49 protein-coding genes and 3 pseudogenes (1 of these 52 running past the window's edge) are annotated in these 49,016 nt (G+C 68.8%); 25 read left to right on the forward strand and 27 right to left on the reverse strand.

The genetic code is table 11. The features are described 5' to 3' along the window. The 6 genes from QOZ89_RS14025 to QOZ89_RS14050 form a co-directional block, all read right to left on the reverse strand. On the reverse strand, positions 1-3 hold the beginning of the coding sequence (locus tag QOZ89_RS14025; protein ID WP_071048760.1) for an NsdA family TPR-like regulatory protein. 1,350 nt of this gene lie to the left of the window's left edge; only the first 3 of its 1,353 coding nucleotides appear in the window; its start codon is at positions 1-3; the stop codon falls past the left edge of the window. A gap of 557 nt (positions 4-560) precedes the next feature. Continuing rightward, the gene (locus QOZ89_RS14030) at positions 561-803 is read right to left on the reverse strand and encodes a hypothetical protein (protein ID WP_312623970.1); all 243 of its coding nucleotides are present in this window, start codon (positions 801-803) and stop codon (positions 561-563) included. 1,017 nt (positions 804-1,820) lie between these two features. After that, positions 1,821-3,104 carry a hypothetical protein gene (locus QOZ89_RS14035; protein WP_071048761.1) on the reverse strand — a complete coding sequence of 428 codons (1,284 nt, stop codon included), beginning with the start codon at positions 3,102-3,104 and terminating at the stop codon, positions 1,821-1,823. Next, entirely contained in the window at positions 3,101-6,154 is a 3,054-nt protein-coding gene (locus tag QOZ89_RS14040) for a DEAD/DEAH box helicase (protein WP_312623971.1), read from the reverse strand. Before QOZ89_RS14040 ends, QOZ89_RS14035 begins: the two co-directional genes overlap by 4 nt. Next, positions 6,151-7,836 (reverse strand): toll/interleukin-1 receptor domain-containing protein, encoded by a 1,686-nt coding sequence (locus QOZ89_RS14045; protein WP_071048762.1) that lies wholly within the window; start codon positions 7,834-7,836, stop codon positions 6,151-6,153. The genes QOZ89_RS14040 and QOZ89_RS14045 overlap by 4 nt, the downstream gene beginning before the upstream one ends. Before the next feature lie 189 nt (positions 7,837-8,025). Next, the gene (locus tag QOZ89_RS14050; RefSeq protein WP_312623972.1) at positions 8,026-9,306 is read right to left on the reverse strand and encodes a PspC domain-containing protein; all 1,281 of its coding nucleotides are present in this window, start codon (positions 9,304-9,306) and stop codon (positions 8,026-8,028) included. 125 nt (positions 9,307-9,431) lie between these two features. Here QOZ89_RS14050 and QOZ89_RS14055 point away from each other — a divergent pair, with 125 nt between their 5' ends. Both QOZ89_RS14055 and QOZ89_RS14060 read left to right on the forward strand, forming a co-directional pair. Beyond that, entirely contained in the window at positions 9,432-10,607 is a 1,176-nt protein-coding gene (locus tag QOZ89_RS14055; protein ID WP_083418591.1) for an ATP-binding protein, read from the forward strand. Beyond that, positions 10,604-11,254, forward strand: a complete 651-nt coding sequence (locus QOZ89_RS14060) for a LuxR C-terminal-related transcriptional regulator (RefSeq protein WP_071048765.1) — start codon at positions 10,604-10,606, stop codon at positions 11,252-11,254. The genes QOZ89_RS14055 and QOZ89_RS14060 overlap by 4 nt, the downstream gene beginning before the upstream one ends. A 173-nt stretch (positions 11,255-11,427) precedes the next feature. Here QOZ89_RS14060 and QOZ89_RS14065 read toward each other — a convergent pair whose 3' ends face one another. Further along, complete coding sequence (locus QOZ89_RS14065; protein ID WP_071048766.1) at positions 11,428-11,742, reverse strand: GlsB/YeaQ/YmgE family stress response membrane protein; 315 nt, start codon at positions 11,740-11,742, stop codon at positions 11,428-11,430. A 265-nt stretch (positions 11,743-12,007) separates the two neighbouring features. Then, entirely contained in the window at positions 12,008-13,051 is a 1,044-nt protein-coding gene (locus QOZ89_RS14070) for a zinc-binding metallopeptidase family protein (protein ID WP_312623973.1), read from the reverse strand. A gap of 300 nt (positions 13,052-13,351) precedes the next feature. Here QOZ89_RS14070 and QOZ89_RS14075 point away from each other — a divergent pair, with 300 nt between their 5' ends. Beyond that, the gene (locus QOZ89_RS14075; protein WP_116271513.1) at positions 13,352-13,768 is read left to right on the forward strand and encodes a DUF1330 domain-containing protein; all 417 of its coding nucleotides are present in this window, start codon (positions 13,352-13,354) and stop codon (positions 13,766-13,768) included. 98 nt (positions 13,769-13,866) lie between these two features. Here QOZ89_RS14075 and QOZ89_RS14080 read toward each other — a convergent pair whose 3' ends face one another. Both QOZ89_RS14080 and QOZ89_RS14085 read right to left on the reverse strand, forming a co-directional pair. Next, a complete protein-coding gene (locus QOZ89_RS14080) occupies positions 13,867-14,226 on the reverse strand; it encodes a VOC family protein (protein WP_071048768.1) in 360 nt (119 codons plus the stop codon). Between the two features lie 307 nt (positions 14,227-14,533). Further along, positions 14,534-15,223 carry a TetR/AcrR family transcriptional regulator gene (locus QOZ89_RS14085; protein ID WP_241841709.1) on the reverse strand — a complete coding sequence of 230 codons (690 nt, stop codon included), beginning with the start codon at positions 15,221-15,223 and terminating at the stop codon, positions 14,534-14,536. A 254-nt stretch (positions 15,224-15,477) separates the two neighbouring features. Between QOZ89_RS14085 and QOZ89_RS14090 the strand changes: the two genes are divergently transcribed. Together QOZ89_RS14090 and QOZ89_RS14095 are read left to right on the forward strand one after the other, a co-directional pair. After that, the gene (locus tag QOZ89_RS14090) at positions 15,478-16,743 is read left to right on the forward strand and encodes an aromatic ring-hydroxylating oxygenase subunit alpha (protein ID WP_071048769.1); all 1,266 of its coding nucleotides are present in this window, start codon (positions 15,478-15,480) and stop codon (positions 16,741-16,743) included. A gap of 48 nt (positions 16,744-16,791) precedes the next feature. After that, positions 16,792-17,556, forward strand: a complete 765-nt coding sequence (locus QOZ89_RS14095) for an SDR family NAD(P)-dependent oxidoreductase (protein WP_312623975.1) — start codon at positions 16,792-16,794, stop codon at positions 17,554-17,556. A gap of 81 nt (positions 17,557-17,637) precedes the next feature. Here the strand turns inward: QOZ89_RS14095 and QOZ89_RS14100 are convergent, their stop codons facing one another. Further along, positions 17,638-18,468 (reverse strand): helix-turn-helix domain-containing protein, encoded by an 831-nt coding sequence (locus QOZ89_RS14100; RefSeq protein ID WP_071048771.1) that lies wholly within the window; start codon positions 18,466-18,468, stop codon positions 17,638-17,640. 125 nt (positions 18,469-18,593) lie between these two features. Here QOZ89_RS14100 and QOZ89_RS14105 point away from each other — a divergent pair, with 125 nt between their 5' ends. The 4 genes from QOZ89_RS14105 to QOZ89_RS14120 all read left to right on the forward strand — a co-directional run bounded on the left by QOZ89_RS14105 (position 18,594) and on the right by QOZ89_RS14120 (position 20,804). Beyond that, positions 18,594-19,136, forward strand: a complete 543-nt coding sequence (locus QOZ89_RS14105; RefSeq protein ID WP_071048772.1) for a carboxymuconolactone decarboxylase family protein — start codon at positions 18,594-18,596, stop codon at positions 19,134-19,136. Between the two features lie 445 nt (positions 19,137-19,581). Further along, on the forward strand, positions 19,582-19,806 hold the full coding sequence (locus QOZ89_RS14110; protein WP_071048833.1) for an RNA polymerase subunit sigma-70: 225 nt from the start codon (positions 19,582-19,584) through the stop codon (positions 19,804-19,806). Continuing rightward, entirely contained in the window at positions 19,806-20,474 is a 669-nt protein-coding gene (locus tag QOZ89_RS14115; protein ID WP_083418593.1) for a Clp protease N-terminal domain-containing protein, read from the forward strand. The genes QOZ89_RS14110 and QOZ89_RS14115 overlap by 1 nt, the downstream gene beginning before the upstream one ends. A gap of 21 nt (positions 20,475-20,495) precedes the next feature. Continuing rightward, positions 20,496-20,804, forward strand: coding sequence for a hypothetical protein (locus QOZ89_RS14120; protein WP_071048774.1), 309 nt, complete (start codon positions 20,496-20,498; stop codon positions 20,802-20,804). An 84-nt stretch (positions 20,805-20,888) separates the two neighbouring features. On the opposite strand, the gene QOZ89_RS14125 is transcribed toward QOZ89_RS14120, so the two are convergent. From QOZ89_RS14125 to QOZ89_RS14135, 3 genes are all read right to left on the reverse strand, one after another. Next, a complete protein-coding gene (locus QOZ89_RS14125) occupies positions 20,889-21,230 on the reverse strand; it encodes a hypothetical protein (protein ID WP_071048775.1) in 342 nt (113 codons plus the stop codon). Between the two features lie 212 nt (positions 21,231-21,442). Continuing rightward, positions 21,443-22,660 carry an RNA polymerase sigma factor gene (locus tag QOZ89_RS14130; protein ID WP_071048776.1) on the reverse strand — a complete coding sequence of 406 codons (1,218 nt, stop codon included), beginning with the start codon at positions 22,658-22,660 and terminating at the stop codon, positions 21,443-21,445. An 11-nt stretch (positions 22,661-22,671) separates the two neighbouring features. Further along, complete coding sequence (locus tag QOZ89_RS14135; protein WP_071048777.1) at positions 22,672-23,034, reverse strand: YciI family protein; 363 nt, start codon at positions 23,032-23,034, stop codon at positions 22,672-22,674. 530 nt (positions 23,035-23,564) lie between these two features. Here QOZ89_RS14135 and QOZ89_RS14140 point away from each other — a divergent pair. The 8 genes and pseudogenes from QOZ89_RS14140 (at position 23,565) to QOZ89_RS14175 (ending at position 28,257) form a co-directional block, all read left to right on the forward strand. Continuing rightward, positions 23,565-24,137, forward strand: coding sequence for a TIGR03086 family metal-binding protein (locus QOZ89_RS14140; protein ID WP_157910493.1), 573 nt, complete (start codon positions 23,565-23,567; stop codon positions 24,135-24,137). Continuing rightward, a complete protein-coding gene (locus QOZ89_RS14145) occupies positions 24,134-24,496 on the forward strand; it encodes an ArsR/SmtB family transcription factor (protein ID WP_071048778.1) in 363 nt (120 codons plus the stop codon). The genes QOZ89_RS14140 and QOZ89_RS14145 overlap by 4 nt, the downstream gene beginning before the upstream one ends. Then, positions 24,489-24,929 carry an SRPBCC family protein gene (locus tag QOZ89_RS14150; protein ID WP_071048779.1) on the forward strand — a complete coding sequence of 147 codons (441 nt, stop codon included), beginning with the start codon at positions 24,489-24,491 and terminating at the stop codon, positions 24,927-24,929. Before QOZ89_RS14145 ends, QOZ89_RS14150 begins: the two co-directional genes overlap by 8 nt. A 465-nt stretch (positions 24,930-25,394) precedes the next feature. Next, positions 25,395-25,629, forward strand: a pseudogene (locus QOZ89_RS14155) (hypothetical protein); the annotation flags it as partial. Then, on the forward strand, positions 25,626-26,651 hold the full coding sequence (locus QOZ89_RS14160; protein ID WP_198543232.1) for an NADPH:quinone oxidoreductase family protein: 1,026 nt from the start codon (positions 25,626-25,628) through the stop codon (positions 26,649-26,651). The pseudogene QOZ89_RS14155 and the gene QOZ89_RS14160, both read left to right, overlap by 4 nt. Before the next feature lie 36 nt (positions 26,652-26,687). Continuing rightward, the gene (locus QOZ89_RS14165; RefSeq protein ID WP_198543233.1) at positions 26,688-27,026 is read left to right on the forward strand and encodes an EthD family reductase; all 339 of its coding nucleotides are present in this window, start codon (positions 26,688-26,690) and stop codon (positions 27,024-27,026) included. 113 nt (positions 27,027-27,139) lie between these two features. Further along, positions 27,140-27,265, forward strand: a complete 126-nt coding sequence (locus QOZ89_RS14170; protein ID WP_312623980.1) for a hypothetical protein — start codon at positions 27,140-27,142, stop codon at positions 27,263-27,265. 8 nt (positions 27,266-27,273) lie between these two features. Further along, positions 27,274-28,257, forward strand: coding sequence for an RNA polymerase subunit sigma-70 (locus tag QOZ89_RS14175; protein WP_312623981.1), 984 nt, complete (start codon positions 27,274-27,276; stop codon positions 28,255-28,257). Positions 28,258-28,396: 139 nt separating this feature from the next. Here QOZ89_RS14175 and QOZ89_RS14180 read toward each other — a convergent pair whose 3' ends face one another. Beyond that, complete coding sequence (locus QOZ89_RS14180) at positions 28,397-29,548, reverse strand: glycosyltransferase (protein ID WP_071048781.1); 1,152 nt, start codon at positions 29,546-29,548, stop codon at positions 28,397-28,399. Positions 29,549-30,059: 511 nt separating this feature from the next. On the opposite strand from QOZ89_RS14180, the gene QOZ89_RS14185 reads away from it, so the two are divergent. The 4 genes and pseudogenes from QOZ89_RS14185 to QOZ89_RS14200 all read left to right on the forward strand — a co-directional run bounded on the left by QOZ89_RS14185 (position 30,060) and on the right by QOZ89_RS14200 (position 32,125). After that, the gene (locus QOZ89_RS14185; RefSeq protein WP_312623982.1) at positions 30,060-31,136 is read left to right on the forward strand and encodes a sensor histidine kinase; all 1,077 of its coding nucleotides are present in this window, start codon (positions 30,060-30,062) and stop codon (positions 31,134-31,136) included. An 11-nt stretch (positions 31,137-31,147) separates the two neighbouring features. Next, the gene (locus QOZ89_RS14190) at positions 31,148-31,285 is read left to right on the forward strand and encodes a hypothetical protein (protein ID WP_312623983.1); all 138 of its coding nucleotides are present in this window, start codon (positions 31,148-31,150) and stop codon (positions 31,283-31,285) included. 53 nt (positions 31,286-31,338) lie between these two features. Beyond that, a pseudogene (locus QOZ89_RS14195) lies at positions 31,339-31,644 on the forward strand (response regulator); the annotation flags it as partial. A 214-nt stretch (positions 31,645-31,858) separates the two neighbouring features. Further along, positions 31,859-32,125: a hypothetical protein gene (locus QOZ89_RS14200; protein WP_312623984.1), complete on the forward strand. Its 267-nt coding sequence runs from the start codon at positions 31,859-31,861 to the stop codon at positions 32,123-32,125. A 124-nt stretch (positions 32,126-32,249) separates the two neighbouring features. Here QOZ89_RS14200 and QOZ89_RS14205 read toward each other — a convergent pair whose 3' ends face one another. The 5 genes from QOZ89_RS14205 to QOZ89_RS14225 form a co-directional block, all read right to left on the reverse strand. After that, positions 32,250-33,620, reverse strand: coding sequence for a permease prefix domain 1-containing protein (locus QOZ89_RS14205; protein ID WP_071048782.1), 1,371 nt, complete (start codon positions 33,618-33,620; stop codon positions 32,250-32,252). Further along, on the reverse strand, positions 33,617-33,991 hold the full coding sequence (locus QOZ89_RS14210) for a PadR family transcriptional regulator (protein WP_071048783.1): 375 nt from the start codon (positions 33,989-33,991) through the stop codon (positions 33,617-33,619). Before QOZ89_RS14210 ends, QOZ89_RS14205 begins: the two co-directional genes overlap by 4 nt. 891 nt (positions 33,992-34,882) lie before the next feature. Continuing rightward, positions 34,883-35,077, reverse strand: coding sequence for a hypothetical protein (locus tag QOZ89_RS14215; RefSeq protein ID WP_312623986.1), 195 nt, complete (start codon positions 35,075-35,077; stop codon positions 34,883-34,885). Between the two features lie 719 nt (positions 35,078-35,796). Continuing rightward, the gene (locus QOZ89_RS14220; RefSeq protein WP_131803984.1) at positions 35,797-36,876 is read right to left on the reverse strand and encodes a PucR family transcriptional regulator; all 1,080 of its coding nucleotides are present in this window, start codon (positions 36,874-36,876) and stop codon (positions 35,797-35,799) included. Positions 36,877-37,185: 309 nt separating this feature from the next. Next, entirely contained in the window at positions 37,186-37,863 is a 678-nt protein-coding gene (locus QOZ89_RS14225; protein ID WP_241841712.1) for an alpha/beta fold hydrolase, read from the reverse strand. Between the two features lie 40 nt (positions 37,864-37,903). On the opposite strand from QOZ89_RS14225, the gene QOZ89_RS14230 reads away from it, so the two are divergent. After that, positions 37,904-38,050: a hypothetical protein gene (locus QOZ89_RS14230; RefSeq protein WP_241841713.1), complete on the forward strand. Its 147-nt coding sequence runs from the start codon at positions 37,904-37,906 to the stop codon at positions 38,048-38,050. On the opposite strand, the gene QOZ89_RS14235 is transcribed toward QOZ89_RS14230, so the two are convergent. The 7 genes from QOZ89_RS14235 to QOZ89_RS14265 form a co-directional block, all read right to left on the reverse strand. Then, a complete protein-coding gene (locus tag QOZ89_RS14235) occupies positions 38,042-38,383 on the reverse strand; it encodes a RidA family protein (RefSeq protein WP_083418598.1) in 342 nt (113 codons plus the stop codon). The two genes, QOZ89_RS14230 and QOZ89_RS14235, sit on opposite strands and share 9 nt — an antisense overlap. Positions 38,384-38,388: 5 nt before the next feature. Next, positions 38,389-39,573 (reverse strand): alpha-hydroxy acid oxidase, encoded by a 1,185-nt coding sequence (locus QOZ89_RS14240; RefSeq protein ID WP_241841714.1) that lies wholly within the window; start codon positions 39,571-39,573, stop codon positions 38,389-38,391. Continuing rightward, complete coding sequence (locus QOZ89_RS14245; protein ID WP_157910494.1) at positions 39,528-40,646, reverse strand: SLAC1 family transporter; 1,119 nt, start codon at positions 40,644-40,646, stop codon at positions 39,528-39,530. The genes QOZ89_RS14240 and QOZ89_RS14245 overlap by 46 nt, the downstream gene beginning before the upstream one ends. A 136-nt stretch (positions 40,647-40,782) precedes the next feature. Then, positions 40,783-41,547 carry an amino acid ABC transporter ATP-binding protein gene (locus QOZ89_RS14250; protein WP_071048789.1) on the reverse strand — a complete coding sequence of 255 codons (765 nt, stop codon included), beginning with the start codon at positions 41,545-41,547 and terminating at the stop codon, positions 40,783-40,785. Continuing rightward, positions 41,544-42,368, reverse strand: a complete 825-nt coding sequence (locus QOZ89_RS14255; protein WP_157910495.1) for an amino acid ABC transporter permease — start codon at positions 42,366-42,368, stop codon at positions 41,544-41,546. Before QOZ89_RS14255 ends, QOZ89_RS14250 begins: the two co-directional genes overlap by 4 nt. Positions 42,369-42,502: 134 nt before the next feature. Continuing rightward, a complete protein-coding gene (locus QOZ89_RS14260; RefSeq protein WP_071048791.1) occupies positions 42,503-43,588 on the reverse strand; it encodes an ABC transporter substrate-binding protein in 1,086 nt (361 codons plus the stop codon). Positions 43,589-43,981: 393 nt separating this feature from the next. Beyond that, entirely contained in the window at positions 43,982-44,884 is a 903-nt protein-coding gene (locus tag QOZ89_RS14265; RefSeq protein WP_083418603.1) for a transporter substrate-binding domain-containing protein, read from the reverse strand. A gap of 189 nt (positions 44,885-45,073) precedes the next feature. On the opposite strand from QOZ89_RS14265, the gene QOZ89_RS14270 reads away from it, so the two are divergent. From QOZ89_RS14270 to fxsT, 3 genes and pseudogenes are all read left to right on the forward strand, one after another. Next, on the forward strand, positions 45,074-45,622 hold the full coding sequence (locus QOZ89_RS14270; RefSeq protein WP_071048793.1) for an SDR family NAD(P)-dependent oxidoreductase: 549 nt from the start codon (positions 45,074-45,076) through the stop codon (positions 45,620-45,622). 530 nt (positions 45,623-46,152) lie between these two features. Continuing rightward, positions 46,153-46,536, forward strand: a pseudogene (locus tag QOZ89_RS14275) (toll/interleukin-1 receptor domain-containing protein); the annotation flags it as partial. A 198-nt stretch (positions 46,537-46,734) separates the two neighbouring features. Then, on the forward strand, positions 46,735-49,016 hold a 2,282-nt coding region (gene fxsT / locus QOZ89_RS14280; RefSeq protein ID WP_312623993.1), incomplete at its 3' end, for an FxSxx-COOH system tetratricopeptide repeat protein.

Here is a 49,016-nt window from a genome sequence, read left to right on the forward strand (position 1 = left end):
CATTGTCGGCGATCCTCTCGGGTTGCGGGCATGAACGCCCGGGAGACGACTGGGCCAGGGCGCTGGCAGGGCGCCCCCGCGACGATGGTCCGGCGCTGCAACGGGCAGCTCATGGGCCGCCCAGATCGGAAGTACTCGGCCAGTTGCACGGGTATAGGGACGGGATCTTTCTCGCCAGTCACCGAGCTATTCGGCGACCGCGGGACGGGCAACTCGATCTGCTGGTCACATCCGCTGGCCACGGCCGCGATTTCTCGTTGCCGCCACGCGTCGGGCCCGCCAGGTCTCACTCAGCTGTGGCAGCAACTGGCGTACCGGGCGCTGGCCGGCAACGCCCGTCCGTCAGCGCGAAACGGCCATCCGGCTTGTTTCAAATGGGCGTTGAACCAGATATAGATGAGGACTGCCACTGAAGCCTGGACGGCTTTCACGCGGGATTATGGCATGATATGTCCATAATATTCGAGGCGGGCGGTCCGTCGACTATGGAGAAGGAGTAAAAACCTTCCTCGACCGGAAATGTACCCCGGCTAAGGCATGGGATGGCCATGGAGCGGCTGTCAGGCGACGTCGGGAGGTAGCAGGAGGGACGCCACGGCTCGGTGGGCCGAGGCGCATGGACCGCGCAGGGCTCGGCCGTCATCCCAGCCATGACCACAGTCGGGACAGCGTCGGGGAATGACGGCCAGGACACGGGCCGTCTTGGCGGTCCGCCGGAGTCGGCGCGCGGTGGTCGCCGAGCCGGCGGCCGCCGCGGCCGCGAGGGCCAGGGCGGCCAGAGCGAGGATGACGGCAGCCAGCATGCATGCCTCCCAAGACAGGGAGGGCGGGGGACGATGTCCCCCCGCCTTCACCCGGACCCGTCATGCGCGCCGAAAGCTTCGGCGGGCCTGATCACCACCTCGTTGTAGCGATCTGTCTGCGGACAGTACGCCCGTGCAGACGCCTTTGCATACGCCAGGACACACTTGGCCCACGATCAGCCCATTGGACTCCGGAAGACTGGCTACAGTTGGTCGACCGGTGGATTTCAAACTGATACACAACGATGCAGGTGAGCGATCCACCAGCCGGCCAGATCTGGCACTTCGGACGCCCGCCATTCGATCTGCGCCGGGCGTCACAGCCGGTCGATGTGGTGATCAATAACTGTCATCGGGGCGCCGGCGGGAAATTCCCAGGTCCGCGAGGCTCCGCGAGTCGAGCTTCGGCCCGTGATCTTGCCCTCTGCGGCTCGCGTGGCTTGTGGCGTGTCACAATTCGATCTGTTGGTGCGGACCCAGATTTCATCACCAGTCGACCCAGAATCTTTCGCACCTGGGCCGAGTGTGACCGTGTGATTCCTTCCGCCCCTTGCCGATGTCGAATTCGCCGGGCCGCGCCGCGCTTGCTCGCCACTCAGTGACACGCCACAGGGCAGGCCCATCGCGACCTCCAGCGGAGGCCCGGTGAGCACATCAACCCCCATCCGCGATACCTCACGGCAGTGACGGCGGGACAAGAAGTGCTATGGGCGGCAGAGCGGGCATGTCGCGGTCAGGGCCGGCAACAGGACAACGAGGTCCGAACGGACGAGAACACGACGAAGCCCGGGGAGGAAGCTATGAGGATGCTGCGGAGGCTCCGTCATGAGGCCCGGCGTGACGTGAACGCGGCCGACCGGTCAGCGGCACGGGGTCCGCGGCGGCTGCGCCGGCGGTCGCGGACCCGCTCGACGACGAGCGCCCGCTACTGACAGATCGCGGCGCCGGCCCGCATTCGCTGCCTGCCCGCCCGCCACAGCGCGGCGGGCAGGCAGCGACTTTTCCGGAGGGACAGGACTACTGACGCGTAGCGCCTCTCTGGCGTCCTGTTGGCCGGGGTTTCGGGCTTGGATGGTCGACGAGGGCGTCGAGGCGGTCGAGGTCGCGGGTTCTGCCAGCTCTTTCGGCGAAGTCGCGCAGGTCTGCCACGGTTGGGGCTGGGACCGCCAAGGCCCTGGCGATGGGAATGAAACGCTGACGCAGGTCGTCGAACGTCCCGACATCGGGCGTTCTGGTGATGGCGAGGGCACGTTCTCGGATCGCCTGACGGCGGACGCCGGCATCGTCGCACCACAGCTGGGCAAAATGGTGCTCGCGTAGCTCGTACGACCCGACCCGCGACAGTGACAGCTGCGGCGAGACAGGGCCAAAACATTTCGCCGGCAGCGTGATGCGCCACTGGCCGTCGCCCTGCCTGGTCGGCACCGCGGGTCCGACCGGCGATCTCTCGGCCCATTCGGACCAGATCCTTGCCGGATCCCCCACACCCTCGGCCTCGATCAGGTCCCCGACCCGGTGGACCTGCGCGATGACCTTGCCGAACAGGTCGTCCGGCTCCTCGGCGAGCGCGGTGTAGACGAGCACGCCATGTCTCTCGGTCTCGACCAGGTAGACCGGCAGGAACGCGTTACCCACCGCCGTGATGCGCAGGTCGGTCAGGAGTCCAGGCAGGTTGAACGCCGCCCGGTCCGGGTGGGCCGCCAGCTGCTGGAAGGCGGCGGGGTTGAACGGGGTCGCGTCGAAGAACGACAGGAACCTCGACCCGCCTCGCAGCCGTTCCGGGGGGACCTCCGGCGTCGGCAGGACGGTGACATTGCCGTGGTAGTAGGCACGCGGGAGAGCCCAGGACGTCCGCTGTTCGAACAGAAGCAGCAGGCGGCTCTCCTTCCACTCGTACCGGATATCTTTTTCCCAGGAACGCCGGCCGAGGCCGGTCAGCGTCAGCCGGTCCCCGTCGACGTGAACGTGGTCGATGATCCGGAGGAACTCGACGCACCGCTGGACCAGGCTCTCCGGCAGGGCGAGGAACCAGGCAACGTCGGCGAGCCGTTCGATGCGTCCTTCGGCGAGCGCGCGGACGACGAAGTGGTCGATGATCTCGTACGCCTGCTCGTCGCACACGCGCGCCGTGGTCTCCACCTGGTGAAGCGGCCAGAGGACCGGGAACAGGCGCAGCGGCCGGACTCCGGGGAGGGTGACGACGTGCTCGACGGCGCGGCGGGCCGGGTAGATGACCGGTCCCGAACCAGCCGTCACCCTGTTCCCGGTGTTTCCGAAGTCCGCGCTGGCGGCGGGGCTCACGGCTGGCCTCGCAGAAGCTTCTCGATCTCGGCCGACGGCCGGATCTCGCCGTGTTGCCGCAAGTGGCCCATCATGGTCTCCATCAGCTCGCGGAAGCCGGAATCAGTGGCGGAGCAGAGCGTCAGCAGATCGCCGACCATGACCAGCTGCCGCCTTGCCCGGGACACGGCGACGTTGATCCTGCGCAGTTCGGTGAGAAATCCGACCGAGCCCCTGCCGTTGCTTCGGGTGAAGCCGTAGACGATCAGGTCGCGTTCCCCGCCCTGGAACGAGTCGACCGTCCCGATGTTGTCCGCGACCTTCGCCGGGTCACCCAACGCTCCGCCTAGCAGCTCTCCGATTCGCCTCGCCTGCGCCTTGTAGGGCACGATGACCGCCCAGTCCCGGTACCAACCAACCGCTCGGCCCACCAGCAGGGCGATCAGCTCGGCCTCGAACGTGTTGATGTAGCCCGGTTGGCGCGCGGTCTCCCGCTCCGTGCGGCCTGGCGACTCCTCTCGCCGCTGACTCGACGGCCGATCGGAGGTGTCGATCATCGCGAAGGGTGCGCCGAACACCGGGTCGCCGCGGACGCCGTCATGCTTGGTCATCAGACGGCCCTGGTAGAAGGCACCGGAGACGAACCGGCCAAGCTCCTCCGGCATCCGCCGCTGGAGGTTGAGCTCGACGTAGTTGGCGCCCGTAGCCGCGGCGTCAGGTACCAGCAGCTCGAAGCCGCTGGCGCGCAGCAGGTCGCTTGTCCGCGCGACGACGTGCGGCGGGTGCTGGCCGTTCGCGCGCAGGCGGTCGGCCCACCCCCGCAGCTCCTCGTCCAGATATGGCGGGAGCTGGTGCTGGTCGCCGACCAGCACCGACCGGCGGGCCCGGACCATCGGCACGATCAGGTTCGGCGTCGAGATCTGGCCGGCCTCGTCGATCAGCGCGACGTCGAAGATCAGGCCGCTCAGCAGTGGGCTGGTGGCGGTGCCAATGCAGGTGGCGGCGACCACGTCGGCATAGCGCACCAGCTCACGTTGGATCTCCGCCTCGGTGTTCGCCGCCTGGGCATGCCATTCGTCGAGCAGCCTGGCCCGATCGGCCATGGTCTCGACCGCGTCGGCTGCCCAGGTCCGGAACCGTGCCCACTGTTCCTCGTCGGTCGGGTCGTCCTTCCAGATCCCGATCGCGGGTTCCGCGGCCGTCCGTACCGCGCTCCTGAGGATCTGGGCGGCCCGCTGGCATTCCTGGTAACACTCGCGGCGCGCGGCGACAAGACGGTCGCGTTCGCGCGGGAGGGCCGCATACGCGGGGCTGGCGGCGAGGAGCGCCGTCGCCTGCGCGTGGAGGGCCTCGACGGTCGCGGCCGCGTCGGTCGATGCCCGCTCGACGGCGGAGATATCGGCCCGCAGCGCCTCGACGTGTCGGCGCAGCCGCGCCAGGCACCAGCGCCGGAACCTGGCGAGAAGCCGCCACCAGGCAGGCGGGCCGGCGGGCGCGCCGGCCTCCCGTCGGGCCAGCTCGGTGACGGCGTGCTCCAGGTCCGCGCCGAGCTGGTGGCGCCGGGATGCCGAGCGGGCGAGCTGGTCGGCGGCGGCCCGGCGGGAGGCGGCGAGCGGCGGCGACACCGTCTCGACCGCCCGGTCCAGCGCTTCCTCGGCGGCGGCCAGCCCCGCCTCCGCGGCGGCCGCGGCGGCCAGCCGGTCGCCGAGGAAGGCGAGCCACCGTCCGAAGGTCTCCCCCTCCGCCGTAAAGCCGGCGAGCTTGCCGCGAGGCTCGGCGGCCGCGAGGATCCTCACCCTCACGGCCTCGGCCAGGTTGTCCACGCTGTGTTCCCGGGCCGTGGCGGTCATCGAGTGCTCCGCGCCGACCCGCACCACGTTGATCTCCGGTGGCAGGTTCTCCAGCACGTTGTCGACCGCGCGATTGGTGTGCGACGTCACCAGGACTCGGCGGCCCTGGGCGACCAGAGCGGTGACAATCTCCGCGATGGTCCGCGTCTTGCCGGTGCCGGGCGGCCCGAGCACGAGCAGAACGTCCGGCACTTCCAAAGCTCGGGCGAACGCGTCTTTCTGGTGATCGTCAAGGTCTCGGCGGGGGGCCGCACCGAGATCCGGCTGATAGGGGGCGTACACGCCGTCGACCAACGTGTACAGCAAGTTCGGATTGGCCGACCCGCCAGCGGCCAGGGTCTTGATGGCGTCCAGCTGCGCCTGGGAAACCCGGTCGCTGACCGATCGCCGCAGCTCGCCTGAAGGAGAGGGAATCCGCTGGAAGTCCACCGCCTTCTCGAACCGGACGACCAGCTCGCTGTTGTCGATCCTGACCACCGTGCCGCGCAGCCGGTCGCCGCCGATGTCGACAAGTTCCACCGGCGCGTTGACGGTGACACCGGCGCGTCCCGGTCGGACCAGAGTGAACGCGTAGACCCCGCGACCGGAGTGGCGTTCCTCCCGCGTGGACCGCACCTCTTGGTAGAGAAGCGGCGGCGCGGCGGTCTGCCGCGCGATCTCGATGTCCCGGTCCGCCTCGACCAGCTGACCGAGCACCTCGAGATACTCCCGGTGACGCTCGGGCAGCGACGACCGGACGGGCATGTCGGCCCGCGGTCCCAGCATCGACCAGTGGTAGGCGAGAATGTCCCAGTACGACGACCACCGCGGCGCGGCCGTCCCCGGCCTTCCCTGTATGTCCCGCACGTCGTGGAACGCGTGCCAGCCTGCCGGGCAGTGCAGCAACAGTGCGCCCAACGTGAGCTTGTCCTCTTGCCAGAAGGAACGCCGGGAGACGTAACCAAGTCTGTACGCATCGCCGTAGTTCGTCGGGTAGAGAAACGCGACGTATCGGCGGCCGTAGACGACGAGCCGCCCTTTGCCACCAGACTCAAGCCTGGCGGGCAGCGCGCCGTACGCCGACAGTTCCGTGAGTTCGGCGATGAACGCCAGCGGCGCCTGCCCGAGTTCATCGATCGCCCTGGCGGACGGGACAACGGCCAGCGGGCCAGGCAGGGTGACCCGAGCGCGGGTGCTGCTGGCCCCGGCTGCCGCGCCAGATCCCGGTGCCGGCCCGGTCACGGCGCATCCCTGGCGGATAGCCGCCGCCGGGCGGCGCGCAGGCCGCTCGCCAGGTCGAGAGCGGTCGGCCGCCGGGCCGGATCAGGGTGCATGGCGCGGTCGAGAAGGGCGGCCAGCTCCCCGTCCGGAACCTCGTCAGGATTCACCTCGGCCCGCTCGTCGACCGGCCGGGATGGAGGTGCCGGCGCAGGGAGGAACGCGATTGGATCATGGAGCGCCCCCGGCCTCGTTCGGACAGGGTCATCGGTGGGCGACCTCAGGAGGGGTGACGCGCCCGGTGGCTCGGGGATCGACATGCCCGTCCGTGGCGCGCCGAGCAGCGTGTCACGCACCAGCGTGGCGACCTGCCGTACGTCCAGGGCCCGCGCCTCACGGGTCGACCGGAGCTCAGTCCCGAGCGCGGCGCCGGTGGCGGGCAGACCGAAACCGGCATAGCCGAGATCCCGTGGCAGCGCGCGCCGGCGCCTGTCCGTCACGAGGACCGTATCCGCGCTCAGCGCGCCGTGTGCCTGTCCGCGGCGGTGCAGAACCGCCAGGATCCCCGCCAGCTCGACGGCCTGCCCGAGCATCGCGGCGGCGGCGATCCGGTCGGTGGCCAGCCGAGCGGTCGCCTGCCCCGCCGCGCCGCGGTGCACCGTTCGCCAGGTCGGTGCGTGGGCGACGGTGCTCACCAGCGTCAGCCGTCCGCCTGACTCTCTCGTCAGCTCCCCGAGCAGGCGAGGCAGACCGGACTCGCCGCCGAGCGCGTCAAGAAGGCTGGCCTGGGCGGTGAGCCCGGCCCGCACGGCCCTGGCCGCGGGACTGTCCCGGCGGACGTGGAGCTGACGTATCCAGACCCGGCGCGGCGAGGGCTCGATCTCCTCCGCCACCGCTCCCCGCAGGATCCACGCGCCGTCCGGCGCCATAACCGCCTCCACTGGGGCGTGGAGCAGGTAGCGGCGCGCTCCGACAGGCAGCTCCGACCCGCCGGTCCAGGCTTCCGACCCGGGCGGCGCGGCGGCGTCCGCCCTGGTTCGCAGCAGCGTTGGCTGCCCGTCCGCCCGGGGACCGTCCCTCTGCTGGATGATCTGCCCGTAGTTGACGCCGACCGCCGTACCGCCCGGCGCGAACACGGCCCCGATCTGGTTCCCACCCGCGGCGGGCGAATCTTCTCTCGGGTCCGAGGACGGGGTGATGCCGGCTGACACAGCTGGGCCGGCCGGGCCAGCCTGGGAGCTCTCCGGGAACGGTGGCGGGCTGACTGGCTTCGCCCGCGCGCCGCTGACGGCGAGCTCGGCGAACTTGAGCAGGTCGGCACGCGCCTTGTCCGGTGCCATGCCGAACAGGTCGAACGACACAACCTGACCGAGTACCCCTGGTCGGCGGCACTCCTCGACCCGGGCGACGAGCAACGTGCGCCTCGCCCCGGTCGGGTCCGCTTTCCACGCCGCCTGCCACTCCGCCGATCCAAATGCCGACTGGGTATACGCCTCCGACAGCACGGCGACTGTCCGGACCGACTGCGTCACCGCCTCCATCAGGCCGACCAACCAGTTGGTTCCCGGCACGAGATCCCACGCCTGAATCAGGACCCGGTAACCGGCCGCCTCCAACGTCCAGGCGATCCATTCCGCCCACGCCTCGTCGACGCGGGTGTAGGACACGAAGAAGTCCCAGCGAGCCTCATCGACCTCCGCCGCCACGCCGGCCCCATCCCCGTCCGCCAGTCACGTGAATGGCGTGCAACCGTCACACACCGCACCAACCGTGCGAATCATAGCTGGGACCGTCGCAGTCAGCCGTCGCAATGGTCCGCGCCGGCAACCGGGGATGGCGGTGTGGTGTGTGGCCGTGCTGTGCGGCCGCCGCGCCCGCTGACCAGGCATGCCTGGTCAGCGATGGTCGATGGTGATGTTGCCGTCGGCGACGTCGACGTCGATCGTCACCGCCGCGCCCGTGGCGCCGTCCGGCGGCAGGATCGTCTGGCTGGTCCCGGCCCCGCGCCGCCGGTCGCCCCAGCCACGGTCACCTTCGGTGAAGGAGCCGGCGCCGTCGACCGTGACGTCGCCCAGATGCACGTCGGCCTTGACGGTCGCGTTCATCGCCTCCGGCAGGAGCAGCCGGACCTGTCCCGCGCCGAGGGTGACATGGATGTCCTGGGCCGGCCCCGGCGTGACGTGACGCAGGTCGAGCACGCTCTGGCCGAAGGCAAGCCGGTAGTCGCCCCGCAGGTCGGCGGCCGCGACCGGCGTCCAGACCCGCTGTCCGACCCCGTCATGCAGGCTCGCCCGCGTCCCGCCGAACGCGGCGGTGCCGAGTGCCGCGACCACCAGCAGCGGGAGCAACGACCATGGGGTGCGGCGCAGCACCGCGCCCAGCAGCAACGTGACCAGGGCGATCCCGCCGATGACCCAGAAGTAGACCGGTAGCCAGATTCCCACGAGGGCATCGGTCACGCCGAGGACGGTCAGCGTCGCCACCAGTGTCGTGAGCGCCGCCACCCGCAGCGGCCAGGACCGCCGGCGCCGTGCGCGCGCCGCCTGCCGAGCCTCGCTCAGCCAGGCCCGCGCCTCGCCGGTCCAGGCAGGCGGCACGGCAGCCGGGCCCTTGTCGAGGCGCACGGCCGTCGCCTCGCCCGAGGCAGTTGCCTCGCCCGAGGCCGGCGGTCCGGTGGGTCTCTCCCCCGGGGCCAGGGACCCGGACGGCGCCATCGAAGCGGGACGGCGCCAGCCGCCGTCCCTGGTCCCGATGAGCAGCAGCGGCACGACGACCAGCACGAGCAGGGGCCACACCGGGTGCGGCGACCACCAGCTGAAGGCGACACCCCACAGCAGGAGGCCGCCGGCCACGGCCACCAGCCACGGCGGGATGTGGTGTCGACGCAGGCCGTCGACCCAGCCGTCGACGGGTGCGTGTTCGGTGCCCTCGGCCGGGATGACCGCCCACGCGACCGCATAGGCGAGCACGCCGGCGCCGCCGAAGAACGCGGACACGGCGAACAGGACTCGGAACAGCACCGGGTCGACGCCGGCGTACTCGCCGAGCCCGCCGGCGATGCCGGCGCCGACGCGATCGGTGGCGCTGCGACGTAGCCGGCGCCGCGGCGCCGCGGACGCCGTGGGCGGTGCGGACGCCGTGGGCGGTGCCACGGGGGTTTCGGGATCTGTGGTCATAGTGGCTATACGTTGCGGGCCGCGGGGCGCCAGCGCATCGGGTGAACCCCTGATTTCGACCCTGAGCCCGCGTCTGGGGGCAACTCCTGATACCAGGCGGCGGCCTGAGCCGGAATCATGGCTCTGTGACCCGGAGCCTGCCCACCACCCGCGTTCTCTACCGGCGTCCGGACGTGGGCTGGGCCGGCGGTGTCATCGCGGGGATCGCGCTGCACACGGGCCTGCGTCGCCGGGCGGTCGCCCTGGTCTTCCTCGCCCTGGCGGTCAGTGGCGGCCTTGGCATCGCGCTCTACGCGACCTACTGGATCGTGTTGCCCACCCCGGAGGGCGCCCGGCGCTCGCGGCTGCCGCGTCCCGTCGAGTTCGCGCTGCTCGCCGTGGTCGTGCTCGCGGCCACCGCGCTGCTCGCCACCAGGGTCGCCGGCGCCACGCTGTTCGTGCCGACCCTGCTGGCCTGCATCGGCGGCGCGACGATCTGGCGCCAGGCGGCCGGCCCGGACCGCGAGCGCTGGCTGCGGGTCTCGCGCAGCACGGTCGGCGCACCGCCCGCCGACCGGATGGGACGGCTGCGCCTGGCCGTCGGGGCTGTCCTGGTGTTCGCCGGGGGTGTCCTCGTCCTGCACCGGGCGAACGTGAACGCCCTCCGGGACGGGCTGTGGGCGACGGGAGTGACCGCGGTCGGCCTGGCCCTCCTCGGCGGGCCCTGGTGGATCCGGCTGACGTCCCAGCTTGGCGCGGAGCGCGCCGAACGGATCCGCGGCCAGGAGCGCGCCGACATAGCGGCACACCTGCACGACTCCGTCCTGCAGACCCTCGCCCTCATCCAGCGCAACGCGGATTCGCCACGTGAGGTGACCCGCCTCGCGCGCGGGCAGGAACGCGAGCTGCGCGGCCTGCTCTACGGGACGCGCGCCGCGGGCGGCCAGCTTGGCGACGAGCTGCGCACGGCCGCCGCCGAGGTCGAGGACGCGTACGCGGTCAGGGTGGACGTCGTCGTGGTCGGTGATCTCGTCCTGGACGACGCGCTGGCGGCGGCCTGCGCCGCGGCCCGCGAGGCGATGGTCAACGCCGCGAGGCATTCCGGGGCCACGGACGTCTCGCTGTACGCCGAGGTCGAGACCGACGCCGTCAGCGTCTTCGTCAGGGATCGCGGGATCGGCTTCGAGCCGGACGCGGTCGCCGAGGACCGGCAGGGCGTGCGCGGCTCGATCATCGGCCGCGTCGAGCGCAACGGCGGGACGGTCTCGATCCGCAGCAGCCCTGGCGGTGGAACGGAAGTAGCGATAAGGATGCGGCGATGACGACGGTCTATCTGGTCGACGACCACGCCATGTTCCGGGCGGGCGTCCGCGCCGAGCTCGGCGGGCGGGTCGAGGTCGTCGGCGAGGCGGCGACGCCCGCCGACGCCGTCGCGGGCATCGTGGCGAGCAGGCCGCAGGTCGTCCTGCTCGACGTGCACATGCCGGACGGAGGCGGTCTCGCCGTCCTGCGGCAGGTGGGCGAACGCCTGCCGGCCACGCGCTTCCTGGCGCTCTCCGTCTCGGACGCGGCCGAGGACGTCATCGCGCTGATCCGCGCGGGCGCCCGTGGCTATGTCACCAAGACGATCTCCGCCGATGATCTTGCAGACGCCGTCGAGCGGGTGGCGGGCGGGGACGTCGTGTTCAGCCCGCTGCTGGCGGGCTTCGTCCTGGACGCCTTCCGGGACGCCCCGGCCGCGCCGTCCGTCGCGGCGGCCGCCACCGACGCGGACTTCGACCAGCTCACGCCGCGTGAGCGTGAGGTACTGCGGCTGTTGGCCCGCGGGTACGCCTACAAGGAGATCGCGGCCGAGCTGTTCATCTCGGTCAAGACCGTCGAGACGCACGCGTCCAACGTCCTGCGCAAGCTGCGGCTGTCCAGCCGCCATCAGCTCACCCGCTGGGCGGCCGACCGCCGGATCACCTAGCGCGCCGCGGGGGGGGGGGCCCCCGGGGGGGGGGGGCCCCCCCCCCCCCCCCCCCGCCCGGGCCCCCCCCCCCCATAACCGGGGGGGCCCCCCCGTGGGGGGGGGTCCCCCGCCGCGGCACCCGACGGGCGCTGAACGCCCTCCCATTTCACGGTTGTGTGGGTGAGACGCGTTCAGCGTGGGACGCGCCGACGGCTGGTGGTGCGGCGTCGGCTGGTGTGGCTGCGGCGACGGCTGGTGGGCCGGTAGATCAGTAGAAGAATGATCGCACCGATGATGGAGCCGATGACGCCGGACGGCTGCAGGGCGCCCTCGCTGAGGTCCTTGTCGAAAAGAACGTAACCCAGGAATCCGCCGATGAACGAGCCGACGACACCCAGGAGAATCGTCGTCGGAACTCCCATCGGGTCAGGTCCGGGCACGAGAAGACGCGCGACCGCGCCGGCGATGAGACCGAGCACAATCCAGGAGATGATGGTCACGAGCACGGGATCCTCCAGGTGGGAAACCATCTTCGGCGATCATCCGTCGTGTTATCGGGAGCTTTACCCCACCGGCCCCGCGGCTCAAACAAAGAAATTTGCGCATACCACCATCAGCACCTTGGCATGCGCCCCCCGAAACCCACACACCCACATTGACGCCAGGATGAAATCAGCACGTCACCTTATGTAGTGGATTCGGATCATCGAGTAGACCCCGACTACCTCGCGTGTTCGATGGCGACCTCCAGGCCACCAGCGGTCCCGGAGGTCAAGACCGCGCGGCTTGGCCCACGGGGGCGCGCCCGGCGTCACTCTCCCCGGCGACGAGCTGGTGGACGAGGCGCATCTTGTCCAGCGCGTGGGGCGGGAGAACGAACGGATAGAGGTCCGGGTGACCCATGGATCTGTTGATCATATTGAGTGACCAGGCCAGCGGCAGCCACAGTTCGATGATGCGTCTGAACCCGACGTCGCCGACGAGCGGAGCCGCCAGGGTGGCACCGGCGGGAGCGAAGCCGAACGCGGCGGCGGTATCGAGAGTGTCGCGGATATGGAGGTAGTGCGCGAAGGTCTCGGCCCAGTCCTCGGCTGGGTGCATGGTGGCGTAGGCGGAGACGTAGGTATCCTGCCAGCCGTTTGGCGGGCCCTTTTGGTAATGCCGGTCCAGGGCGGCCTGATAGTCGGCGTCGGGGTCGCCGAACAGCGTTGTGAACCGTTCCTTGCCGTCGCCGCTGTCGGTGAGGACCGTGAAGTAGTAGTGACCGACCTCGTGCCGGAAGTGGCCGAGCAGGGTGCGGTAGGGCTCGGCCATCGACACACGCAACTGCTCGCGGTGCACATCGTCGCCCTCGGCCAGGTCCAGGGTGATCACCCCGTTGGCATGGCCAGTGACGACATGCTCATGGCTACTGGAGAGCAGGTCGAAACACAGTCCGGTCTCGGGGTTGACGTCCCGCCCTCGAAGCGGGAGGCCCAGCTCGGTCAGCTCGAACACCAGCCGCCGTTTGGCCGCTTCGGCCTCGGCGAAGTCCGGCAGCGCGTCCCGATCGGTATCGGCGGGCCGTGTGCGGGTCAGCGCACACGACCTACACAGTCCGGACGGGCGCTCAACTGGAGCAAGCCAGTTACAGGCGGCAACGCCAACGTTCGCGCACCTGGACGCTCCACCGCCCTCGGCGCGGGCCCCCTCGGCGGTCAGGATGGCGAACGAGCGCGCGTCGAGGTCGAAGCCGATGCTGCTGTGGCAGCCCAGGCAGCGCGAGTTCTCGAACGTCAGCTGCTGCCCGCACCTCGGGCACGCGAAATCACGCATGGCCGATGTCTCTCAGCAACGAACGACGCCGAGCGGCTCGTGCCACGGCCTTAGGCCGCGATGCCGCGTCATAGATCACCTGGTCAGTGTGTCACCACGATGCAGCGCGCCAACCCAGGAGCCCTTTCACGCACGCGACCGCGATGGTGAGGCCGCTCTTCGCCCGTCCCCGCACTCCCATCCCGCTGTGACGGACCACGGCCGCGGCCGCTGGCAGTGGCTCCCCGGGTGAGGCCTGCTCATCAGGTGCCATGGGAAATCCGGTGGAAGGCTCCGGAGCGGCGCTGTTACCGTCCAGCCGTGTACCTGGACCCGTCGGACGAGAACGCCCGACTGTTCTTCGCCCGCGGCATCGAGGGTCCGCTGACGATGCTGAACCTGCTCCGGTTCCGCGACTGGGCCGACTACTCGGCTCACCCGGACCTCGCGCCCCCGGAGCGGATCTCCGGCTCCGCCGCCTACGACCGCTACGTCCGGCACACCCTGCCGTACCTGGCGGCCAGCGGCGGTTCGGTCGAGTTCTTCGGCACCGGTGGTCACCCGTTCGTCGGTCCGACCGACGAACGGTGGGACCTCGCCATGCTGATCCGCCAGGCCAGCGTGGCCGACTTCCTCGCGTTCGCCTCGAACGAGGGCTACGTCGCCGGCATCGGCCACCGGACGGCCGCGCTGGTGGATTCCCGACTGATCCCGCTGGTCGACCGCCCCCTGCCCTGACCAGCGAAACTGTGTTCCTGCGCCCTTCAGGGTACGTCGCGGCGCCGGTCGAAGATCGCCAAGGTTTCCGGAGAGCGACGGGTAGGACGCTGTCGACGTCAGCCCTTGCCGCTCAGGATGCAGAACTCGTTGCCGGCCGGGTCCGCGAGCACCACCCACGACTCTTCGCCCGTCTGCCCGACGTCCGCTCGCGTGGCCCCGAGGGCCAGCAGCCGCTCGACCTCGGCCCGCTGTTCGTCGGGCGACGACGGGGTCAGGTCGAGATGCAGCCGGTTCTTGACGGTCTTGGCCTCGGGCACCAGGCCGAACAGCAGCTTCACCGAGCTGTCCGGCGAGACGACGATCCACTCGCCGTCCTGGTCGGACTCGGCGCTGACGCCGAAGACGTCGGCCCAGAAACTAGCGACCGGGGCCGGGTCGGCGCAGTCGACCACAAGCCACTTCCAGCTGAGTGCCACGTTGAACCTCCTCGCTACCGCCTGATCCAGCGGATTGACGGACGTTGGATACCCAGGTCCCGCCAGGAATCACGTCGGTGTCCCAGCGGCCGCGGCGCGGACGGGCGCCAAGTCACCGACGGCCGCTCCGCGTGCGGGCGACAGCGCGCCGAAATCCCTGGATCGGATCATCAGACTCCGCGCGCGATGGCAGGTCATCGGCGCGCCTCAAAGGGATTTTCACACCTCGTTGCCGCCCGTTCGAAGCGTTCGCGGGCACCAGGCCGGTCGGCATCAGGAGTTGGCCAGGTCCGCGATCGCTTGGAGGTCAGGGCCGTTGGTCCAGGACCGGGGGTCGGGTGTCGCGGACGCGCAGGCCGTTGAGGAAGAGGTCGACGGCGTGCTGGAGGTGCGCCTCCTCGACCTCGGGCGTCCGGTGGATGCCGTAGGCGGCGAGCCAGGCTGGCATGGCGCCGACCATGGCGAAGAACTGCTCGGCGGCGATCTCGACGTCGCGGACGACGATGGCGCCGCCGCGCTCGTGCCTGCGCAGCAGATCCATGATCACCTGGATGCGCGGGGTCCAGGTGATGGCCCGGGAACTGGCCGCGAAGTCGGGGAACCGGGCGGACTCGGCGATCGCCATCCGGCTGAGCCGGACCAGGTCCGGGTCGACGGACCGGGCCAGGATGGCACGCGCGATCATCTCCAGGCTGGCGGCGAGGTCGTCCGGCAGCGGTTCCAGCGCCTGTTCGTCGCGTTCCAGCCGCGTCAGCGCCCACGAGCTCACGGCGACGAACAGGGCGCGCTTGTCGGGGTAACGGGCGTAGAGGGTGCCCTTGGTGACACCCGCGGCCTGCGCCACCGCCTCCATGGTGGTGCGGTCGTATCCGTTCTCCAGGAAGATGTCGACCGCCGCCCGCCGGATCCGGTCGGTCAGTTGGGCCGCCTGCGTCGACGTCGGCCGTCCCGAGCGGGAGCGCTCCTTACCCACCTCGGATCCCGCCTCGGACGCCACCCGACAACCCTACGGTTCCGTCCGTTTCAGGTGACCGGCGTGCGCCGCCGCGGCACGCACGCCGAACCAGCCCATGAAAGCCCCGGCCGCGTGCGGCGGCGTACGGCGGTGCCTGCTCGAACTGGGCCAGCGGCCCTGGCACCCGCCTCGGGCCGGTTGACCTAAATCGTACGGCGCCGTATGGTTCTAAAACCGGACGGTACCGTACGATTATGGCCGCCCTCCCTGGCCGCGGTCGACTCGGAGGCAGATCGATGGCGCACTTCCCCAAGCCCAGCGAGGGCAGCTGGACCGAGCACTTCCCGAGCCTCGGCACCGGCCCCGTCTCGTTCGAGGACTCGATCTCGCCCGAGTACTACGAGCTGGAGCGCAAGGCGATCTTCGGCCACACCTGGCTGAACGTCGGCCGCGTCGAGCAGATCCCGAAGACCGGGAACTACTTCACCAAGGAGATCCACGCCGCCCGCACCTCGGTGATCGTCGTCCGGGACACCGCCGGCGAGGTCCGCGCGTTCCACAACATCTGCCGCCACCGGGGCAACAAGCTGGTCTGGCAGGAGAACCCTGGCGTGGAGGTCAGCGGCACGGCCCGGCAGTTCATCTGCAAGTACCACGCCTGGCGCTACGGCCTCGACGGCGCGTGCACGTTCGTGCAGCAGGAGTCGGAGTTCTTCGACCTCGACAAGGCGACGCTGGGGCTCGTCCCGGTGCGCTGCGAGGTGTGGGAGGGCTTCATCTTCGTCAACCTCGACGACAGCGGCTCCACGTCCGTGCGCGAGTACCTCGGCCGTTTCGGGAAGGGCCTTGAGGGCTACCCGTTCGGCGAGATGACGCAGACCTGGAAGTACCGCGCCGAGGTCGGGGCGAACTGGAAGCTCTACATCGACGCGTTCGCCGAGTTCTACCACGCCCCCGTCCTGCACGGGAAACAGTACGTGAGCGCCGAGTCACGCAAGATCCAGAGCTACGGCTACGAGGGCCTGCACTACGACATCGACGGCATCCACTCGATGCAGTCCGCCTGGGGCGGGATGTCGCCGCCGAAGGACCTCAGCATGGTCAAGCCGATCGACCGCGAGCTGCGCAGCGGCAACTTCGGCCCCTGGGACCGCCCCGACCTGGCCGCCCTCCGCGAGCTGCCGCCGGGGCTCAACCCGGGCCGCCACCGCCAGTGGGGCCTGGACTCCTACGTCTTCTTCCCGAACTTCATGATGGTCGTGTGGGCGCCGGGCTGGTACCTCACGTACCACTACTGGCCGACGGCCTACAACAAGCACATCTTCGAGGGCACGCTCTACTTCGTCCCGCCGAAGAACGCCACCGAGCGGATGCGCCAGGAACTGGCCGCGGTCACCTTCAAGGAGTTCGGCCTCCAGGACTCCAATACCCTGGAGGCCACTCAGACGATGCTCGAGTCCCGCACCGTCACACAGTTCCCGATCAACGACCAGGAGATCCTCATCCGGCATCTGCACAAGACCGCGGCGGAATACGTGGCCGCCCACCAGGCAAAGCGTTAGCCGATACGCTCCGTCCGAACGAGACACGCTGAACGGAAGAGGAAGCAGATGCTCGGGAACCTGGTCGGCAAGGTCGCGATCGTGACGGGCGGCGCCTCCGGAATCGGCCGGGCGTGCGCCCTGCGCCTGGCCGAGGACGGAGCCGCCGTCGCTGTGCTCGACCTCAACGAGGCCGACGCGAAGGCGGTCGCGGACGAGATCCAGGCCGCGGGCGGCGCCGCGCTCGCGGTCGCCGCCGACGTCGCGGACGCCGAGAGCGTCACTCGCGCCGTGGCCGCGGCCCGCGCCCGGTTCGGACCGGTCACGATCCTGGTGAACTCGGCCGGCAAGACCGGCGCGAAGCGGTTCATGGACATCACCCTCGCGCAGTGGACGTCGATCCTGACGGTCAACCTGACCGGAACGTTCCTCTGCTGCCAGGCGGTCGCCCCGGACATGACCGAGGCCGGCTGGGGCCGGATCGTGAACATCTCCTCGTCCAGCGCCCAGGGCGGCCAGCCGTTCATGACCCACTACGTCGCGTCCAAGGGCGGCGTCATCGCCTTCACCAAGGCGCTCGCGCTCGAGCTCGGCCCAAGCGGCATCACGGTGAACACGATCCCGCCGGGGTTCGTCGACACACCGATGCTGCGCGGCGAAGAGGCCCGCGGCCGGTGGGGCTCGAACACCGCCGAGGACCTCGTCGCCGCCACACCCGTGCGCCGGATGGGCAAGCCCGAGGACATCGCCGCGGCCTGTTCGTTCCTGGCCTCGGACGAGGCCGGCTACATCACCGGCCAGGTCCTCGGCGTCAACGGCGGTCGCAACACCTAAGAGCCGGGTCTCGTCAGGGGTCCACTTCCGGGGTCATGAGTCCGTGTTCAGCCGGCAGTCAGCGGGCGGCAGGTGGACCGCTCAGATCTGGCTGGCGGCGCACAGGCGCGACCAGTTCTCGCGGGTCGCGTCGTCGTTGGGGAAGAACGACTCCAGCCGGAGCTCCTGCGCGGTGACGTCGATCGGCGTGCCGATCGTGGACACCACGGAGAACAGGTTGAGCGGCGTGCCGTCCACCTCGAACCGCACGTCGACGACAGGAGCCGCCTCCAACCCCGGTTCCGGGGCGGCCAGCAGCGCGGCGACGTCGGACCTTGCTCGCAGCCCGCGCACCAGCTCGGCGGTCCGGTCGTCCAGCACTCCGCCCACGGCTTCGCGACGCGCGCGTTCCAGCAGGTGCGGGACGACGCTGTTCCAGTTCCGGATCGCCCGTCGGACCGGCCCAGGTTCGATGACCATCCGGAGCACGTTGGCCGGCTCAGGCACCGGCTCGGGCGCGCACAACCGCCCGAACAGCAGCTGGGCGCCCTGGTTGGCCCGCAGCACATCCCAGCCTCGGCTCAGCACCACGGCCGGCAGCGGATCATGCTGGTCGAGCATCACCGCCAACGCCGCGCTCACCTGGCGCAGCCCAGGACTGTCCAACGGCTCGTCGGCGTACGACGGCGCGTAGCCACCAGCCAGCAGCAGAAGATTGCGGTCGCGCAGCGGAATGTCGAGCGTGCGGGCCAACCGCTCGATCATCTGGCGGCTGGGCTGGGCCCGGCCGCTCTCGACGAAGCTCATGTAGCGGGGAGTGCTTCCCGCCGCGACCGCCAGGTCCAACTGGCTGAACCGGCGAAGACTCCGCCAGTGGCGGAGCTGATCACCGAGCGCCGAACCCGGCCGCGACGTGGAGCTCGCCAGCACCATGTCCCGGACGCTAGCCGGTCACCGACATCGAATCCCTTCCCTGCCAGGGAATCGCGCCGCCACCAGCGGAGCCGGGAGTCTGCACGGCAGCCGCCGGCAGTCGGCGGCACTTAGGAGAGGCGACGATGAAGCTCACCGTCCACACCGCCGAGTCCGCTCCCGCCGAAGCCGCGGCCCTGCTGCGCGGCATCGCGGACGACCTCGGCGTCGTCCCCAACATGGCCGCCGCGATGGCCAGCTCCCCGGCGCTGCTCGCCGGATTCGACGGGCTGCGCCGCGCCCTCGGAACGGCCCGGCTTCCGCGGCAGGAACGTGAGATCGCCGGTCTCGCCGTGGGCGTCGCCGTCGATAACGCCTATGGCGTCGCCTTCCACTCGACGATGCTCGACCAGCTCGGCGCCGGCGCCTCCGATGTGGACGCGATGCGAGGCGGCCGCGAGCCAGACCAGCCACGCGCCGCCGCTGTCTACGCACTCGCCCGCTCCATCGCGCTCGGGCGCGGCAAGGTCGACGACACGGTTCTGGACCGCGCCTCGTCGGTCGGCCTCGACGACAGCCTGATCCTCGACATCGTCCTCGAATGCGCTCTCGCGAGCCTCGTCGGCACCGTCGACAACCTCGCCGACCGGGTCGAGATCGACGGTTTCCTGCACGCCCGAGCGCGCTAGCCCGCCGTCGGGCCTCCCCCGTCAGGCCAGACCGGGCACTCCACGCTTTGATCAGCTCGTGGACAACGCTGCCGCCTTGAGTCACCTCCCGGCCGGCCGTTCATCTGCCGGGCGGCCGGGCGGCCGAGGGCGGGCCTCTGTGCTCGTCAGCCGTTGAGGGAGCCGTAGCGGTGACTGTCAATCCCTCGTAACCGTGGAGGGTTGAACGGCCCAGAAGGTGATCTTTCCGAGTCTCTGATCCTCCTTAGGGGTGATGTTGTGTGGGCGCCGCACGTCTGCGGCGGGGCAGCGAGGTTTCCCTGGAAGCGTGGAGAAGATCGGCTGGGGCAGGGCCGGGTCTGATGTTGGTGGCTGTGGGTGGGTGTACCCGGCCCAGCCCACGCGTCGTCAAAGACGCTTGACGCCTCGGGGGGCGTCAATCTATTTTGACGGTATGAGCGAGGCGGTGACGCGAGGTAGCCAGATGGTGGAGGCGGCGGGTGATCCTGATCCGGCGACCGGTCTGGCCGCGGTGGCGGCGTTGCGGGGCCTGGTGGAGGTGCTGGAGGAGTTGCAGGTCGACAACGCCCGTGCCCAGGGCTGGTCGTGGCGTGACATCGCCCGGGTCCTCGGCGTGACCAAGCAGGCGATGCACTACAAGCATGCCGGCCGGCTGCGGGGGCGGGACTGATGGCGCAGATGGCGGGGCGGCCCTCGGGTGCCAGTCTGGAGATCAGGCGGTTGGCGGAGGCCGAACGTGACCGCCTGGGCCATCCGTATCTCGGTGATGAGCATCTGTTGCTCGGGGTGCTCGCGCACGCGGCGAACCCAGCCGCGACGATGCTGCACGAACGCGGACTGGACCTGGCAACCGCGCGGACCCAGATCGCGCGGATCGTGGCGGACTCCGGGCCGCTGGCCCGGGACGACGCCGCGCTGTTGCGGGAGTTCGGCGTGGACGTGACCCAGATGCGCCGCCAGCTGGAATCGACGTTCGGGACACTCGCGGTCCACGACGCCGCCCGGCGGGTACGCCGACGGCCATGGTGGCGCGGGCGGGCCTCCCACAACCCGCTGTGCGGGCCCTTCTATCTGATCAAGCGGGCGCAGCTCGTTGCCTGCACCACCGCGGGCGCGCGTGGCGAGGCGGAGATCCGCCCCGAACACCTGCTCTATGGTGTGCTGCGCGTCGCGCGTGACCCACTCGGCTCCGGGCTGGGCCGACGCGGGCGTCGCGACGCCGCGCGCCTGGGACTGCCGGTCGGCGCGGCCCATCCGGTCCGGCTGCTGCTAACCGGCCAGGGCATCGACCTCGACCAGCTCGGCGAGGATCTGCTCGGCAGCCTCGCGGCGACCTGATCGGATGAAAGGCGGGCCCACATGACGACGCCAGTAGCGGCCACGGCGTCAGACGCCGCCGAACCGCTGGAGTGCTGGTGCTGCGCTGGCACCTATCAAGAGCCTGACCTGGTCCGGCTCGGGCGCCATCCCGAGGTCGGGGTCTGCCTGGCCTGCGCGCACTTCCTGCATCAGCAAGCCCGCGGCCGTGAGGACGCACGACGCCCCTCACCCGCCGCCCGCCTACGCGACGGGCTACGGGCCGGCCGGCGGCTGGTCATCCGGCGCCGATGGCATCAGAACCCCGTCATCGGCCGGCCGCTGCGCTGGCTGGGCCGCCGCCTGCCCTAGCATTCCCGTCACCCGTGGCCACGGGTGACGGGATGGCCACCAAGCCGTGGAGATCACCGTCGGTCCAGATGCCGTCAGCGCGCCCTACGCCGGGTCTTGATCGCCGACCGCCGGGGGCCTCTGAGGGCCGGCCGGCAGGTCAAGCGCCGCGCGGAGCTGGGCCGGCGACGGGATCCCGACCAGCCGGCCGGTCTCGTCGCGGTAGAGCCGACACGACAGGCTCGCCGAACGACCCGGCCCAGCAAAGGGGTCGACACCGTCGACGAGCAAGGTGGGCGATCCACTCATACCCACCTCCGCCGCCAGATCCTCGCTATCGACCACACGGACGGTGACGACATCGCCGGCGCCGACCAGGCGACCGAGCCGCTCCTGAAGCGTCGTGACGTGCGGGCAGCCCGGGACGTGCAGAATCGTCAACCTCATCGGTGGTCTCCCTCCCCGGGTCCATGATGTCCTCGGCGCGACCCGGGTTCCCATCGCCGTGCGCTCGGGCGAGCCGAGCGAGGACCGGTCCCGACAAAGCCGCCACGGGCAGACGGGCGTGCGTACCGGTCCTGCGCCACGGTCGCCTGCGCTGGGAGGAGCCTCGATGAGGACCTGGCTCCTGCTCCCGCATGCAGAGCCATGTGGCCTGGCTATGGGGGTGGGCGGAGTTGGGCGGTGCGGCGGGTGAGGTAGTGCTGTTCGGGCAGGCTGGCGGTCATCTGGGCGGCTCGTTGGTAGGACTCTCGGGCGGCGTCGGGGTCGCCTGCCTGTTCGAGGAGGTGGGCGCGGACGGCTTCGAGGCGGTGGCTGTGGGTGAGCCGGTCGTCGGTGTCGAGGGCGCCGAGGGCGGTGAGGCCGGCGGTCGGGCCGTGGACCATGGCGAGGGCGACGGCGCGACTCAGAGTGACGACAGGTCCGGGTGCGACCTGGGCGAGCACGTCGTAGAGGGCGAGGATCTGCGGCCAGTCGGTGTCGGCGGCGGTCGGGGCCTCGTCGTGGAGAGCGGCGATGGCGGCCTGGATCTGGTACTGGCCGATCGGTCCGGTGCCCAGGGTGCGGGTGAGCAACGTCTGCCCTTCGGTGATCGCCGCTCGGTCCCACAGGTCCCTGTGCTGGTCGGCCAGGGGCATGAGGAAGCCGTCGCGGTCGGTTCGCGCGGCGCGGCGGGCATCGGTGAGCAGCATCAATGCCAGCAGCCCGGCGACCTCACCCTCGTGGGGTAGCAGCCCGTGCAGCAGGCGGGTGAGCCGGATCGCTTCGGCGGTCAGGTCGACCCGGGTCAGTTCCGGTCCCGAGGTGGTGGTGTAGCCCTCGTTGAAGATCAGGTACAGCACGTGCAGGACCACGGCGAGCCGGCTGGCGCGGTCGGCGGATGTGGGCAGGTCGAACCGGGCGCCGGTGTCGCGGATGCGCTGTTTGGCCCGGCTGATCCGCCGTGCCATGGTGGCCTCCGGCATGAGGAACGCCGAGGCGATCTGCGCGGTGCTGAGGCCACCGACCGCGCGGAGGGTGAGGGCGAGCTGTGACGGCTGCGACAGCGCCGGGTGGCAGCACAGGAACAGCAGGACGAGCGTGTCGTCGGGTCCAGCGGCAAGCGGCGGGTGGGTGGGGTCGAGCGCGGCCGTTGCCTCGCGGCGGCGTCGGGCGCTGTCGCTGCGCCAGTGGTCGACCAGCATTCGGGTGGCGACGGTGGTCAGCCACGCTTGAGGCCGGTCCGGGATGCCCTCGGTGGGCCATTGCACGGTCGCGGCGAGCATCGCTTCCTGGACCGCGTCCTCGCAGGCGTCGAACTGACCGTGGCGGCGCACGAGCGCGCCGAGGACCCGCGGCGCCAGGTCGCGCAGCAGGTCCCCGAACGGCTCGCCCACGATCGCTCGCCTCACATCTGCTGGGGCGGCTCGTCCATGATCCGCCGGATCTCCATCGGGTACTCGGTGACCGCGACGACCTCCGAGGCGATCTCGACCGCCCGCTCGTAGCTGCCTTCGATGACCCAGTACCCGGCGAGGGATTCCTTGATCTCGGCGAACGGGCCGTCGGTCGGCGTGGGGGCGCCGTCGGTGAACCGCACAGTCGTGGCCTGGGTCGGGTCGGTCAGGTGCCGGCTTTCGACCACCTCACCGGACTCACGCAGCTCACGGTCCATCCGCATCATCGTGGCCTGCATCTCGGTGATCCACTCCGGGCTCCGGTCGGCCAGCGAGGTGCCCAGACCACCGAACATCATGATCATGTACTTCATCGGTCTCTCCGTCCGTCAGGCGCCCGGTCGTGGGCGCTGGCTCCCGGTCGGAGCAGGCCAGCCGGATCTGGACATCCCCGCGCAAGATTCTTGTCTCCGCGGTCCCGAGAAGCGTCGAGGTCGATGTCTTCAGCCACCGCCGGGGCTCGGTAGCCAGGTGTGCCTCCAGACGGCCGCGCCCGCTGTTCCTGGGCGGTGGACGGGCGAGTTCGCTCTGGAGGGAGATCGCCGTGGCGTGCGACGAGGTGCTCGCTGGGCGGTGGCGTGCGCGGTCCCGCGACAGGCCCGCACCTGACGGTGAAGCGCCAGGCGCGCTGACCATACGCGGTCAAGCAGATCGAGCAGGGGCTGAACGGCCGAGCCGGAGTCGAATCTCACCCGTGGTTGTTACCGAAAGTAGTCGGCCGTCATGGGCAGTCCGCTGAGATCGCGATAGCCCGACAGCACCCAGCGGCCTATCCACAACATATCGGTTGCACTACAGTCTGGTTGCGCAACAACCTTGTTGTAGAGACTGCTGGAGGTCCCCTGTGGAGATCTTTGATGCCCTCGACCGCGCCGTCGCCTCAACGTCTGGCATCGTGAAGACCGTGCGCCCCGATCAGCTCAGTGCCGCGACACCGTGCACCGAGTGGGACATCCGCGCGTTGCTCAACCATCTCGTCGGCACGCTCTGGCTCGGCGAGGCCCTGTTCACGGACGGCGCTCCTCGGCATCCGATGCCGCCCGGTGGCCTGCCGGCCACCGACCTCGTCGGCGACGACCCGGCTGTGGCCTACGAGACCGCGTCCGCCGCCCTGCTGGCCGCGGCCCGGGTCGGCGACACGCTCACCCGCATCCACACGACGCCGCTCGGGGACATGCCCGGCCCGGCGCTGGCCGGGTTCACCACCCTCGACATACTCGTCCACGGCTGGGACCTCGCTTCCGCCACTGGCCAGCCAACCAGCCTCGACGACGACCTTGCCGGCCACGTTCTCGCCTTCGCCAGCCAGGCCATCACCGACGACTTCCGCGGCACCCGCATCGGCCCCGCGATCCCGGTGGAAGCCACCGCCTCGGTCACCGACCGGCTTGTGGGATTCCTCGGCCGCCAGCCGTGAACCCCGACGCGGCCCTCAAGGCGCTCGCCGAACCCCACCGCCGCGACATCCTGCGGCTGGTGTCGGCCACCCCGCGATCCGTCGGGGAGATCGCCGACCATCTCGACATCACCTCCCAGGCCGTCTCCCGGCATCTGAAGGTGCTACGGGAAGCCGGCCTGGTCGACGAGCGCCGTGAGGGCACGCGTCACCTCTTCCTCGTCCGCCCCGACGGCTTCTCGGCCGTCCAGGACTTCCTCGACGACTTCTGGACCCGCCACCTCGGCCAGCTCAAGGCCGCCCTCGAAAGCCCTCGCCGGCAGCAGCCACCCACGCCGCCCACAGAACTGTCCGAGTCCCGAAGGCACCACGATGGCTGACCCCTACACCACTGAGATCGAGATCGACGCGCCCGTCGAGGACGTCTTCCGCCACCTCACCGACCCCGCCCACATGATCCGGTGGATGGGCCAACACGCCACCCTCGATCCCACCCCCGGCGGGACCTTCCACCTCGACATCAACGGCGTGCCCGTCCGCGGTCACTACCGCATCGTTGACCCGCCTCACCGCGTCGTCGTGACCTGGGGAGTAGCCGGCAGCCCCGATCTGCCACCCGGTACGACCGAGGTCGAGTTCACCCTCACCGCCACCGCTACCGGCACCCGGCTCCGCCTCGAACACCGAAACCTTCCCGACAGCCAGCGGCCCGCCCACGCCACCGGCTGGCCCCACTTCCTCGCCCGGCTCCACCTCACCGCTGCCGGCCTCGACCCAGGCCCCGATCCTTGGCAGATCACCTCCGGTTCCTAACCAGACCTCCCACCGGCGCGCCGTGACGCGCGAATCCGTCGCGTCCGGCCGCTCGTCGCAGCCCTCACCTACCCGCGGTCGAAGTCGCAGTCGCTTCGACTCCGTCGTCCGGACCTTCTCGGTCGCCGCCGTCGCCTGGCAGTTCTCCGCCCGGCACCACGAGCCCCGGCGACACCGCGAAAAGACCACGTCTCACGGAGGATGTAGGCGAGCCCCGCGCCGGCCGACCAGCGTCGACCTCGCAGCCTCCGACGCGGCGGGCTCCGACGTCGTATCAGACAGTGCCATCTCCGGACGCGGCTACTCCGAGCGCCGCTGGCCCGGTCTAGCGTCGCGCCGTCAGACTCGCTGGCAGGCGATGTCGCGCATGGCCCTGTGGTACCGGAACAGCACACGCAGGCGGATCGCTTGCCCGCCGCCGTGGCGCGATCGGTGCAGAAGGGGTCGCGTCGGGCTGAGAGCAGGGCACGCGACGGACCTGCTGCATCGGGCTCGGGCCGAGGATGTGCTGCATTGGCAGCAGCATCAGCGCCCGATCTCCGCGGAGACGCTGCGCAAGCGCCTCCATGTCGGGACTCCGACCGCGCGCAGGCTGGTCGCCCAGCTGCGCAGCACGCTTCAGCGGCTGCCGATTCCTTTCCGCGGTGGCCGAGGTCTACATGGTCGACGGTGCGGTCCGCCGAGAGGCCGGCCGCGATGAGGCAAGCCGAGAAACGAGAGCTGATCGCCGTGAGCATCCCCGCCACGATGCGCGCCCTGCAGCAGACCTCGCTGAAGGGTCCGCAGGACATGCGTCTGATTACCGACGTGCCGGTACCGAGCCCTGGCCAGAGCGAGGTCCTGATCCGGGTCGCCGCCGCCGGTGTCAACTTCGCCGACATCTCGAAGGCCTACGGCACGTTCCTGGGCGGCCCGCAGCCACCGTATCTGGCGGGTTTCGAGGCCGCCGGCGAGGTCGTGGCGGTGGGCGAGGCGGTGACCGGCCCGCGACCGGGGACTCGCGTCATCGGTGTCGGATACGGGGCTTTCGCCGAGTACATGATCCTGTCCGCGGCCGCGGCGATGCCGGTGCCGGCTGGCTGGACAGCCGAGCAGGCGTTGGGCCTGGTCGTGAACTGGCCCACCGCACTCGCCGCGCTCAAGCCCCTGGGTCAGATCGCCGCCGGGGAGACCGTGCTGGTCCACGCCGCGGCGGGCGCGACCGGCCAGGCCGCGGTGACGATGGCCAAGCACTACGGCGCGACGGTCATCGCCACCGCCTCGCCAAGCAAGCACGAGACGGCGCTGGCGCTCGGCGCCGACCACGTCCTGGACTCCCTCGATGGCGACCTCGCCGCCGAGGTGTTGCGGCTGACCGGTGGTGCCGGTGCCGATTTGGTGCTGGAGTCGGCGGGTGGTGCCACCTTCCACGCCAGCCTGGCCGCGGCCAGGCCGGTCGCCGGGCGGGTCATCGTCTACGGCGTGGCAGGCGGCGAAGCCGCGATCACCAACTGGGAGCTGGTGTACAAGCACCAGGTCCACATCATCGGCCTCAACATCGGCGTGCTGATCCAGGCCGCACCCCAGATCTTCGGCGAGCTCATGGGTGAGCTGTCCGTCCTCATCGCCGCCGGCGTCCTCACGCCCGCTCGCCCCACCGCCTACGACTTGGCCGACGGCCCGAAGGCCCTCGCGGAACTGGAAGCCAGGGCGACCGTCGGCAAACTGGCCCTGCGGCCCTGAGCACTCCCGCACAGCCGTGACAGTAGGTGAAAACAGATGACCGCAACCGTGGACCCGACCGCCAAGCAGATGGCGCGATTCGCCATGATCTACGACACCCCCTCCGACGTCGACGCGTTCGAACGTCACTACAACGATGTCCACATCCCATTGGCGAAACAGCTTCCAGGCCTGCGCCGTTACACGCGCAGTCATGAGCCGCCACCCGTGATCGGCGAGCCGTGCTACATGGTCGTGATGCTGGACTGGGACGACATGGCTGCCCTGGAAGCCGCGCTCGGGTCCGAGATCGGCCGGCGCACCGCCGAGGATGCCGCGAACCTGGCCCGCTACTCGACCATGCGCGGCATGATCCTGCAGCTCAACGAGGTCTGATCGCCGCCGCCGCGAGAGGGCGCCCTATGGCCTGGGTTTCGATTTCTTTCGCAACGACGTCCCGGTCGTATGAGCGAGGATCCGGACCGACGGGACTGGACAAGGAGCAGCGCATGGCAAGCAGGCAATCCGCGGCGGCGGACTATGAGCGGAGGCCGCGAGACAACCGCCTGTCGATGGACGACTGGGCTGCCGTCGCACATCTGGCCGACTGGCCGCTGCCCAGATTCGCGGCATGACGGCGCACGTGCGGGAGGCGGCGGACCAGGACCGGTTCGTTGCCGAGACCGAGCGGTTCCGCCGGGAACTGTTGGCGCACTGTTACCGCATGGTCGGCTCGGCACATGACGTCGAGGACCTGGTGCAGGAAACGTATCTTCGGGCATGGCGTTCCTACGCTGGCTTCGAGGGCCGTGCGTCGATTCGGTCCTGGCTCTACAAGATCGCCACCAACGTCTGCCTGACTGCGTTGGAGCCGCGCCGGATCCGGGTGCTGCCCTCGGGCCTGGCAGGTCCTTACGACGGACCCGATGGCCCGGCGAGTCACGTTGCGCCGGGCGAGGTCTCGTGGCTGGAACCGTTGCCGGACCGATGGATCGCCCCGGCCGCCGACGATCCGGCCGCAGCGGTGGTCGCGCGCGAGTCGCTACGGCTGGCGCTCATCGCGAGCCTGCAGCACCTGCCCGCCCGCCAGCGCGCGATCCTCATCCTGCGCGAGGTGCTGGCGTTCTCCGCGGCCGAAACCGCGGAGATCCTCGGCACCACCACGGCCGCGGTGAAGAGCGGTCTGCAGCGCGCCCGCGCCCGGCTGGACGAACTGGAACCAGAGCCCGAGGGATTGCTCGAACCGACCGACCAGCGGGCACGTGCGCTGCTCGACGGCTACATCGCAGCCTTCGAGCGCTCCGATGCCCGCCTGCTGGAACACGTGCTGCGCATAGACGCCACGCTGGAGGCGACGCCGTTCCGCGAATGGCAGGCCGGCCGGGAGAAGTGCATCCACATGCTCGACGCGTACGTGCTGGGCGCACCAGGCGACTGGCAGATGATCGCTACTACAGCTAACGGCCAGCCCGCCGCCGCCGTGTACTACCGGGACGCGCACGGCGCGTTCCGGGCAAACGGCATTGTCGTGCTGGCCCCAACCGCCACAGGCATCTCCCGCGTGATCAAGTTCCACGATCCAGCGCTGACCGTGATGTTCGGCTTCCCGGACGTGCTCACGGACTGATCCCGACCGGGCGTGTAATAGGCACGCCGACTCGGCGCATGCTGACACGCCGAACTGCCGCGGGTGACCTGAGCCGCCTCAGCCCTAGCTGGATCCCCCTGCGCCACAGCAACTCCGCAGACCGATGATCCCGTGTGGTTCACGCGGAGACGTGCGACGTGTCCAGGGTGACCGCCTCGATCAACGACCTCGCGGCCACCGTCGCCCCGTCGGCGCTGATCGTGCCGGCAATGCGGGTCGCTCGGGCACGGGTCTCGCCGCTCAATGCCGTCCTGAGCGCGACCGCCAGGGACTCGGTGGTCGGGGCCGGGCCATCGTGTGCCGCGCCGATCCCCAACTCGGCCACCCGGCCGGCCCAGTACGGCTGGTCCCCCCCGGCCTGGGGCACTACCACCTGAGGAACACCGGCCCGGGCGGCCGTCGTCGTCGTGCCCGCGCCGCCGTGGTGCACGACGGCGGCAACCCGGCCGAACAGCGCCTGCTGGTTGACCTCGCCGACGGCGAAGCAGTCGTCCCCACTGTCGACCGGGGCCAAGTCGGCCCAGCCGCGGGCCAGGAGGACGCGGCGGCCCTGCGCGCGGATCGCCGCGATGGACACCTGGGCGATGTCCTCCGGGACGCCCCGCATGCTGCCGAATCCCACGTACACCGGTGGTGTACCGGCGTCCAGAAACGCCACCAGCCCGGCGGGGAGCGGGCGGACGTCTAGCAAGATCCACGCGCCGGTGGACATGACGTCGAGGTCCGCCGACTTCGGCCACGGGCTCAGGGTCGGGTCCGCCGCGAGCCATGGGTGGTCGGTGAACATGAACGCGCGAACGTCGTCTACCGGTGGCAGGTCGATCGACGCCCGGTGGCTGTTGATCGGCGGTCCGAACAGGCCGTTCCAGTTCTGGACGTCCAGATCGGTTAGCACGTTCGGAGCGAAGATCACGTATCGGTGGGGGATGTCCACCTTCTCGGCCACCGACTGGGCGACGAAGTGCGACATGGCGGTCGCCAGGAGCACGTCGCATCCCTCGGCTGCCGCGGCGACCGTGTCGTACTGCGCGGCGATGAACTCGGCCACGCGCTGGGTCCGCTCCTCCGGCGTCGCCGGCCGCTCCCAGGAGCGCCACGGCCGGCGGAACGGCACCAGCGGCACACTGACGCCCGCCAGCAGCTTCGCGAACTCCTCATCCGGCGGCGCGCACACCCGCACCTCCGCGCCGAGTGCCCGCATTTGCACCGCGAGTCCCACCATCGGTTCGACGTCCCCGCGCGACCCGTACGTCGACAACAACACGCGCATTTCTTGACTCTCATTTCCGTGAGTTCTGGCCTCGGTCGGTGATTCTGCCGCCGGAGCAGGGTCTTGCCGCAAGCCCTCCGGTCGGCTATACCTTAGAAATGGAGAGAGGTCCTGCCCGGGCTGTAAGACGGTGTCGGGCCGGGTCAAGGAGTTCACCGGACGTACTCAGCACGATCATCCTGCGCATCCGCATCGGCCCGCCGAGCCGCGCCGTGCATGTGGGCATACCAGCCTTTCGCGACGTCGCCGGCCGAACTGGCGGCCAGGCGCCTTGCTGATCTGGGGTTGAAGCCGCCGGCCGCAGCATCGTCCGGTCCAGGCCGATTGCCGCGCGGCGGGGTCGGGTCGGTAGCGGCACCAACGGGGCGTGACGAGAGGCCGACGCTAGGGTGGGGCTATGGCCGGGTCGTCGCGTTCTGCGGTCTGGGGTCGGTCTTTGCCGGGCGTCAGCTTTCTCGGCCGGGTAGGGCGTCGCGCGGTTGTGGAGTCGCTGTATCTGCTGACTGCCCCGGTGAGCGCGGTGGCTGGCCTGTTGCTGGTGCTCGGCGGGCTGTGCGTGGGAACGGTGGGTCGGCTGGTTGCGGGCAGGGCGCCGGTTGTGGCTGGTGTCGCGGCGCCGGTGCGGTGGTTGGCCGATGTGGAGTGGTGGCGGATCGCCAGGGTTCGCTCGGTGGCTGCCGGCGCGGAGGGTCTGGGCCGGCGGTCGAGGCCGAGCGGGGCCGCCGCCGCGTCGGACCCGGGGATGTGGCTCGGCCTGGCCCATGTGGTGGTGGTGCTGCCTGTCGCCGTGGTCACCGCGGTGGTGACGGCGCTGTGGTGGTTCTTGGGGGTCGCTGCCGCGACGACGGCTGTGCGAAACCGGGGTGCGTGGGCCGGGACGATGCAGCCCATGACCTTGAGCGCGGGTAGCGCCCAGTCCCACATCGATGTGAGTCTGGGCCTGACCTCGCCGGCCGAGCGGATGACCTTCGGGACCGTGGTGGGGCTGCTGCTGATGATGGTGCTGCCGCTGGTGACTCGGGTGTGCGTCGCCGCGCAGGCCCGGCTGGGGCGGGCTCTGCTATCGGATGCGTCCCCGTTGCACCGCAGGATCAGCGGGCTGGAGCAGGAGCGGGACACCGCTCGCGCGCAGACCGTCGCCGCGGTGACGGCGGAGGCGGCGGCGCTGCGCCGGCTCGAACGCGACATCCACGACGGGCCTCAGCAGCGGCTGGTCCGGCTGGCGATGGAGCTGGGCCGCGCGCAGCGCCATTTCGACCGCAGGCCCGAGACCGTCCGGGAGGCGCTCGCCGACGCCCTCGTCCAGGCCGAGGAGGCGTTGGACGAGCTACGGGCCCTGTCACATGGCATCGCCCCGCCGATTCTCGTCGACCGCGGCCTGCGCGAGGCGCTCGCCGAGCTGGCCGCACGCTCGACCGTGTCCGCCCAGCTCGATGGCGGGCCCCTGAGCCACCGGCCGGAGGCCGCCGTCGAGACGGCCGCGTATTTCGTCGTTTCCGAGGCCCTGACGAACGTGGGCAAGCACAGTCGTGCCGGCCGGTGCGTGATCGGACTGCGTCACGATGCGGCAGCTCTGCGGTCTGGGTAGCGGACGACGGGGTGGGCGGCGCGGCGTTCGACAAAGGGCACGGACTGCGAGGGCTGGACGACCGGGTGCACGCACTCGGCGGCGGGCTGCGGGTCACCAGTCCTTGCGGCGGGCCGACGATGATCACCGCGGAGCTGCCGTGCCGCTGACCACCGACGACACGACCCCCGAGCCATGGTCGGGACGGGCGGCCGGCGGTGGGCTGCGGATCGTCGTGGCCGACGACGCGGTGCTGCTGCGTGAGGGCCTCATCCGCCTGCTCGCCGAGGAGGGGCACCAGGTGGTGGCCGCGGTCGGTGACGCCCCGGCCCTCGTCGAGGCGGTGCTGCGACACCGCCCGGACGTCTCGGTCGTCGACGTCCGGATGCCACCGACGCACACGGACGAGGGCCTACGGGCGGCGATCAGCGTCCGTTCGCGCCTGCCCCGCTCACCCGTGCTGGTGCTCAGCCAGTACGTCGAGACGTCCTACGCGGCGGACCTGCTCGCGGACGGCTCCGGCGGGGTCGTCGGCCGGCGCTCTTGCGGCGATGCTCGCGCTGCTCTCTCTGGCGGCGGTGATGGCCAACATCCAGGGTGCGAAAGCGCCGTTCTCCTCCCTGATGCCGATGCTGACGGAAGGCGCAACCGACCAGGAGTTCGCGACCACGCTCGACCAGGCCAGGCAACGGCTGGCTGACTCCTCTCGCGCGGGTGCACGGACGCCGCCAGCCATCGACGTGATGATCGCCGACTTTTCTCGATACCACGCGGTGATGGCCGTGATTGCCACGATCGCGGCGGCTTCCCTCCTCGGCACCAGCGTGCTGCTGTGGAAGAGGTTCGCGCGAACGGCCTCGTCCGATAGGCGAACTAGACGCGTGGTGGGGTCGTTCGGTGTCCTGTCCGCGTTGCTGACACTGGGCCTGATCGTCCACTCGGCGGCGAATGCGACCACCGCGGCCGACCGGGGACCAGCGCTCCTTGGCGCTCTCAAAGGCGGATGGTGACGCACCTCGCCGCGCCCAAGATCAGTGAAGACCTCCCGAACGGCATCTGTCCGCCGTAGGGGAGCCAGTCTCACCGGCGGCACATAGTGTCCGGCGAATTCACCGGCGCCACCTGTCGGGTGGGTCAGGCGTAGTTGAACAGCGGAGGGAGGACGAGGGCCGCGATCCAGGCCCAGGCGGCGTAGACGGGCAGGTAGCCGGTCTGCCAGCGTTCGAGCGTCGCGAACGGGGTGCGTCGACGGACGAGCCCCAGCAGCAGCCACGCTGACCAGGCGAGGTTGGCGAGCAGGATGACGTTCTCGCCGAGGGCCGCGGCCTTGTTGGGTGTGGTGCCGTATTCGGTGATGCGCCCGGTGATGGCCAGGAGTACCAGCACGTCGATGGCCAACGCGCTTACCACGAGAGCGAGCTGCAGCTTGTCGAACAGATCGGGTGGGGCCAGCGGGTCGCGGGCTGAGATCGAGTAGAGGAGCAACCCCAGCACGATGACCAGGAGCAGGTCGAACAGGATCAGCGCTTGGCGCTCGACGTCGATGCCGTTGCTGGTCCAGCCGATGGCGACGAGGAAGGCGAGCAGGACCGCTGTGAACAGCGGAGTGAACAGCCGGGTGAGCACCGGAGCGATGTTCTCGACGACGCTTTGCTTGGCCTCGACGAGCCATCCGGCCACGACAACCCCGGCCGCCGCGCCGCATGGAAGGAGCCATTGCGCGATGAAATCCTGCGGAACGATCCCGATGGCCTTGAAGGCGCCGGTCGTGAATGCGGTGAGTACACCGCCGCCGAGAGCCATGAGGACGAAGTAGATGAACCATTCACCGGTGAAGCGGATGAAGTCCATGCGTCGACGGGACGACCGCCAGTCGTCGGCCAGGTAGGCCAGGCCCACCACGAGCCACAGGGCGATGGGCAGGTGGATGCTGGTGATGACCAGCGACTGCGACCTGTCCGCCAGGGGGTAGGCGTTGGCCGCGACGGCGCCGAGCGCGAACAGCGCCACCAGTATCCCGATCAGTGAGCGTCGGGCCTGCCGGCGCCAGGCGAGGAAACCCGCGAGCCAGGGCAGCACGAGCAGGCTGACGTTCGGCCCGTAGAACGAGGCCGACGCGTCGTTGTCCAGCCTCACCCCGAACAGCTCCGGCGCCTTGATGGACAGCGCGGCACCCGCCGCGCAGAAGGCCATCACCCGCAGGTCCCGCCGCGACCGCGCGTCCGCGGCCGGGCTTGCGGTCAGGACCAACTGCTTCCACAGCCGTTCCGAGTGCTCCCGGGCAAACTCACGGGACAGGTCGTCGAGGCTACCCATCCGTTTGACCGCGACCAGGAACGCCTCATCCGCGTTCAGGCCGGCCTCGACGAGCTCGTCCACGGAACCACGGAGATGGTCTTCGAGCTCGTCGGCGTCGGGCGGCCGCATCTCCCGGCGACGCCCCACGTACTGGCGCCACTGCGCGAACTGCGCCTCCAGCTCCTCCTGCCCCTCCCGCGCCGTCATGCCCGGCCCTCCAGCGGGATCGCCGTCAGCGTCCCGCGGTCACCAAGACCCAGCCAGATTCCCTTGAGCGCGTCCATGACCGTGGCCCACTGACGGCGCTGCTCGGCCAGCTCGGCCAGACCAGCCTCGGTGAGGCGGTAGTACTTGCGCCGCCGCTCGCCCGTCACCGACTGCCAGCTGGACTCCACACATCCGAGACGCTCCAGTCGGTGCAGCAACGGGTAGAGCAGGCCCTCCGTCCAGTCCAGCTCGCCACCCGACAACTCGTTGATCCGCTTGAGGATCGCGTAGCCATAGCTCTCCTCCTCGGCCAGGATGCCGAGCACCATCGGCGTCGCCGAGGCGGCCACCAGATCCTTGCCGACCTTCACCAGGCCTCACCCCGTTCGGTACCCTAGAAGTACGATGCATAGTACTGCTAGGTAGAGAGGGCGCAACGGCTGGTACGGCGTTTCGGGCGGGACCAGCCGTTGCACCCACTGCGAGCACCGTTGCGTCGGCTAAGCGCAGGAGCCGGGTCGGCCCCCGTCCGGCGTGACCCTGTGGTGCGTAGCCGCAGCGGTCCCCGGTCTGGGCATCAGAGCTCGCGGCGTACCGGTTCCCACCGGACGTGATCACACTGGCCGCGCGCTGTACCGGCAGTACGCCCGGTCCTACGGCGCTCTGATGCCTCCGATAGATCCGCTCGCGTTCGACGCCGATCCGCTCCCGGACTCACGCAGAACTCGGAAGACGGTCCCATCCGGGTCGGGGCCGTTGAGGAGCGCCGCCATCTCCGGATGCTCGAGTACCAGGACGGCGCCGCCGGGAGCGGCGTCCGGTGCTCGTCTGGCGGTTCGCCGCGCAGGTGCGGATGATCTACAGCGGCGTGTTCGGCGGTGGGCTCGCGCGGGGTGAGTGGGCCATCAATGCCGAGGTGGCGCTGGACTACCACCGTGACGATCCCGGCAGCCGACAGCTGGCACCGTCCGATCCTCGGTTTCGCGACGGTGCTTTGGGCGGAATTCCCGTGACGACCGACGATCTTAGAGATCATCTCGGAGATCGACGATCTCAAAACCGAGCTTCGAGTCGGACCGATGTGAACTCCAGCCCAAGCGAGAGCAGAGCGATGAGCATGACGCGTGCACCGGCAGGGGCGGCCACAGCCCGTCCACGGCCGGCTGGGTGGGGCAGGCCGCGATCGTCCTGGGCCTGCTGGGCGCCGCGCAGGCGGTGGCCACGGTCGCCTGGCCCGCGCAGGTCAGCGACGGGCAGTACAGCTACCCCTTCACCCCACACTGGTACACCGCCGCGATGATTTTCTTCGCGGTGCAACAACTGGGCGTACTGGCCGGCATCGGCGGGATCGCGCTGCTGGCCCGGGCCCGCGCGAGCCAGGCGACCAGGGCCGGGCTGCTCATCGGGACAATCGCCACGATCCTGCTGATGGCAATCGCCGCGATCGCCGCGATCACCACCGCCCACGACGCGGCCGGGCTCGGCCCGGGCCGAGGCATTCGACAGCGCCTACGGCGCGCCGACGATCGGGATCGGGATCGGCCTGGTCATCGCCGGCATCGGTCTGGCCCGACGGCCGGTCCTGCCCGGGCCGGGCCGGGCCGGGCCGGTGGATCGTACTGGCGCTCGGGATCTACGTCTTCGTGCCGATGCTGCCGGCCCTCTTCGAACCCGTCGTGCTCGGCCGGCTCGCGTTCGGCCTCTGGATGCTCCTGGTCGCCGCACTCGGGCTCATCCTGGTGCGCGCCGGCCGCAGCCCGGTCGACCCCGCCGCGCTACGCCACCGCATCGCCGAATGCGACCGCAAACTGGCCCGCCACCGCGCGGCCATCGAGACCGGCGTCGACCCCACCTCCGACTCGGGGTGCCCTTCGGCTTCCGCCTCATCTGGCCACCGACGTTGGTCAAGGTCGCTCCGACATTCGTGTGGCTGGCGATCCTGCCGCACCCGTGCACGCCTGGCGACCGGGACGCCGGGGACCGCTACCAGCTCTCGGTTCTGCAAGCCGAGTTCTCCCTGCCCCAGGTGCTCGACCGTCCCTGTCCGGCCGAGTGTTCTCTGAGGAGGTCATCCGGGAGAACCTCGACCTGGGCCGCCCCGACAAAGTCGGCCTGATCTTCGACCGGCGGACCGGGCTGCGGCCCGCCGACGGTTCCGTACCTCCGCGCGTTGGAGTCACGACGGCAATGTGTTCGCCAATCTCGACTCCGATGCTATGACCGTGTCCACGACGATCAACGACGCGGCAAGCCCTCGTCCGCTTCGCAGATCGAGTCCGGAGAGCTTCTTCCATCGGTCGATCCGGTAGGCAGCGGTGTTGGGGTGCACGTTCAGTTTCTGCGCGGTCCGACTGATCGAGAAGCCGGAGTTCGAGAACGCGCGCACCGTCTCCGCCAGGTCGGGATGTTCCCGTGCCACCAGCGCAGGGTGGGCGAGCACGGGTGCGAGGCGTTCCTTCTCGGCATGGACACACGCCCACATCCAGTTGTCTTCGAAGAGCTGCACGCCCGCACCGGGCTCTGCCAGCTCGGCCGCTCGTTTCGCGTCCCCCAGACTGGTGCGTGCACCGACCAGCCCGGGTCGTGCCAGCCCGATGCCGATCCGCCCGGGGAGCAAGTCGAGCTGCGCGCCGAGCTGACTCGCACTCGCGCGCTGCACGACGACCACGACGTCGGGGCCGACCACACAGACCGCGGCCGGGAGATCCCGTACGCTGCGAAGAACTGCGGAGAGCATGCGTTCCGGAGCAACATCAGTGTGCAACCAGGCGCCGACGAAATCCTCTGTGGGCACCATCCCGAGATCCTCGGACAGCTCCGCGACATCCGTGCCCGTCGCCCCTCCGAGCATCGCTCCGACCAGGCGACGCTGGAGAGACAGCGTAGTCGTTCCCTGGATCGATTGGCCGGCTCGATAGCCGATCGAGACAGCCTCGATCACCAATTGGAGTCGCGAGAGGAGGAACGTCGTGATCTCGCCCAGGAGGCCGCTGGTCGGCGGAACACGGGTGCGGAGTACATCCCAGATCTCCTTGTGCGTGACTTGATAGGCGCCGATCAGCGCTTCGAGGGGCACCCCCTGGGAGGCTCGCAGGCGGCCGACCGCGCGGGTTGCCGACAAATCGGCGGCGCTTGGTCGTTCCAGCATCCGGAGCTGACCACCCCACAGTCTCAGATGCAGGTCGCGGTTGGTCGAGACGTGGTTCTCGAACGAGATCGACAGATACTCGGGGATGTCCTTGCGCACCTGGGTCACCCAGGAGGCCACCCTGTCGTCGAGGTGCTCGATGACGTCGTCGCAGGCGTCTGAGACGAGGGACAGATGTCCTCTCGCCGGGCCTGGGCCTGCCGCAAGACCGACCGGCTCGAGAACCCCTTGACGTGCCATGGATGAACTCACCACGTTGCCCCTCAATGTTCTTCGAGCCAAGAGTCTGACGCCGGATGCCTGGGACGCCGGAGATCTTGTGACTATCTGAACAGAGTAGGTTGCGCGTGAGTCGGCCAAGAAAAAGGATGGTTACGGACGTGCTGCCGTCTATGACTACTGTCGATAACCGGCGAGTCAGCCGGCCGCGCGACCGGCCAGCTCGACGATCGCGTCGCAGACGATGTGCGGAGCTTCCAGGGTGATCCACGATCCTGAGTCCGGGGTCAGTGGCTCGATTCCCATGATCGCGAGCTGCTTGCGGCGGGACGTGGGGGTCACGATCGGGTCGCTGACAGGGTTCATCATGACGGCGGTCACCCCACTGTCATGCAGCCGGCTGAGGATCGCATCACGATCGACGGTGTAGACACCGATGTAGGGGGCAAAGAAGTTGGGACCTCCCCGCAACCGATCGGTGAAGCACTCGACTCGTGTCTGTACGTCTGTCTCGGGCGGCAGGTTCTTCGTGACTGTGTTCCACGTCTCCACGAGTCCTCCCCCGTCGGCGGTGAACTTGTGCAAGCCGACGTCGTAGAACCCGCGCTGCCCCTGAGACCAGTCCTCGTACATCCCGTAGCCGATGCAGAGCACTCCCCTCACGAGGTCGGGGTGCGCGGCACCGAGATACGCCGCGTACACGGCGCCGGCGTGCTGACCGACGACGATGCATCCCGCCTCGCCGATGAGCGGTCTGACCGTTTCGAAGATCGCCTCTGCGTATCCGGGCGCGTCGAGCCACTGTTCCGGCGCGTCGGAGTCCCCGAGGCCGGGGATGTCCGGTGCGACACAGTGGATGGCAGCAAGACCCGACATCACTTTCGTCCACATCCGCCCCGACGACTGCATCTGATGGATGAGCACCACCGTCGGCCGCGACGGGTCGGGCGTGCCGCTCGTTCTCACCATCATCTGGCCGATCGATGTGTCGATGATCGAGCGTCGGATGAGCGCGGTCTGGGTGGGCATTGCGTATCCGTTCTTCGCGGTGGTCTCAAACTGAGGGAACATAGGCCCACCCTTCGATCTCGATCAGTCCGCCGAGGGGCAGATCTCGGACGATGATCGCGCTGCGCGCCGGCGGTTCGTCCTGGAACACCGCGGTGTAGGTGGCGTTCATAGCGCCATAGCTCGAGCCATCGGTGAGGAATACCGTCGTTTTCACGACGTGACGCGGAGACAGCCCGTGTCGCGCGAGCTCACCGACGAAGTTCGCGAGCGCTGACTCCGCCTGGGCATCGAACCCCTCGGCCAGCCCACCGGCGGTCAGCCCGAGCTGGCCCGAGATGGCGACCCAGTCGCCGGCACGGACGCTTGAACGAAAAGGAAGGGCCACGGCTCTCACACCTCCCGCAGATCGATCATGTTGTCCGCGCCGAGCTCGTGCACACTGGTCTTGCCGATCAGCGGCAGCGCCTGGCGGATCTCGTTCGAGAGCAGTTCCAGCGTGCGCATCACGCCTTCTTCCCCGTCCGCACAGACTCCATAGATGGCGAGACGCCCGATGACGACGGCATCGGCACCGAGCGAGAGAGCCTTCAGAACGTCGGTGCCGTTGCGGATGCCGCTGTCCAGCGCGATCTCGATGTCGTCCCCGACAGCGGCGCGGATGGGGGGCAGCGCTTCGATCGGGGCCAGGACGCAGTCGAGCTGACGGCCACCGTGATTTGAGACGAGCAGCGCTGACGCTCCTGCGGCGATGGCCTCCTGCGCGTCCTCCACAGACAGGATTCCCTTCGCCATCCAGGGAAGCGAGGTCTCCCCGAGCAGGCCGCCCAGGTGCTCCCAGGTCCAGACCGCCTTATCGTGAGTGAAGAGTTGTCCGAACGCCGCTGTCAGGGCCTCCGAAGTGGACGGGTAGTTGCCCGCGAGAACATCGACGGGCGGCGACCAGCGATTGCGTTTGTTCCGCTCTCTCCACCCGGCCGTCGGGCAGTCGACCGTGACGCACAGCCCGCGATATCCCGCGCGTTCGTATCGGGAGACGACATCCAGAAAGTTTGCGTCGGTTCCCATCGGGTGGAGCTGGCCGATGGCGCCGGTGCCGGGGGCGACGGCGGCGTTCGCCTCGAGCGAGTGGCTGCCCGCCTCCGGCACGATGCTCGCCGTACCGAACCGGCGGTTGGCCCGGCGCACCGCGAGCTGACCATCGACGTCGAACAGCCCGTCCCCACCGAACGGAGCGGTCAGTACAGGGAGCGAGAGGGGGATGCCCATGAAGCTCGTAGCGGTGACGGCGGGCTGCGACCCGCTCATCGCCCGGGGCTTGAAGGCCCAGCGCTCGAAGACCTGGCGGTTGCGCCGGATCGAGACCTCCTGCCCGGCCCCTCCCTCGAGATAGTCGACGAGCTCAGGAACCAACCGGGCCAGTGCGGCCGCGTGGATCTCGCCCAGCGTGGCGAACCTCGGCGTGGCGACGCCCGCGGTCAGGTCTTCCTTGCGGAGGCCAGGCTGCGGAGACGGATGGGCGGCAAGATGTGTCATGGCGTTCTCTCTTCGTTTCGCACGCGTTGCTTCCGGGCACAATCGATCGAGGTTGAGGTGCGCGGACGCGCGGGATCCTTCAAGGAGGCGAGGCGATGTCTCAGGCGACGGGCCAGGCCGATTCCCTTCTGGGCGGATGCGGAGGCCACCGCAGTACGGATGGCGATGTATCCGATGGCCAGCGTCGCCGCTACGAGGAGAACCCATCCGATGGCCTCCCAGCCCGGCGGCATCGGGGTGGGCAGCCGCCTGAGTAAGAAGTTCGTGCTCGCGGCAATGGGAAAGGTGAACGCCCAGAACGCGCCGCTGAATCTCAATCGCAGATAGACGGGAAGGAGCATGGCCTGAAGCACGATCATCATCACCAGCACCCCAGCGAAGGCGTCGATCGCCGTTCCGTAGTTGGCGGGATGCGCGGCCATCCACGCGATTCCGCCGGTGGCCGGCGGCGCGACGAGCACAGACAACAGCGGCGCACGATTTGCGGGCAGTGGACCGCCGACGATGAGGCGCGACATTACCACTGACCCGATCACGAGCCAGAAGAACAGACCCACACCGATCGCGGCCATGCTCACCGGGTAAAGGCCGACCGAGGAGAACGCAATGCCGGCGATGAACGCCCCCGCGACTACGGGCAGGAGAAGGCCCGGATTGATGGCCTCCTCGGGCATGTCGCCGGTGAACCATGCCGCGAGCGTGCGCGCGGCGAGGCCCGCGAGCATGATGACGAGCGCCCAGCACGCCCACGTCGCGAGCTGCCGGGCGTAAAGCCCGAAGTGCACGAGAAGCAACAGGCCGATCGCGGGGATGTAGGCGGCGAGATGACTCGTGTGCGGATGCGCGAGGTCGTTCAGCAGTGAGCCGGCGTAACGGATGCTGTGCACGGCATAGCTCACACTGAAGACGAGCCAGAGCCCGGCGCCCAGCGCGTAGAGCACCTCGGAGGGCAACGTCGGCGCTCCGAGCCCACGGGAGGCTTGCGCCCATGCGCCGGCGAGACCAGTCAAGCCGAGCGGGATAGCGAACAGGTTCAGCGGAACTGTCCGCGAGATGGGACTCCGCAGTGTCTCTCGCGAACCGTCACCGAGCCGGATGGCCGCTCGTACTCTCACAGCATTCGCCTTCCGATCGATGGGGATCCGGCAACTTTCGGGCAGGCATTCGCTAAACCGACGTCGCCCTCGGGGGCGGCCTTGGCCGGGGTGTTTCCGTCAGCCGGCGTGTTCCGGCCAGCCGACGATCTCTGCGCTAGAGCACCCGGGAGAGGAATTCCTTGACACGCGGATGCTCCGGAGCGTCGATGACGCTCGACGGTTCACCCTCTTCCAGGATCTGCCCATCGGCCATGAACACGACCCGATCTGCCACTTCGCGTGCGAAACCGATCTCGTGCGTGACCACGACCATGGTGGCTCCCTCCAGCGCCAGCGACTTCATGGTTTCCAGCACCTCGAGCACGAGTTCGGGGTCGAGGGCCGATGTCGGCTCGTCGAAGAGGAGTACGTCAGGTTCCATCGCCATGGCTCGTGCGATCGCGACGCGTTGCTGCTGCCCGCCGGAGAGCTGGTTGGGGTAGGCGTTGTGCTTCTCAGACAGACCGACGTGGTCGAGGAGTGCTCCGGCGCGTTGCCGTGCACGAGCCCGGTCGACGCCCTTGACCTGGGTGGGTCCTTCCATGACATTCTCGATCGCGGTGCGGTGCGCGAAGAGATTGAACTGCTGGAAGACCATGCCGGTCGAACGGCGTTGACGCGCGATGTCGCGCTCCGAGGTCTCCCGCAGCACTCCGCCGGCCTGCCGGTAGCCGAGCACCTCGTCGCCGACCCGCACGAAGCCTTCGTCGGGACGCTCCAGATGATTGAGACAGCGGAGCAGGGTCGTCTTGCCCGAGCCGGAGGGTCCTAGGAGGCACACAACCTCCCCCCGCCCTACAGACAGGGAGACCGACTTGAGAACCTGGTTCTGACCGAACCTCTTGGAGACCTGAACGGCCTCGAGTAGCGATGTCGTCATGCGGCGCTCCCATGCGAGATCGCTTTCTGCTTGCGAAGCGGGTTCGTGCGTCGAGGACGCTCATGCGCGCCGAAGCGCCGTTCCAGATAGGACTGTGCGATGGTGAGCAGCGCAACGAGCACGAGGTACCAGATGGTCACGACCAGCAGCAACGGGATGATCTCGAAGGTTCGCGAGTAGACGCTCTGCGCCGAGTAGAGAAGGTCGGGCACGGCGATGTAGGCGACGATGCTGGTGTTCTTCGTCATCTGGATGAACTGATTCGCCAGCAGCGGAGTCGCAATGCGCATTCCCTGCGGGAAGACGATGCGGCGGAACACCTTCGACGACGTCATGCCGATCGCTGCTCCGGCCTCCCGCTGTCCGGTGGGAACCGACATCAGCGATGACCGCACGACCTCGGAGCCGTACGCTGCCTCGTAAAGACTGAACGCGACCACGGCGCAGACTCTCGGTGAGATCAAGTCTGACGTGCGGAGGCTGACGAGCGGTTCGTAGAACGGCAGCCCCACGACGATATTCGGATACAGGAGCCCGATATTGAAGGTCACAACCAGCAGAACGAGCAGCGGTACTCCACGGAAGAACCAGACGAACACCGCGCCCATCCCGCGCACGATCAGGATGCCGGAGAGCCGCATGGCCGCCACGATGCACGCCAGCACGAGTCCCACCGCCATCGAAATCACGGCGAGCGTGACGGTCATGCCCAGGCCGTCGAGAATCTGCTGGTCGAACAGGTAGCGCCCGACGGTCGACCACTCGAGCGCCTCGTTGCCGAGAAAGGACACGACCGTTGCGGCGATGACGACCAACGCCACGATGGGAACCGTCCTGCGTGCGAGTCGCCGTCTGCGGTGCACGGGCATCCGGAGCAGGTCCTCGGCTGTCGGAACCCTGTTGCCGATTTTCGTGTCGCCGGCCATGAGAGCACTTGTCGCCGCGTCCATTGGGGTCACTCGCTCTCGATCTCAGGGTTGACTTCAGAGCGCTCGACGCCTTGTTCCTCGAGGCCCCACTTCGCCAAGATCTCCTGGTATGTTCCGTCTTCGATCAGCTCGTTGACGGCCTTCGCGAGAGCCTCGGCCATGCCGCTTCCCTTGCGAGTGACGATGCCGGAGACCACACGGCTCCGCGGCTGCGGACCAGTAACCTTCCACACGCCAGGGGACTGCTCCATGGTGTAGGCGGCGTAGATCTTGCCGGTGTACCAGGCGTCGATGTTGCCCGACTTGGTCGCGAGCTGGGCGTCGCTGATCGACGGGTAGGTCTGGATGTCGATGGCCGGGTGGCCCGCCGCCCGGCAGTCCGCAGATCCGTCCTCCAGGACGGCGACAAGGCGGTCGCCGGTCAGCATGCCTATGGACATCCCGCAGAGGTCGGTGAGCTCGTCGCCGATGTCACGGCTTTCGACGGGCACCACGAGGGCGTCGCCGGTGGTCAGGTACGAGGTCATGTCGAACTTCTCGAGTCGCTCCGCGGTGATCGCGGCCGCACCGGTCCAGTCGTACTTGCCGCTTTCGACACCGAGAAGTTCGTTCTCGAAGCTGTTGGCATCGGTATTCACCTTAACGCCGAGCTTCTCGCCGATGGCCATTGCGAGGTCGTAGTCGAGGCCCGTGAGCTCGCCGCCGTCGTCCTGGAAGCTGAGCGGCGCGAATTTCGAGAGCACGGTCGAGTTGAGCGTGCGGCCCTCGTACTCCTCGGGCAGTTCGATATCGCTCGGTGCGGGACGGATGGTGGTCGTCGCCTCGGTGTCGGCCGAGGAACCGGATGCGCACGCGGAGAGCGCCAGGGTGAGCGTCACAGCGCCCAACAAAACGGCGACGCGCCGCTTGGGGAAGGTGATGAACACGATGTCCTCCTGGGTTGAGTCGGTGGGTCTGTGGGGCGGGTGGGCATACGCCGCGTCCAGCACGAGCTGGCGGCCGTCCCGGACGTATTTCCAGATCCCGTCGTGGACCGACCCCAGCGTGTACAGGACGATTCCTGAATGCCTGTGCTCGGTGTTGTAGTAGCCGAGGAACGCGGCGGCGAACACCGGGAGGTGTCGATGCCCGTGAACGAGCCCGGGAATGCGGGACAATACTTCAGAGTTTTAAACGCCGCTTCGGAGTAGGTATTGTCGTTCGACAGCTTCGGATGCGACCGCGACGGCGTGATATACAGATCGGCCAGCAGGTCCGAGACGGTCTTCCCTCAGTCGTGGTCAAAATCACAAGACCCTGATCCGCATCTCGCCCCACTCCCACACTCGATGGCTTGACCGTCCCGTCTTAGACCAGCGTGACAGAGAGGGTTACGGACGCCGAGCCAGTGTGGGCACCTTCTCGTTTTCCACCGCATACCTGGCAGGTGGTTCGCGGCTGGACTGTGAGATCCACGATGCCGGGCGTCATGTCATCGGCGTGCGGGATCTCTACCGGGTGCCGGGTCACTCGATGACGTCTTCGGTGGGATTAACTTCCGAGACCTCGAGCGCCTGCCCGCCGATGCCCCACTTCGCGAGGATAGCCTGGTATGTTCCGTCTTCGATCAGCTCGTTGACGGCCTGCGCGAGAACCTCGGCCATGCCGCTTCCCTTGCGGGTGATGAATCCATCGACGACGCGGCTGCGGGGCTGCGGGCCAGTGACCTTCCACACGCCAGGCTCGAGCTGTTCGGAGTAGGCGGCGTAGATCTTGCCGGTGAACCAGCCATCGAGGTTGCCCGACTTCGTCGCGAGCTGGGCGTCGCTGATCGACGGATAGCTCTGGACGTCGATGGCCGGCTCACCCGCCGCCTGGCATTCCGCGGAACCCTTCTCCAGTTCGTCGATAAGTCGGTCGCCGGTGAGCGACCCGATCGACAGGCCGCATAGGTCGGTCATCTCGTCGCTGAGCTCTGGGCTGTCAGCGAGCACGACGAGGGCGTCGCCGGTGGTGAAGTACGACGTCATGTCGAACTTCTCGAGTCGCTCTGCGGTAATCGCGGCCGACCCGGTCCAATCGTATTTGCCGCCCTCGATACCGAGCAGTCCGTTCTCCCAGGCGTTCGGAATAGCCTCGACCTCCACGCCGATCTTCTGGCCGATCGCTTCCGCGAAATCCTTGTCGAGTCCGTCGAGCTCGCCGTCTTCGTCGAGAAATCCGAGCGGCGCGTAGTTCGAGAGCACGGTCGCGGCGAGGCGCCGACCCTGGTATTCATCGGGCAGTTCGATGCTGGCCTGGTGGCTTGCGCTGGTGGTCGTTTCGTCGGTGCCAACCGTGCTGGAGGAGGCGCACGCGGAGAGCGCCAGAATGACTGCGGTGGTGCCGGACACTGCTGCGGCGAACCGTTTGGGCCGTGTGATGGCCAAGAGTGTCTCCTAGGTGAGACGAGAGAAAACAGGGTCAGCGCCAAGCGATCCGCAAGCTGTGCTGCGTATCGCCAACAGGTGCTTGGCTCATGTGGCCTCAGTATTCGGACCGCGCGCCACGGCGGGCAAGCCGCGCGAGGAAACTTCTCGTTTCCACCGCAATCCCGTCATCCGGCCCGCAGCTGGACTGTGAAAATCACGATTCCGCCCGGCGGCGCGCCCACCGCCCGCCGACTCGTCGCCCAGCTCCGCACCGATACCCACGCCAGTCTCGACACCGACCTCGTCCTCGCCGACCTTCACCGCAGCCGCACTCGCCGCCGGCGACCGGGTCGTCGGCGCGGCCCGCGATATCTCGCCGCTCGACGACCTCGCCGCCCGGCACCCGGGCCGCCTGCTGGCCCTGCGCAGGGCCGCCTGCTGGCCCTGCGCCTCGACGTCACGGACCGCTCGGCGGTCTTCGCCGTCGTCGGCCAGGCGGTCGGGCACTTCGGCCGGCTCGACATCGTCGTGAACAATGCCGGGGTGTTGTTCGCCGGGATGGTGGAGGAGTTCACCGAAGCCGAGGCCCGCGCTCAACTAGACCCCAACTTCTTCGGCGCCCTCTGGGTCAGCCCTGGGACATCGGGCTTCGTCACGGGTCTGGCAAGGCCTCCCTGGCCGTCGCCCTACTTTGGGTGGAGTACGCGCCCACGCTCGCGCCTGGAGAAAACGCCGCGGTCCGGCTCGCTCCGCTGAGTCCGCACCTATGGAGACACCTGATCATCGGCGACGTGATCCTGATGCATGAAGGTCGGCCGGCTGTCGACATCGGCTCCGTCATCGAAGTCGCTCCCGCCAGCCACCCTGTCGACGGGGACGACGCCACGCCCGCAGCCTGATCCAAACGTGTGGCTGCCAGCGTGGCTGCCAGAAACGATCAAAGGTCGCCGTCCCTGATCGACTTGGGGGCGGCGACCTGCAAGAACTACAGAGTGTAAGTGTGGGGCGGGTGGGGCTCGAACCCACGACCGGAGGATTATGAGGACTATCCGGCTATGCGGTGTGCTGACCTGCGAAGATGCGCGCCAAGCGTGACCGTGCAGCGTCGAATACTCCGCTGTGAGGCGCTGCCCGCAAGTAGGTTCTGGGTGTCGGACATCACACAGATGGCTAGACCTCCACTGTGATCTCCCAGTGGCCGTCCGCTGACCGGCCGGCGAGCCCCCGCTCTGGGCGATCTAGTCAGGTTTCGCCGTCCGTGGCGATCGCGGTGGGACACTGATCGCGTGAGTCACGGGGGTGAGCCGGCGGCTTGGGACTTCTTTGTCTCCTACACGGAGGTCGATCGGCCGTGGGCCGAGTGGGTTGCGTGGCAGCTGGAGGAAGCGGGCTTCTCGGTCATGGTGCAGGCGTGGGACATCCTGACGGGTGACAACTGGCCTGCGCGCGTCGACGAGGCGGTGCGGCGCAGCGGTCACACACTGGCCGTGGTCTCAGCTAGCTACCTCGCCTCGGAGTGGGGCGCGGTGGAACGGCTCGCCGCACTGCGCGCTGATCCGTTGGGGCAGGGCCGGAGGCTGCTACCGGTGAAGGTCACAGCTGTACGCGACGAAGGACTACTGGGTTCGGTTGCGGACGTGACGTTGGCCGGCTTGACGGAGCAGGCGGCTCGGGATCGGTTAGTGACAGCGGCCCGAACGGTGCGGGGCGGTCAGCGTGCTAAGCCGCCGAGTCGGCCGCTCTATCCTCCAGTCGGAGCTGCGTCGCCGGTCGAGGCCTTGCGGTTCCCTGGCCGACCGCCCGGAATCTGGCAGGTCCCATGGCCGCGAAATCCGAATTTTGTTGGTCGCGCCGGCGAGCTGGCTGGGTTGCGGCAGCGGCTGACACGCGGGACTGGGACGGTCCCGGTTCTGCCGCAGGCGTTGCACGGCTTGGGTGGTGTTGGTAAGACACAGCTGGTCGTCGAGTATGCCTATCGGTATGCACCGTCCTATGACGTGGTCTGGTGGGTGGGCGCTGAACAATCTGCCTTGATCATTGCAAGTCTTGCTGGTCTCGCCGAGCGACTTGGTATCGCTGTTCCGGGCAAGGCAGAGGACTCTGCGGCTGCTGCGGTCGAAAGCCTACGTCGAGCGGAGCGCCAAGCGGCATGGCTGGTGGTCGTCGACAATGCTGCCGGCCCTGACATGTTGCCGGAGTCACCCGTGCTGCGGGCTTTGCTGTCGGCCGCCGGCGGTGCAGACGGAGGCCATGTCATCGTCACCAGCCGGGATAGCCGCTGGTCAGAAGTCGCGACTCCAATCGATGTGAGCGTGCTACCTCGAGCTGAGGCAGCACAATTGATACGTAACCGCGCGGTCGAATTGAACGAAGCGGAGGCGTTGGCCGTCGCAGACGCGGTCGACGGACTCCCCCTGGCGTTGGAACAAGCAGGGGCATGGCTGGCAGAGACAGGTATGCCAGCCGATGTCTATGAACGAGAGCTGCGATCGCGCGCCCGGAAGGTAATGCGTCACGGTGCACCTGCCGGGCGGGAACCGGTCGCTACAACCTGGACGGTTACGCTGCATCGTTTGGACGATCCTGCCGCGGTCGCGCTTGCTCAGCTGTGGGCAAATTTTGGACCAGAGCCGATCCCACTCGACCTGATCCGACCCAATGTGGCGGAACTGCTCCCTGCTGAGCTGCAAAGCATCGTCGTCGACCCGTTCAAGTATGCAGAGACCGTCGGAAAACTGGCTCGCCTCGCGCTGGTTCGTTCTGTTGGCGGGACAGTTGTCATGCATCGCCTTGTCCAGGCAGTGCTCCGGGACGAAACGCCCAGCGGGCGACGAGATGACCTTCGGAACACCGTGCATCGCCTTTTGGCTGCCGCGCGCCCTGTCGACCGCACGGTGCCCAGCGGATGGGGGCGACTAGCTCAAATATACCCGCATCTGATAGCCACCGATCTGATCACATGTGCAGACGACGCGGCACGCGATCTCGTCATATCTATGATCTGGTACTTGCGTCGAATAGGTGATCATCGCAATGGGCGCTCGCTTGCGCAACAGACATCCCGACAATGGGCGATAGCCGTGGGAGAGGACCATCGTTACACTCTTGCCGCCCAAGCTGAACTGGCAGCGACGCTTCGCGAATTGACGGACTACGCGGGCGCTAGGGCAATCGAGGAACGGATCTTTACTTGGCGCCGGGAAATTCTGGGAGACGACCACCCCGAAACACTCGAAGCCGCCGCACAACTAGCCAAGACGCTGTGGGCGCTTGGCGACTATCCCGCCGCGCAGTTCCTTGAAGAACAGCTGCTTGCTCGACGGGAAGATCTACTCGGCGATGACCATCTGCATACTCTCGAAGCCGCGGCCGAGCTTGCGGCCACGCTCCGAGAGGCGGGCAACTACGTGGCCGCACGTCAACACGAGGAACGAGTTCTTACCCGGCGATTGGAAATCCTTGGCGAGGACCATCCTGACACGCTGAAGGCCGCTACAAACCTCGCGACCACTTTGCTCGAAATCGGCGACTATTCGAGCGCCCTAGCCCTTGAAAGACAGGTATTTGACCGAAGACGTGAATTGCTCGGCGAGGACCATCTCGACACACTGAAGGCCACTGCGGAGATTGCAGGAGCAGTGCGGACGGGAGGAGATTACCATACTGCGCTACAGCTGGCAGAACGAGTGCTCGAAGGATGCAGGAAGATCCTTGGCGAAAACCATCCGGATACTCTAGAGGCTGCCGCGAACCTTGCCGAAATTGTCCGAGAGATCGGCAGTTACGAAACCGCACGGGAGCTCGAACAACGCGTATTGGCTCGGCGTCGCGAGCTGCTCGGCCCGGACCACCCTCGAACGCTGGCCGCGATGGCCAACCTCGCGGTCACGTTGTGGTGGGCAGCAGATTATGACGGCGCCCAGGTGTTGGAACGGCAGGTGGCCGATCGGCGTCGCGAGCTGCTCGGCCCGGACCACCCTGACACCCTGGTCGCGATGGCCGATCTCGCGGCCACACTCCGTAGCGCCGCCGATTACCAGGGCGCCCAGGCGTTGGAACGGCAGGTCCTCGATCGGCGTCGCGAGCTGCTCGGCCCGGACCACCCTCGAACGCTGGCCGCGATGGCCAACCTCGCGGTCACGTTGTGGTG

The organism is Pseudofrankia coriaricola, from assembly GCF_032027725.1.
Taxonomy (GTDB): domain Bacteria; phylum Actinomycetota; class Actinomycetes; order Frankiales; family Frankiaceae; genus Pseudofrankia.

What these genes read in the sequence shown, in the direction of transcription:
- QOZ89_RS14225 (WP_241841712.1), bottom strand. Translation starts at nt 37,863, where the DNA reads ATGTCGGGTCTTGCTGCCATCCACTGTGTCGCACCGGACATCCCCGGC.
- QOZ89_RS14230 (WP_241841713.1), top strand. Translation starts at nt 37,904, where the DNA reads ATGAGCACCACCGTCGGCCGCGACGGGTCGGGCGTGCCGCTCGTTCTC.
- QOZ89_RS14170 (WP_312623980.1), top strand. Translation starts at nt 27,140, where the DNA reads ATGGCAAGCAGGCAATCCGCGGCGGCGGACTATGAGCGGAGGCCGCGA.
- QOZ89_RS14150 (WP_071048779.1), top strand. Translation starts at nt 24,489, where the DNA reads ATGGCTGACCCCTACACCACTGAGATCGAGATCGACGCGCCCGTCGAG.
- QOZ89_RS14120 (WP_071048774.1), top strand. Translation starts at nt 20,496, where the DNA reads ATGACGACGCCAGTAGCGGCCACGGCGTCAGACGCCGCCGAACCGCTG.
- QOZ89_RS14050 (WP_312623972.1), bottom strand. Translation starts at nt 9,306, where the DNA reads ATGACCACAGATCCCGAAACCCCCGTGGCACCGCCCACGGCGTCCGCA.
- QOZ89_RS14115 (WP_083418593.1), top strand. Translation starts at nt 19,806, where the DNA reads ATGGCGCAGATGGCGGGGCGGCCCTCGGGTGCCAGTCTGGAGATCAGG.
- QOZ89_RS14030 (WP_312623970.1), bottom strand. Translation starts at nt 803, where the DNA reads ATGCTGGCTGCCGTCATCCTCGCTCTGGCCGCCCTGGCCCTCGCGGCC.
- QOZ89_RS14125 (WP_071048775.1), bottom strand. Translation starts at nt 21,230, where the DNA reads ATGAGGTTGACGATTCTGCACGTCCCGGGCTGCCCGCACGTCACGACG.
- QOZ89_RS14100 (WP_071048771.1), bottom strand. Translation starts at nt 18,468, where the DNA reads ATGGTGCTGGCGAGCTCCACGTCGCGGCCGGGTTCGGCGCTCGGTGAT.
- QOZ89_RS14205 (WP_071048782.1), bottom strand. Translation starts at nt 33,620, where the DNA reads ATGACGGCGCGGGAGGGGCAGGAGGAGCTGGAGGCGCAGTTCGCGCAG.
- QOZ89_RS14105 (WP_071048772.1), top strand. Translation starts at nt 18,594, where the DNA reads ATGAAGCTCACCGTCCACACCGCCGAGTCCGCTCCCGCCGAAGCCGCG.
- QOZ89_RS14135 (WP_071048777.1), bottom strand. Translation starts at nt 23,034, where the DNA reads ATGAAGTACATGATCATGATGTTCGGTGGTCTGGGCACCTCGCTGGCC.
- QOZ89_RS14250 (WP_071048789.1), bottom strand. Translation starts at nt 41,547, where the DNA reads ATGACGACATCGCTACTCGAGGCCGTTCAGGTCTCCAAGAGGTTCGGT.
- QOZ89_RS14060 (WP_071048765.1), top strand. Translation starts at nt 10,604, where the DNA reads ATGACGACGGTCTATCTGGTCGACGACCACGCCATGTTCCGGGCGGGC.
- QOZ89_RS14160 (WP_198543232.1), top strand. Translation starts at nt 25,626, where the DNA reads ATGAGGCAAGCCGAGAAACGAGAGCTGATCGCCGTGAGCATCCCCGCC.
- QOZ89_RS14090 (WP_071048769.1), top strand. Translation starts at nt 15,478, where the DNA reads ATGGCGCACTTCCCCAAGCCCAGCGAGGGCAGCTGGACCGAGCACTTC.
- QOZ89_RS14180 (WP_071048781.1), bottom strand. Translation starts at nt 29,548, where the DNA reads ATGCGCGTGTTGTTGTCGACGTACGGGTCGCGCGGGGACGTCGAACCG.
- QOZ89_RS14165 (WP_198543233.1), top strand. Translation starts at nt 26,688, where the DNA reads ATGACCGCAACCGTGGACCCGACCGCCAAGCAGATGGCGCGATTCGCC.
- QOZ89_RS14200 (WP_312623984.1), top strand. Translation starts at nt 31,859, where the DNA reads ATGATCGCCGACTTTTCTCGATACCACGCGGTGATGGCCGTGATTGCC.
- QOZ89_RS14070 (WP_312623973.1), bottom strand. Translation starts at nt 13,051, where the DNA reads ATGCGTGATTTCGCGTGCCCGAGGTGCGGGCAGCAGCTGACGTTCGAG.
- QOZ89_RS14095 (WP_312623975.1), top strand. Translation starts at nt 16,792, where the DNA reads ATGCTCGGGAACCTGGTCGGCAAGGTCGCGATCGTGACGGGCGGCGCC.